The sequence below is a fragment of the Streptomyces tropicalis genome, from assembly GCF_029269835.1.
GTDB lineage: Bacteria > Actinomycetota > Actinomycetes > Streptomycetales > Streptomycetaceae > Streptomyces > Streptomyces tropicalis.
Genome location: NZ_JARJBB010000001.1, coordinates 627,884 through 685,554, shown reverse-complemented (window position 1 = coordinate 685,554; position 57,671 = coordinate 627,884). Strand labels below are relative to the sequence as shown.

Here is a 57,671-nt window from a genome sequence, read left to right as displayed (position 1 = left end):
CGACGGGCCCCGGGCGGCGGCCCCGGCCGGCCCGGAAGGGTGGACCGCCGGTCGGGTGACCGGGGAGGCTCCGGCGTCGCCTTCGCGGCGTGAGTGCCCCGGTCGGCCGGACAGGCCGACCTGGGGCACTCGGTCCCGGGGCCTAGAAGAACACCCCGCACCGCAGCAGCACGTTGGCGTACGGCCGGGCCTCACCGGTGCGGACGACCAGGCGCGCGCCGGCGGACAGTTCCTTGAGCCGCTCGTGCGGGACGAGGCTCAGCCCGGGGAGGCGCCCCTCGAGCAGCGCGGCCGCCTCCGGATTGGCCCCGCAGACCTCCTCGGCCGCCGTCGCGCCCTCCACGACCAGCTCGTCCAGCAGCCCGTCGAGCACCTCGGCGAAGGACGGCACCCCGGCCCGGAAGGCCAGGTCCACCACTCGCGGGCCGTCCGGCACCGGCATGCCCGCGTCGCACACCAGCACCCCGTGCCCGTGGCCCAGTTCGGCCAGCGCGCCCGCCAGTCCGCGGTTCAGGATCCCGGCCCTCTTCATACGGCCGCGACCTCCGCCGCCGTGGGGAAGGACTCCTGGGCGCCCGGCCGGGTCACGGCCGCCGCGCCGACCCGGGCCGCGTACGCCGCCGCCTCGGCGGGCGACGCACCGGCGCCCAGCTTCCAGGCCAGCGCCGCGGTGAAGGCGTCCCCGGCGCCGGTGGTGTCCACCGCGTCCACCGTCACGGACGGCACGCGCACGACCTCCTCGGCGGACGCCACCAGCGCGCCCTCGGCGCCCAGGGTGACGACCACCGAGCGCGGCCCGCGCGCGAGCAGGGCGCGCGCCCAGTCCTCGGGCTCCCCGCCGACGCCGTCCGTGCCGCCGGCGCCGTCCGCGGCCAGGATCACCTTCGCCTCGTGCTCGTTGACGATCAACGGGTCGCAGGCGTCCAGGACCTCCTGCGGCAGCGGCCGCGGCGGGGACGGGTTCAGCACGAAGCGGCTGCCCGGTGCCAGGCTCCGTACCGTCTCCACGACCGTCTCCAACGGGATCTCCAGCTGCGCGGAGACCACCCGGGACGCCTGGAGGAGGCCGCTCGCCGCCCGGACGTCGGCCGGGGTGAGCCGCCCGTTGGCCCCCGGCGACACCACGATGCTGTTGTCGCCGGACGGGTCCACGGTGATCAGCGCGACCCCGGTCGGCGCGCCGCCGACCAGCACGCCCACCGGATCGACGCCGGCCGCACGCTGCGTGTCCAGCAGCAGCCGCCCGTGCGCGTCGTCGCCGACCCGGGCCAGCAGGGCCGTACGGGCCCCGAGCCGGGCCGCGGCCACCGCCTGGTTCGCGCCCTTGCCGCCGGGGTGGACGGCGAGGTCGGAGCCGAGCACCGTCTCCCCGGCCGCGGGCCGGCGCTCCACACCGATCACCAGGTCGGCGTTGGCCGACCCCACGACCAGGAGGTCGTAGTCGTACATGAGTTGACTCCCGTTGAGAGGATGCGGGGCGGGCGGTCGCGGTGACCGCCCGCCCCGGCCGGGTCAGCCGCTGAAGCCGGCCACGTTGGACTTCGTGACCACCTTGACCGGCACCTTCACCGTCGACGCGACCTTCTTGTGCTGCGCGGCCCGCAGGGCGTTGTCCACCGCGATCCTGCCGAGCTGGGTCGGCTGCTGCGCGACCGACGCGTACAGACTGCCGTTCCTGACCGCCGTCAGCCCGTCCGGCGTGCCGTCGAAGCCGACGACCTGGACCGACCTGCCGGCCTTGGAGCCGAGCGCCTTGACCGCGCCGAGCGCCATCTCGTCGTTGGCGGCGATGACGCCCTGGACGTCCGGGTGCGCCTGCAGCAGGTTCGACATGACGTCGAGGCCCTTGGTGCGGTCGAAGTCGGCGGGCTGCTGGGCGACGACCTGGATGCCCGGGAAGGACTTCAGGCCCTGGGCGAAGCCCGCGGCCCGCTCCCGGGCGGCCGAGGTGCCCGCCTGGCCCTGGAGGATCACGATCCGGCCCTTGCCGCCGAGCCTGTCGCCGAGCGTCCTGGCGGCCAGCTCACCGCCCGCCACGTTGTCCGACGCCACCAGGGCGTCGGCGGTGGCCTTGTTGACGCCGCGGTCGACCGCGATCACGGGGATCCGCGCCGTGTCGGCGGCGCGCACGGAGGGGCCGGCCGCGTCCGAGTCCACCGGGTTCACGATGATCGCGCCGAGGCTCGAACTGGTGAAGTTCTGCAGCTGGTTCGCCTGCTGGGAGGCGTCGTTCTGGGCGTCGGTGACGGTCAGGTCGATGCCCAGCCGCTTCGCCTCGGCCTGCGCCCCGGCGCGGATCTGCACGAAGAACGGGTTGTTCAGCGTCGACAGCGACAGGCCCATCTTCGGCTTGGTGGAGGCCGATCCGGTGTGCAGCAGGGAGGTCGCGGCGACCACGGCCACGGTGACCACCGCGGCCAGTCCGTACGTCGCCGCCTGGCGGCCCCTGCCGCCGGGGGAGGTGCCGGCCGCCGCGGGCGTGGCGCCCGCCTTGCGGCGCACGGTGTCCAGCAGCACCGCCAGCGCGATGACGACGCCGATGACGACCTGCTGCCAGAAGGCCGACACCGACAGCAGGTTGAGGCCGTTGCGGAGCACCGCGAGGATCAGCGCGCCGACCAGGGTGCCGGACGCCTTGCCGGTGCCGCCCGCGAGGGAGGCGCCGCCGATGACGACCGCGGCGATCGCGTCCAGCTCGTAGCCCTGCGCGGCCTGCGGCTGCGCGGAGGACAGGCGGGCGGCGAGCACGATGCCCGCGACGGCGGCGAACAGGCCGGACAGCGCGTAGATGACCAGCTTCAGCTTCTTGACCCGCAGGCCGGACAGGCGGGCGGCCTCCTCGTTGCCGCCGATCGCGTACATGGAGCGGCCGATGTAGGTGCGGCCGAGCACGAAGGCCGTGATCAGGCCCATGAGGACCATCACGAGCACCGGTACCGGCAGCCAGCCGCCGAGCGTGTCGCCGAGGTGGGACACCGAGCCGGGCAGCGCGATCGGGGAGCCCTGGGAGACGACCAGCGACAGACCGCGGGCCACGGACAGCATCGCCAGCGTCGCGATGAACGGCGGGAGTTTCCCGTACGCGATCAGGAAGCCGTTGACCAGGCCGCAGGCGATGCCGGTGGCGACCGCGAGGACGACCGCCAGGACCACCGGCACACCGGCCGAGGTGGCGCTCCAGGCGAGCACGGTGGACGACAGCGCCGCCACCGAGCCGACCGACAGGTCGATGCCGGCCGAGACGATCACGAAGGTGACACCGAAGGCGAGGATGGCGGTGACCGCCGCCTGGACGCCGATGTTGAGCAGGTTGTCCGCCGTCAGGAAGTCGCCGGACAGCGCCGACAGGGCGACGACGAGGACGATCAGCGCGGTGAGGGCGCCGTTGTCGAGGAGCACGCGGCGCAGGCCGCCCGGGGCGCCGTCCGCGCCCGTCGTGCTCTTGAGCGTGTCAGTGGCCACGGGAGGCCTCCGTTCCGGTCTGGGACGTGGGGGACGTGGGGGAAGGGGAGGGGTCCGAGGGGGCCCCGGGGGCGCCGACCGCGAGGGCCATCACGGCGTCCTGGGTCGCCTCCCCGGCGGGCAGTTCGCCGGCGATCCGGCCCTGCGCCATGACCAGCACCCGGTCGCTCATGCCGAGCACCTCGGGCAGGTCGCTGGAGATCATCAGGACCGCGGCCCCGGCGGCCGTCAGCTCGTTGACCAGCCGGTAGATCTCGACCTTCGCGCCGACGTCGATGCCGCGCGTCGGCTCGTCGAGGATGAGCACCCGGGTGTCGGCGAGCAGCCACTTGCCGATGACGACCTTCTGCTGGTTGCCGCCGGACAGCGTCCGCACGTGCTGGCCGAGCCCGGCCATCCGCACGCCGAGCTGCCGCGCGATGCGCTCGGCGGCCGTGTGCTGCCCCTTCAGGTCGACGAGTCCCGCGCGGGTCGCCGACCGCAGGGTCACCAGCCCGAGGTTCTCCTCCACGGAGGCGTCCAGCACCAGACCCTGGCCCTTGCGGTCCTCGGGCACCAGCCCGATGCCCGCCGCCATCGCCGCGCCGACGTCGTGGCGCCGCACCCCGGTGCCGTCGACCGTGACCGTGCCCCGGTCGTAGGGATCGGCGCCGAACACGGCCCGCACCACCTCGGTGCGGCCGGCGCCGACGAGCCCGGCGACGCCGACGACCTCGCCCGCCCGCACCTCGAAGCTCACGTCGTGGAAGACGCCGTCCCGGGTCAGCCCCTCGACGGTCAGCAGCGCGGGTCCGGTCTCGGCGCGCTCACGGGGGTACTGCTGCTCGATCGACCGGCCCACCATCAGGCGGACCAGCTCCTCCTCCGGCGTGGAGGCGGGCACCTGGCCGACGCTCCGGCCGTCGCGGACGACCGTGACCCGGTCGCCCAGCGCGGCGATCTCCTCCAGGTGGTGGGTGATGAAGACGACGCCGACGCCGTCCTCGCGCAGCGTGCGCACGATGGAGAACAGCTTCTCGACCTCCTCCGAGGTGAGCACGGCCGTCGGCTCGTCCATGATCAGCACGCGCGCGTCCAGGCTGAGCGCCTTGGCGATCTCGACCATCTGCAGCCGGGCGATGCCGAGTTCGCGCACCCGGGCGCGCGGGGACACGCGGACACCGACCCGCTCCAGCAGGACGGCGGCCTCCGCCTCCATCCGCTTGCGGTCGATGACGCCGAAGCGGCGCGGCTGGCGGCCCAGGAAGATGTTCTCGGCGACCGTCAGGTCGGGCACCAGGTTGAACTCCTGGTAGATGGTGGCGATCCCGAGGCGCTCGGCGTCCTGGGCACCCTGGATGCGCACCTCCTGGCCGCCCGCGAGGATGCGCCCGGAGTCGGGGGTGAAGGCACCGGAGAGCATCTTGATGAGGGTGCTCTTGCCCGCGCCGTTCTCGCCGAGCAGCACATGCACCTCGCCGCGGCGCAGGTCGAAGTCGACGCTGTCGAGTGCGACCACTCCGGGGAAGGTCTTCCTGATGCCTTCGATGCGCAGCAACTCGTCCGGGTTGCTCACGACGTGCTCCTTTGCATGGGGGACAGCCGCACAGCGGGGGCCTGCGCGGCGGCCGGCGCGCCGCACGAGCGGCGTACGACGAGCCGGGCGGGGAGGGTGACGGACGCGGGGGGCCGTCCCTCGATCCGGTCGACCAGCGCGCGCACGGCGGCGCGCCCGAGGTCTCCGGTGGGCTGGGCGATCGCGGTGATCGGCGGGTCGGTGTGCACGAACCAGCGGATGTCGTCGAACGCGGCCAGCGCGATGTCGTCGGGCACCCGCAGGCCGCGCGCGCGGATCGCGTCCAGCGCGCCGAGCGCCATCAGGTTGTCCGCGGCGAAGACGACCTCGGGCGGCTCGGGCAGGTCGAGGAAGCCCTCGGTGGCCCGGCGGCCGCTCTCGGCCTGGAAGTCGCCCTGGCCCCGGTAGGCGTCCGGCAGCGGTATGCCGTAGGCCGACAGGGCCTCACGGAAGGCGTCGACGCGCTCCCGGCCGGTGGTGGTGGCCGCCGGGCCCGCGATGATCGCGAGCCTGCGGTGCCCCAGCCGGTGCAGGTGCGCCACGAGGTCGCGCACCGCGGCCCGCCCGTCGGAGCGCACCACGGGCACGTCCACGCCCTCGATCCACCGGTCCACGAAGACCATCGGCGTCCCCGTGCGCGCGGCGTCCAGCATCAGCGGGGAGCCGCCGTCGGTGGGGGAGACCAGCAGGCCGTCGATCCGGCGGTCCAGCAGGGTGCGTACGTGGTGGTCCTGGAGCTCGGGCCGCTCGTCGGCGTTGCCGATGATGACGCTGTAGCCGAGGGCGCGGGCCTCCTCCTCGACGGAGCGGGCCAGTTCCGTGAAGTACGGGTTGAGCACGTCGCTGATGACCAGGCCGAGGGTGCGGGTCTGGTCGGTCCGCAGGGAGCGGGCGACGGCGTTCGGGCGGTAGCCCAGCGCGGTGACGGCGGCCAGCACGCGGGCGCGGGCGTCGGCGCTGACCGACGGGTGGTCGTTCAGGACGCGCGACACCGTGGCGACCGAGACGCCCGCCGCGGCGGCGACGTCCTTGATGCTCGCCATCGCCGTTCCACCTCCTCGTGGAATCGTTTACATCGACGTGTACGGAGGATTGGAATCGATTACACGAGGGTTAATCAACCCCCCGTCCCGAGGCTGAGACCGGATCGTGATGAAGCCCGCTCGGATGAGCGGACGGCCGTGTTCCGCCCCCGGAGCCCGCGACGCCCGGCTCCGGCCCCCCGGGCCGCGGCTCACGCCGGGCCCGGCCGTCCCGGGGCGGCCCGCGGTGTCGGACCCCGGCGGTAGCGTCGGGGCATGTCCAACCAGTCGGTGGTCGAAGGGGTCCTGGAGCGCATCACGTACGCCAACGAGGAGAGCGGGTACACCGTCGCCCGGGTCGACACCGGCCGCGGCGCCGGCGACCTCCTCACGGTCGTGGGTGCGCTGCTCGGCGCCCAGGTCGGCGAGTCCCTCCGCATGGAGGGCCGCTGGGGCTCGCACCCCCAGTACGGCAAGCAGTTCGTCTGCGAGAACTACACGACGGTCCTGCCCGCCACCGTCCAGGGCATCCGCCGCTACCTCGGCTCCGGCCTGGTCAAGGGCATCGGCCCGGTCTTCGCCGACCGCATCACGCAGCACTTCGGCCTCGACACCCTGACGATCATCGAGGAGGAGCCCAAGCGCCTGATCGAGGTCCCCGGCCTCGGTCCCAAGCGCACCCGACGGATCGCCGACGCCTGGGAGGAGCAGAAGGCGATCAAGGAGGTCATGCTCTTCCTCCAGACCGTCGAGGTGTCCACGTCGATCGCGGTCCGCATCTACAAGAAGTACGGCGACGCCTCGATCTCCGTCGTGAAGGACCGGCCGTACCGCCTGGCCGCCGACGTCTGGGGCATCGGCTTCCTGACCGCCGACCGGATCGCGCAGTCCGTCGGCATCCCCCACGACAGCCCGGAGCGCGTCAAGGCCGGCCTCCAGTACGCACTGTCGCAGTCCGCCGACCAGGGCCACTGCTACCTGCCCGAGGAGCGGCTGATCGCGGACGCGGTCAAGCTCCTCCAGGTCGACACGGGCCTCGTCATCGAGTGCCTCGCCGAGCTGGCGCAGGTCCCCGAGGACGGCGGCGACCCCGGAGTCGTCCGCGAGCGGGTGCCCGACCCCGACGGCGGCGACCCGGTGACCGCGGTCTACCTGGTGCCCTTCCACCGTGCCGAACTCTCCCTGTCCGCCCAGCTGGTGCGCCTGCTGCGCACCGGGGAGGACCGGATGCCGTCCTTCCGGGAGGTGGACTGGGGGCGCGCGCTCGGGTGGCTGCGGGAGCGCACGGGAGCCGAACTCGCGCCCGAGCAGGAGGCCGCCGTCCGGCTGGCGCTGACCGAGAAGGTGGCGGTGCTGACCGGCGGTCCCGGCTGCGGCAAGTCCTTCACCGTCCGCTCGATCGTGGAGCTGGCGCGCGCCCGCCGGGCCCGCGTGGTGCTGGCCGCGCCGACCGGCCGGGCCGCCAAGCGGCTCGCGGAGCTGACCGGCGCCGAGGCGTCGACCGTCCACCGCCTGCTGGAGCTCAGGCCCGGCGGGGACGCGGCGTACGACCGGGACCGGCCGCTGGAGGCCGACCTGGTCGTGGTGGACGAGGCGTCCATGCTGGACCTGCTGCTGGCCAACAAGCTGGTCAAGGCCGTGCCGCCGGGAGCCCACCTGCTCCTCGTGGGGGACGTGGACCAACTGCCCAGCGTCGGCGCGGGGGAGGTCCTGCGGGACCTGCTGGCCGAGGGCGGCCCGATTCCCGCGGTCCGCCTCACCCGGGTGTTCCGCCAGGCCCAGCAGTCCGGTGTGGTGACCAACGCGCACCGGATCAACGCCGGGCAGCACCCCGTCACCGACGGCATGAAGGACTTCTTCCTCTTCGTCGAGGACGACACGGAGGAGGCCGGCCGGCTCACGGTGGACGTGGCGGCCCGGCGCATCCCGGCCCGCTTCGGCCTGGACCCGCGCCGGGACGTGCAGGTCCTCGCGCCGATGCACCGCGGCCCGGCCGGCGCCGGCGCGCTGAACGGCCTGCTCCAGCAGGCCGTCACCCCCGCCCGGCCCGATCTGGCGGAGAAGCGCTTCGGTGGCCGGGTCTTCCGCGTCGGCGACAAGGTCACCCAGGTCCGCAACAACTACGAGAAGGGCGAGAACGGCGTCTTCAACGGCACCGTGGGCGTCGTCACCTCGCTCGACCCGGTCGAGCAGCGCCTGACGGTGCTGACGGACGAGGACGAGGAAGTGCCCTACGACTTCGACGAATTGGACGAGCTGGCCCACGCGTACGCGGTGACCATCCACCGCTCCCAGGGCAGCGAGTATCCCGCCGTGGTGATCCCGGTCACCACCGGTGCCTGGATGATGCTGCAGCGGAATCTGCTCTACACGGCGGTGACCCGCGCCAAGAAGCTGGTCGTCCTGGTCGGTTCGCGCAAGGCGATCGGCCAGGCCGTGCGCACGGTGTCGGCGGGACGGCGCTGCACGGCACTGGACTTCCGGCTCTCCGGGCCCGGGAATCCGGGCTCCGGGGGGTCCTGAATCCGGGTGCCGCGGGGCCCGGCCCGGCCGCCCCGGGCCCCGTGCGGAAAAAATGATCGATCAAATGAGTCGCAAAGGTCACACAGCACTTCCCGTGGCCCGGCCGAGGGGGCAGGATGAGCAGGTTGGCGGCACTGAGTGCCGCCGATAGGCCCAATGGTCGACCCCGAGTGCACTCTCCTGAGCCAAATGGGGGATGGTAGAGACAGTCAGGGCACCTCGAAGATGAGGCACTACGTCGGTGAGGGAAGACGTGAGCGACAACTCTGTAGTACTGCGGTACGACGGCAGCGAGTACACCTACCCGGTGATCGACAGCACCGTCGGCGACAAGGGCTTCGACATCGGGAAGCTGCGCGCCCAGACCGGTCTGGTCACTCTGGACAGCGGGTACGGCAACACGGCCGCCTACAAGTCCGCCGTCACCTACCTCGACGGCGAGCAGGGCATCCTCCGGTACCGCGGCTACCCGATCGAGCAGCTGGCCGAGCGCTCCACCTTCCTGGAGGTGGCCTACCTGCTGATCAACGGTGAGCTGCCGACCGTCGACGAGCTCACCACGTTCAAGAACGAGATCACGCAGCACACCCTGCTGCACGAGGACGTCAAGAACTTCTACAAGGGCTTCCCCCGCGACGCCCACCCGATGGCCATGCTGTCGTCCGTGGTCTCGGCGCTGTCCACCTTCTACCAGGACAGCCACAACCCGTTCGACGAGAAGCAGCGGAACCTCTCCACGATCCGCCTGCTCGCCAAGCTCCCGACGATCGCGGCCTACGCGTACAAGAAGTCGATCGGCCACCCCTTCGTCTACCCGCGCAACGACCTCGGCTACGTCGAGAACTTCCTGCGCATGACCTTCTCGGTCCCCGCCCAGGAGTTCGAGCTGGACCCGGTCGTGGTCTCGGCGCTCGACAAGCTGCTGATCCTGCACGCCGACCACGAGCAGAACTGCTCGACCTCCACGGTCCGCCTGGTCGGCTCCTCGCAGGCCAACATGTTCGCGTCGATCTCGGCCGGCATCAACGCGCTGTGGGGCCCGCTGCACGGCGGCGCCAACCAGTCCGTCCTGGAGATGCTGGAAGGCATCCGCGACTCGGGCAACGACGTCGACACCTTCATCCGCAAGGTGAAGGACAAGGAGGACGGCGTCCGCCTGATGGGCTTCGGCCACCGGGTCTACAAGAACTTCGACCCGCGCGCCAAGATCATCAAGGCCGCCGCGCACGACGTCCTCTCGGCCCTCGGCAAGTCGGACGAGCTGCTCGACATCGCCCTGAAGCTGGAGGAGCACGCGCTCTCCGACGACTACTTCGTCGAGCGCAAGCTGTACCCGAACGTCGACTTCTACACCGGTCTGATCTACCGGGCCATGGGCTTCCCGACGGAGATGTTCACCGTCCTGTTCGCCCTCGGCCGCCTGCCGGGCTGGATCGCCCAGTGGCACGAGATGATCAAGGAGCCGGGCTCCCGCATCGGCCGCCCGCGCCAGATCTACACGGGCGTCGTCGAGCGCGACTTCGTGCCGGTCGAGGCGCGCTAGTCGTACCCCGGGGCTCCGTACGCGACGACGCGTGCGGAGCCCTGTGTCGTACCCGGCGGCAGAGGTGGCCGTGAGGCGGCGCCGATGGCGGAAGCGGCTGCGGGGCGGCGCCCGGGGCCGAGGCAGCCGCGCTCCGGCGCCGGCGGCGGAAGGCGGGAGACAAGCGGAAGGCGCCCTGCGTCAGTCCCCCCACGGGCCGACGATCAGGGCGCCTTCCCATGTCCCGGTGCGGATTCCCCCCACGGGATCCGGCCGGGCGTCTGTGAGGACCAGCGCCTGAATCGCTGAGCGAGCGGGACGGGCGGACCCGTCCTGCTCTCGTGCATCGGTGGTTCGTACGGTCGTGCCGTTGTGCGGTCGTGCTGCGAAGTGCCGGGACGCGCACGCGCGGGAGGGCCGCTCAAAGCTTCCCGCTGCACGTGCCCCGGCAACGCATCTCCGAGGAAGTCCCCCAAGACATCCCCAGACGTCAGTCCGCGCCCCCCAAGACGCTTCCTGACATCGCCAACTTAGACCTTCGAACCCCTTCGGTGGTTACGTTCACATCACTGTGATCTGCGTCTCTTGCGCATGATCCTTTGATGCGCAAGGGCCCCGATACACCGATCGAGGCCCTTGCGTAACGAAGATGCGCGAGCCTTGTGAAGAGCTTATGTGAGGTGCGCGTCCGACTCCAGAGGGTCCGCTGCTTCGCTTTCGCGAAAATCCGGGATGCGGTGCCGGATCCCGGGTGCGGCTGCCCGCCGCAAGCGCCGCGGCGTGAGTGTCCGCTCGCTCCCGCGGGCGGACGGCTCAGACCGTGCCGACGAGTTCGAAGCCCGCCTCGTCGACGGCCGCACGCACGGCCTCCTCCTCCAGCGCGGCGGCGGAGACCACCGTGACCTCGCCCGTCGAGGCGACGGCCTTCACCGACGTGACGCCGGGCAGCTCGGAGATCTCGGCGGAGACGGAGCCCTCGCAGTGGCCGCAGCTCATGCCGCTCACCTTGTAGACGGCGGTGACGGTCTCCGGGGTGTCCGTGGGTGCGGTCATGTCGCTGCTCCTCGTCCAGGCGGTGCGGTCCGGCGCGGCCCCGGCGGGGTCCGTGCCGTCCATCATACCCCTAGGGGGTATTTTGCCCGGGAGTGGACGCCGGAGCGGCGGCCGCGCCGACCGTCACCGGGCCCAGGTAGCGCACCAGGACGTTCTTCAACTCCGCGACGTACGCGGCCCGCTCGTCGCCCTCGTGGTTGAGGGCGATCTCCAGCCCGGCCTTGTACACACCCAGGCACATGTCCGCCGTGCGGGCGATGTCCGTGTCCGGTGCGCCGGGCATGAAGGCGGTCAGCAGGGCGGCGACCCGGGCGAGCAGGGTGGCGTGCAGGGCGTCGTGCTCCTCGGTGATGCGGCCGGGCATGTCCGGGCCGTGCATCAGGGCGAAGAACACCGGATGGCGGCAGTTGAAGTCGATGAAGCGGTCGACGGCGCCCCCGACGGCCTCCGCCAGCGGCGTGCCGGGCGCGACCGGGGTCAGTGCGTCCCCGTGCGTGCGCATCTCGCTCACCAGCCGGTCGCCCAGCTCGATGGCGATGGCCTCCTTGTTCGGGAAGAACTGGTAGAGCGTGCCCGGAGACACCCCGGCCTCGCGGGCGATGGCGTTGGTGCTGGCCGCGGTGTAGCCGGTGCTGCAGAAGACCGAGGCGGCCGCCTCGAGCAGTTGGGCGATCCGGCGTTCGCCGCGGGCCTGCCGGCGGCGCGGCCGGCCGCCGGCCGCCGCTTCCTTCTCCGGCTTCTCGGTCTCGTCGGGCACGACGTATCCCCAGCTCTCCGCGCGCGATTGACAAACGCGAGTGGTCACTCGCATTCTTGTGAAACGCGAGTGATCTCTCGTGTTTGCCAGTTTAGATGGCAATGGCGGACCCATGCTGCCCTCTCGACGGTGCGGGAGCACGGGCCGGGGGAAGGGGACACCTCAGGATGACCGGGGTCAAGGGGCCGGACGGCGGCGCGGGCGAGAGGTCCGGCCGCACCGGGGGCGCGGCAGCGGGCCGGGGCGCGCGGGACCGGGGCGCACACGGCGGAGCCGCAGCGGGGGACGGGTCCCGCGCCGCGGGCGCCGGTGACGGTCCGGCTCCCGGTGGCGCACCGCCCGGCACGGGGGGCGGGGCGGCGCGCATCGGCGGCTGGACCCGCCTCGTCACGGCACGGCCCCGGTTGTCGCTGCTGGCCGCCCTCGTGCTGACGGTGCTCGCCGTCCTCGCGGGCAGCGGGGTCGCCGACCGGCTGGGCAGCGGCGGCTGGGAGGACCCGACCGCCGAGTCGACGTACGCGACCAGGGCGCTGGAGCGCGAGTTCCCGGACTCCCAGCCGAATCTGCTGCTCCTGGTCGACGCGGGCCGCGGCGGCAGGGTGGACGATCCGGTGGTCGCCGGCGAGGCCCGGCGGCTCGCATCCCGCCTCGCCGCCGAGCGGGGCGTGACGGGCGTCGGCTCCTACTGGCGCTCGGGCGCCCCCGCGCTGCGCGCCCGGGACGGGCACGAGGCGCTGATCGCCGCCCGCCTCACCGGCGACGACACCGCGATGGGCAGGACCCTCGACCGCATCACCCCCGCCTACCGGGGTGCGCACGGGCCGGTGCGGGTGACCCTCGGCGGCCCGGTCGCCGTGCGGCACGAGATGCAGTCGATCATCCGCGAGGACCTGACCCGCGCCGAGACGATCGCCCTGCCGATCACGCTCGTCCTGCTGGTCATGGTGTTCGGCAGCGCCGTCGCCGCCCTGCTCCCGCTCGGCATCGGCATCGTCGCGATCCTCGGGACCAACGCGGTGCTGCGCGGGCTGACGGAGTTCACCGACGTCTCCGTCTTCGCGATGAACCTCACCACGGCCCTGGGGCTCGGCCTCGCCATCGACTACGCGCTGTTCATCGTGCGCCGCTTCCGCGAGGAGCTGGCCACCGGCGCGCCACCGCAGGCCGCCATCGGCACCACCCTGCGCACCGCGGGCCGGACCGTGCTCTTCTCGTCCCTCACGGTCGCCGTGTCCCTCGCGGCCATGCTGGTCTTCCCTCAGTACTTCCTGCGCTCCTTCGCCTACGCGGGCATCGCCGTGGTGCTGCTGGCGGCGGCCGCCGCCCTCGTGCTGCTCCCCGCGGCCCTCGTCCTGCTGGGCCACCGGGTGAACTCCCTGGATCTGCGGCGCCTGTTCCGGCGCGGCGGGAAGCAGCAGCCGGCCGACGGGGAGGGAGGCACCGCCTGGGCGCGCACGGCGACGCTGGTGATGCGCCGCGCGCCCGTCTTCGCCCTGGCCACCGCCGCCGTGCTGGTCCTGCTCGGACTGCCCTTCCTGGGCGTGAGGTTCGGCACCGCCGACGACCGGCAGCTCCCCTCCACCGCCGAGTCCCACGTGGTCCAGCAGCACATCCGGGAGGACTTCCCCGGCAGTCCCGGCGGCGGCCTGGAGATCTTCGCCCGCGGCCGGGCCACGAAGGCGCAGTACGCGGCCTACCGGGAGCACGTCGCCGCGCTGCCCGGGGTGCTGCGGATCGACGGGCCGCTCGTCAGGGGTGACGCCGCGTACTTCACGGTGCTGCCCCTGGGCGAGGCCGTCGACGACACGACGCAGCGCCTGGTCGGCGAACTGCGCTCCACCGAGGCGCCGTTCACCACCCGGGTCACCGGCACGGCGGCCGTCCTCGTGGACTCCAAGCACGCCATCGGGGAGCGGCTGCCCCGGGCCGCCGCGTTCATCACGACGGTCACGCTGCTGCTGGTGTTCCTCCTCACCGGGAGCGTGCTGATCCCGCTCCAGGCGGTCCTGCTCAACGCGCTGAGCCTGACGGCCATGTTCGGCGCGGTGGTGTGGGTCTTCCAGGACGGCCACCTGTCCGGCCTGCTGGGCTTCACCAGCCCGGGGTCCATCGAGACGACCCTGCCCGTCCTGATGTTCTGCGTGGCCTTCGGCCTCTCCATGGACTACGGCGTCTTCCTGCTCTCCCGCATCAAGGAGGAGTACGACCGGACGGGCGACCACACCGCCGCGGTGCGGCACGGGCTCCAGCGCACCGGCGGCCTGATCACCGCGGCCGCCGTCATCCTCGCCGTGGTGATGGTCGCGATCGGCATGTCCCGGGTGACCAACACCAAGATGCTCGGCCTCGGCATCGCCCTGGCCGTGCTGATGGACGCGATGATCGTGCGCAGTCTCCTGGTGCCCGCGGTCATGCGCCTCACCGGCCGGGCGACCTGGTGGGCCCCGGCCCCGCTGCGCCGCTTCCACGCGCGGTTCGGCCTGAGTGAGGGCGAGGCGGCGCCCCCCGCGGGCACACCGTCCACGCCCCTCGCGCCACGGCCCGCAGCGGCCGAACCGGCCGATCCGACCGACCCTGTTGGTCCGGCCGACCCGGCGGAGCGGACCGACGGGGACCGGGACAGAGCCGGCACACGGGGCTAGTGCTGTGGCCGGAAAGGTTTGCCGGGATGCTCGCGGCGTCCGGTGCTGGGGGCACCTCCCACGCCGTTCAGGCTGTGGGGGAGCATCGCACGGCGGAGCGTCGCCCGCGTACTGGATGTACTCGGGTGAGGCGACACCGCGGCGAGGTGCCGTGCCGGGCGTCGCGAGCCGGTGAACTTTCCGGTCACAGCACTAGAGCCCCGGGGCTGGGGTCCTGGGCCCGCGGGGGCAGCTCCCGGTGCCCCGCAGGCACTACCGTTCCGGACCGAAGCGGTGATCGCCGGGCCGCCGGAGGGTCACCCCGGCGGCCTGGGACCGCGGACCCCGAGGGAAGGCGAGGCAGGCGCATGCGGGCAGTGGTGTTCGAGCGGTACGGGGAGCCGGCCGAGGTGCGCGAGGTGCCCGACCCGCGCCCCGCCGACCACGGGGTGGTGGTGCGGGTCGAGGCGACCGGCGTGTGCCGCAGCGACTGGCACGGCTGGCAGGGTCACGACCCCGACATCACCCTGCCGCACGTACCGGGCCACGAACTCGCGGGCACCGTCGAGGCGGTGGGCCCGCGGGTGGCCCGGTGGCGGCCCGGCGACCGCGTGACCGTGCCCTTCGTGTGCGCCTGCGGCACCTGCCCCGCCTGCGCGGCCGGCGACCGGCAGGTGTGCGAGCGGCAGTCCCAGCCGGGGTTCACCCACTGGGGCTCCTTCGCCCAGTACGTCGCCCTCGACCACGCCGACGTCAACCTGATCGCCGTGCCCGACGCACTGTCGGCCGCGACGGCCGCCTCCCTCGGCTGCCGGTTCGCCACCGCGTTCCGTGCGGTGGTCCAGCAGGGGAGGGTCGCCCCGGGGGAGTGGGTCGCCGTGCACGGCTGCGGCGGAGTGGGCCTGTCGGCGGTGATGATCGCCGCGGCGGCCGGCGCCCGGGTCGTGGCGGTGGACGTGGCGCCCGGCGCGCTGGACCTGGCCCGCACGTTCGGAGCCGCCGTCCGCGTGGACGCGGGCGGCGGCGCGGACACGGCCGAGCGGATCCGCGAGGCCACCGACGGCGGCGCCCACCTCTCCCTGGACGCGCTCGGCTCGCCCGCCACCTGCGCCGCCTCGGTGAACGGCCTGCGCCGCCGCGGCCGTCACGTCCAGGTCGGCCTGCTGCCCTCCCCGACGGGGACGACCCCCGTCCCCATGGCCCGGGCCGTCGCGCTGGAGCTCGAACTGCTCGGCAGCCACGGCATGGCCGCGCACACCTACCCGGAGATGCTCCGCCTGGTGGAGGCCGGTGTGCTGCGCCCCGACCTCCTGGTGACGGCGACGGTGCCACTCGCCGCCGCTCCCGGTGTGCTGGCGGCGATGGGGACGTCACCGGGCGCCGGGGTCACCGTCGTCGAGCCGTGGACCTGACATGACGGTGCCCCACACGAGGGTGGGGCGGGCCGTCAGTCACGGGGCCGGTGCGTGACCCGTCGGGAGGTCAGTCGACGCGGCGGTTGCGGTTCCGGGGTCTGGAGGCGACCCAGGCCCGCACGGTGTCGGCGTACCAGTAGGGCTTGCCGCTCTCCACGTGGTCGGGCGGCGGGAGCAGACCGTGCTTGCGATAGGACCGCACGGTGTCCGGCTGCACCCGGATGTGCGCCGCGATCTCCTTGTACGACCAGAGCCTTCGGTCGGTCATGCGTGGCACCTCCCCGCGCGCACCGCGTCGCCGGCCGGGGAGGCCGTCGGGGGAGCCGGGTGCTGCGCTGGCGATCACAAAGCCTGTGCTCGGTGAACGACGACGGGCCCGCAGCGGCTCGTGCCTGTCGTGCGAGTGTGACCGACAACCCGCGTACATGCGACATGTGTGACACGGCCCGTGCTTTTGTGACAGAACTGCGGTAAACGACGGCAGGGGCGTACGGGGCCGCGGGCCACCCTTGCCGAGCCGGGCCGGAACGAAAGGGGAGCCGATGGCGTACCGCCCGAGAGCCGGGGTGCGGGCCGCGCGCCGGCTGCCGGAGGGGCGCGGCGGGCGCCGGGCGCCCTGCCGTGTGCGGCACGCATCCGGCCGCACGCCGCTCGTGCCCGGCCGTCCATCGATCATGGTCGGCCGCATGGATGTGGAGGCGGCTTTCGGGGGCAGGAGAAGGGGCGTGCCCGGCGCCGGAGCGGTGGCCCCCCACGGCGCCGGTCGCGGCTGTACGGTGCTGGCGCAGGACGGAACGGAGGGCGGGGAGTTCCAGGACCCGTGCGGTGGCAGCGGGTTGGGCCGCGCCGCCGGCACGGTGCCCGGGCCCCGTGCCGCCCGGGCCCCGATCGCCTCCGGTGCGGGAGGCCGCTTCGCCCTGGCAGGAGCGAAGTGCGAGCGCAGACTCCCCGCCCGCCACGGCCCCGCGCCGGAGGTTTCCGCGTCCTCGGGAGGTCCTCATGTCTCCGGTTCCCGTCGCCACCGCCCCACCGGCACCTGCCGCTCCACCCGTCTCGGCCGCCTCGGCCGCACCGCCCGCTCCCCACCGGGCGGCCCGCCTCCGGGCCCGCGCGGCGGACACTCCCACATGTGTCTACGCGGACACCGAAACCGCAGACACAGTGTCGGGCGCGCCTGCGGGGCGGGACTGGTGGGATGGACCCGTGGCCCCGACCGCGGCCCGATCGTCGCCGGTCACGTCACAAGAGCTCTGCCAACGGCACGTCTCGACCCGACGCCGCCATCTGTGAAGGAGTAACTGGGCATGACGAAGATCGTCAACCACTGGATCGGCGGGAAGGCCGTCGAAGGCGCCTCGGGTACGTTCGGGCCGGTCACCGACCCGGCGACCGGCGAGGTGACGACGAAGGTCGCCTTCGCCTCGGTCGACGAGGTGGACGCCGCCGTCGCCGCCGCCAAGGACGCGTACGCCACCTGGGGCCAGTCCTCGCTGGCCCAGCGGACGTCGATCCTGTTCGCCTTCCGCGCGCTCCTCGACGCGCACCGCGACGAGATCGCCGCGCTGATCACCGCCGAGCACGGCAAGGTGCACTCCGACGCGCTCGGCGAGGTCGCGCGCGGCCTGGAGATCGTCGACCTCGCCTGCGGGATCAACGTCCAGCTCAAGGGCGAGCTGTCCACGCAGGTCGCCAGCCGCGTCGACGTGTCCTCGATCCGCCAGCCGCTGGGCGTGGTCGCGGGCATCACGCCGTTCAACTTCCCGGCGATGGTGCCGATGTGGATGTTCCCCATCGCCATCGCCTGCGGCAACACCTTCGTGCTGAAGCCCAGCGAGAAGGACCCGTCGGCCGCCCTGCGGCTCGCCGAGCTGCTGGCGGAGGCGGGCCTGCCCGACGGCGTGTTCAACGTGGTCCAGGGCGACAAGGTGGCCGTGGACCGCCTGCTGGAGCACCCGGACGTCAAGGCCGTCTCCTTCGTCGGCTCCACGCCCATCGCCCGTTACATCCACACCACCGCCTCCGCCAACGGCAAGCGGGTGCAGGCCCTGGGCGGCGCGAAGAACCACATGCTGGTCCTGCCGGACGCCGACCTGGACGCCGCCGCCGACGCCGCCGTGTCGGCCGCCTACGGCTCCGCGGGCGAGCGCTGCATGGCCATCTCGGCCGTGGTCGCCGTCGGCGCGATCGGCGACACGCTGGTGGAGAAGATCCGCGAGCGCGCCGAGAAGATCAAGATCGGCCCCGGCACCGACCCGGCCTCCGAGATGGGCCCCCTGATCACCAAGGCGCACCGCGACAAGGTGGCGTCCTACGTCGAGGGCGCCGCGGCGGAGGGTTCCGAGGTCGTCCTGGACGGCACCGGCCACACGGTGAAGGGCTACGAGGACGGCCACTGGATCGGCATCTCGCTGCTCGACAAGGTCCCGACCACCGCGAAGGCGTACCAGGACGAGATCTTCGGCCCGGTGCTCTGCGTGCTGCGCGTGGACACCTACGAGGAGGGCGTGGCCCTCATCAACAGCTCGCCGTTCGGCAACGGCACCGCGATCTTCACCCGCGACGGCGGCGCCGCCCGCCGCTTCCAGCTGGAGATCGAGGCCGGCATGGTCGGCGTCAACGTGCCGATCCCGGTGCCGGTGGGCTACCACTCCTTCGGCGGCTGGAAGGACTCCCTCTTCGGCGACCACCACATCTACGGCAACGACGGCACGCACTTCTACACCCGCGGCAAGGTCGTGACGACCCGTTGGCCGGACCCGGCGGAGGCGCCCACGGGTGTCGACCTCGGGTTCCCGCGCAACCACTGAGGGTCACCGGCACCCCGCCTCGGGTCGTCCGTTATGCGGACGGCCCGAGGTTTTTTTGTCGCCCGGGCTGCGAATGCCGTGCGGAGGGGATCAAACGGACGGCGCAGGTGTTTCGCATAAATGATCTTGGAAAGCAAGGTCAGATCCCAAAAGGTCTTGATGAATGACCTACTTGGCTTTCATCGCCTGGGAAAGTGCAGCAACTTCGCGAACATGGCCAGTGCGGATTCCGAAGGTAAACGGGCATTGACGCGGCGGTTTTCGTCGAGGTTCCATCAGCGCCGGGAGCGGACGACAGCACGTACGACCTGAGCCGCCGGAGGCGATAGCGCTCCCGACCCCCTTCATCTCGCACGAGTCGATCGGATACCGCCGCATGACCGACACGCTCCGCCCTGTCGAGAACGCCGTCATAGAGGCGACGGACAGCCCCCAGAAGCTCAAGCGATCCATCGGGGTGGTCGGCGGCACCCTCCTCACGCTCTCGTGCGTGACACCGGCCTCCACGCTCTTCGTGGTCGTCCCCGACCTCTTCGGCACGCTCGGCACCGCCACCGCCCTCACGATCGCCATCGGCTCCCTCCTCTGCATCGCCGTGGCGTTCTGCTACTCCGAACTGGGCACCCTCATCCCCAGCGCGGGCGGCGAGTACGCCATGGTGTCGACGCTGGCCGGACGGCTGGCGGGCTGGCTGGTCTTCGTCCTGTCGCTGCTCGTCGTCATGATCGTCCCGCCCGTGATCGCCATGGGCACGGCGGACTACCTGGCGCCGCTGGTGCACCTGAACGCGTCCTGGACGGGCGCCGGGGTCATGCTGCTCGCCACCCTGGCCGGCCTGCTGGACCTGCGCGCCAACGCCTGGATCACCGGCATCTTCCTCGTCCTCGAGGTGATCGCCGCCGGAGTCGTCGCCCTGCTCGGCTTCGCGCACAGCCACCGCGGCGTCGGCAGCCTCGTCTCCCTGCAGGTGGCCGGCTCCGGCGGCCACACGGACACCGTGACGGCCATGCTGGTCGTCTCCGGCCTCGCCATCGCCCTCTTCGTCACCCAGGGCTTCTCGACCGCCGTGTACCTCTCCGAGGAAATGGAGCACCCCCGGCGCAACGTCGCCCGCACGGTCCTCGCCACCCTCGCCATCTCCTCGGTGGTCATCCTGGTCCCGGTCGTCGCCATCACCATGGGCGCCTCGGACATCGGGCAGCTCACCGGCGGCGACCTCAGCAGCATGGTGACCGCCTGGTCCAACAGCGCCGTCGGTACCTTCGTCAGCCTCTGCGTCGCCCTCGCGATCATCAACGCGGGCATCGTGATGGTCATCCAGAACTCCCGGGTGCTGTTCGCCTCCGCCCGCGACAAGGCGTGGCCCGAGCCGGTCAACCACCTCTTCTCCCGCCTCGGCCGCTTCGGCTCCCCCTGGGTCTCCACGCTCGCGGTCGGCATCCCCGGCGCGCTCCTGTGCTTCGTCAACCTGGACACCCTCTACGGCGTCACCGGCGTGTCCGTGACCGCCATGTACCTGCTCGTCGCGGTCGCCGCCCTGCTCGCCCGCCGCGGCTCCCACCGGCACACGCCCGCCTGGCGGATGCCGCTGTGGCCCGCCATGCCGATCCTGCTGATCGCGGTCCTCGCCTACATCCTCAGCCAGCAGGAGACGAGCTACCTGCTGTGGACGGGCGGCATCACGGCGGTCGCCACCCTGTACTGGGTCCTCTACCTCCGCCCGCGCCGCGACACCCGCTGGCTGGTGTCGATCCCGGAGGACGCGCGGACCTGATCCCGGCGTACCGCGGGCGCGGTACCCCGCGGCCACCCCGTACTCCCGGGGGAGGGCGCGGGGTTCGGCCCGTGGGCTGCACCGGTTGTCGGTGGCGGCCCGTACCGTGGACGCATGGATCTCCGACTGCCCGGACTGCGGCGCCTGCTGCGCGGCCCCCGGCGCCTGTGCGCCGCCGGGGCCGCCGTCGCGGTGCTCGCCGCGGCCGGCACCTGGACGGCGGCCGCCTCCGGCGCGCCCGCCCCGGTGCACCGCGCCGACCGGGTCATGACCATGGACGACGGAGTGCGCCTGGACACCTCCTGGTTCACCGCGGGCCCCGCCGGCCGCCGCCCCGCCGTCCTGCTCGCGCACGGCTTCGGCGGCAGCAAGGACGACGTCCGCCACCAGGCCGAGGACCTCGCCCGCGACGGGTACGCGGTGCTCACCTGGTCCGCGCGCGGCTTCGGCCGCTCCACCGGGCGGATCGGGCTCAACGACCCCCGGGCCGAGGTCGCCGACGTCTCCCGGCTGATCGACTGGCTGGCCCGCCGCCCCGAGGTCCGGCTGGACGCACCCGGCGACCCCCGGGTCGGTGTGGCCGGCGCGTCCTACGGCGGTGCGCTCGCCCTGCTGGCCGCCGGACACGACCGCCGGGTGGACGCCGTCGCCCCCGCGATCACGTACTGGAACCTGGCGGACGCCCTGTTCCCGGACGGCGTGTTCAAGAGGCTCTGGGCCGGAGTCTTCGTCAACTCCGGCGGCGGCTGCGCCAGGTTCCAGCCCGAGCTGTGCCGGATGTACCAGCGCGTGGCCCAGTCCGGCACGCCGGACACCGCGGCCCGCCGGCTGCTCGAGGAACGCTCGCCGTCCGCCGTCGCCGACCGCATCAAGGTGCCGACCCTGCTGGTCCAGGGGCAGAGCGACTCCCTGTTCCCGCTCGGCCAGGCCGACGCGGCCGCGCGCGCCATCCGCGCCCACGGCGCCCCCGTCGACGTCGACTGGATCGCCGGCGGACACGACGGCGGAGACCTGGAGACCGCCCGCGTCCAGGCCCGGGTGCGGGCCTGGTTCGACCGGTACCTCCGGGGCGACCGCGGCGCCGACACCGGACCCGCCTTCCGCGTCACCCGCAGCGGCGGCGTCGACTCCACCGACGGCGCCGCCCTGGTGCGCGGCGCGAGCGGCACCTCGTACCCCGGCCTGGAGAGCACCCCGCGGCGCATCGCGCTCACCGGCCGCGCGCAGCGCCTGGAGAACCCGGCGGGCGCCTCCCCGCCCGCCGTCTCCGCCCTGCCCGGACTCGGCGGCGCCGGCGGCCTCGCCCAGCTCTCCTCGCTCGGCGTCGGCGTCTCCCTGGACTTCCCCGGCCAGTACGCCCGCTTCGACTCGCCGCCGCTCACCCACGACCTGCGCATCACCGGATCGCCCACGGCGACCGTCCACGTGACCTCGACGAGCCGCGACGCGGTGCTCTTCGGCAAGGTGTACGACGTCGGGCCCGGCGCCGCCCGCCCGGTGCTGCCCGCCCAACTGGTGGCCCCCGTCCGGGTCGAGGACGCCCGGGCCGGCAAGGACGTCACGATCACCCTCCCGGCGGTCGACCACGAGGTGCAGAAGGGCCACCGGCTCCGCCTGGTCCTCGCCTCCACCGACCTCGGCTACGCCTCCCCGGCCGCCCCGGCGACGTACACCGTCTCCCTGCGCAGCGCCCTGCGGGTGCCCACGGCACCCGGCGTGACCACCGCGGCCGCGTCCCTGCCGGCCTGGGTGTGGTGGCTGCCCGCCGCGGGCGCAGCGACCGCCCTCGCCCTGCTGCTGACGGCGCGTCGCCGTAGCGCCGCGCCCGCCCCCGACCCGGCGCTGTCCTGCGTCCCGCTGGAGATCACCGACCTGAGCAAGCGGTACGCCGGCTCCCCGGACCGGTACGCGGTGCGTGAGCTGTCCCTCCGGGTCGAGCAGGGCCAGGTCCTCGGCCTGCTCGGCCCGAACGGCGCGGGCAAGACCACCACCCTGCGCATGCTGATGGGACTGATCGGACCCGACAGCGGCGAGATCCGCGTCTTCGGCCACGCCGTCCGCCCGGGCGCGCCGGTGCTGTCCCGGGTCGGGGCCTTCGTCGAGGGCGCGGGCTTCCTGCCCCACCTGTCCGGCCGGGAGAACCTGGAGCTGTACTGGCGGGCCACCGGCCGCCCGCCCGGGGACGCGCACCTGGAGGAGGCGCTGGAGATCGCGGGCCTGGGCGACGCCCTGGCCCGCGCGATCCGCACCTACTCGCAGGGCATGCGCCAGCGCCTCGCCCTCGCCCAGGCCATGCTGGGCCTGCCCGACCTGCTCATCCTCGACGAGCCGACCAACGGCCTCGACCCGCCGCAGATCCGCGAGATGCGCGAGGTGATGATCCGTTACGCGACGGCCGGCCGCACGGTGATCGTCTCCAGTCACCTCCTGGCGGAGGTCGAGCAGTCCTGCACGCACCTGGTGGTCATGGACCGCGGCCGGCTCGTCCAGGCGGGCCCGGTCGGTGAGATCGTCGGCTCGGGCGACACCCTCCTCGTCGGCACGGGGGTCCCGGTCGAGGAGCCGGTCGTGGACAAGGTCGCCGCCCTGCCGGGCGTCGCCTCCGCGGTGCGCACCGGGGACGGCCTCCTGATCCGGCTCGAACCGGGCAGCAGCGCACCGCAGTTGGTGGCGGAGCTGGTGCGGCTGGAAGTGCCCGTCGCCTCCGTCGGACCGCACCGCCGCCTGGAGGACGCCTTCCTCACCCTGATCGGAGGTTCCGCATGAGCACGCCGACCGCGTCCGCCGGGCACACCGGCTCCCCTCCGGCCGCCGCCGGCTACCGGGCGGGCCGCACCCTGCCGCTGCGGGTCGAGCTGGCCCGCCAGGTCAAGCGGCGCCGCACCCTCGTCATGGCCGGGATCCTCACCGCGCTGCCCTTCGTGCTGGCGGTCGCCTTCGCCATCGGCGGCGGCCCGGGCGGCCGCAACGACCGGGTGACCCTGATGGACACCGCCACCGCCTCCGGAGCCAACTTCGCCGCGGTCGGCCTGTTCGTGTCGGCGGGCTTCCTGCTGGTGATCCCGGTGGCGCTGTTCTGCGGGGACACCGTCGCCTCCGAGGCGAGCTGGTCCTCGCTGCGCTACCTGCTGGCCGCGCCGGTGCCGCGGGCCCGGCTGCTGTGGTCCAAGCTGGCCGTGGGCCTCGCGCTGAGCCTCGCGGCGATGGTGCTGCTGCCGGTCGTGGCGCTCGCCGTGGGCACCGCCGCCTACGGCTGGGGCCCGCTCCAGATCCCCACCGGAGGCGTGCTCGCCCCGGGGACCGCGGTCCAGCGCCTGGCCGTGGTCGTGGCGTACATCTTCGTGTCCCAACTGGTCACCGCGGGACTGGCGTTCTGGCTGTCGACCCGCACCGACGCCCCGCTGGGCGCGGTCGGCGGAGCGGTCGGCCTGACCATCGTGGGCAATGTCCTCGACGCGGTCACCGCCCTCGGCCACTGGCGCGACTTCCTGCCCGCGCACTGGCAGTTCGCCTGGGCCGACGCCGTGCAGCCGCACCCGTCGTGGTCCGGGATGATCCAGGGCGCCGCGGTCTCCGTGAGCTATGCGCTGGTGCTCTTCGCCCTCGCCTTCCGCGGGTTCGCCCGCAAGGACATCGTGTCCTGAGCCCGCGGGCGGCGGCCCTCCGGGCACGAGAGAGGGCCGCCGAACCCGTCGGCGGCCCTCTCCTCCCGTGGCGTCGGTCAGTTGCCGGTGTTGGCCGAGAGGACCGACACGTCCTGCAGCAGGTGTGCCAGGGCGCCGTCCCGCTTGGCCTGCGAGGAGTTCTCGGTGCACTGCTGGTTCAGGTCGTCCGACAGCAGCGGAATGTCCTGGGCGGTCACACCGAGCGCGGCGGCGCCGACGGGCAGGCGGTTGACCGCGACGCAGGGCTTGTTGAAGGAGCCCTGGACGAGCGCCATCTGCGGGCTCATGCTCCCGTACGTGGTGGAGTTGCCGTAGCTCTGCAGCGCGGCGTCGCCGTTGGAGACGGTCGGACCGCTGTCGTTGCCGATCGCCAGCGCCTGCGGAGCCGCGGCCGCGGAGACACCCATCACGGAAGCGGCGAGGGCCGCGGACGCAACTACCTTCTTGATCACGGACCAGTCCTTTCTGAGGAGACCCCGTCCACCGGAGCGCTCTGGTCAACTGCGGCCTTGCGCCGGGGTTTCTCCCCGTCACCCGGTCGGCTGACGCCGCGGCCGGAGGGCCGTCCGCCGGACTCCCGTTGTTTTTCGGGGAATTCCGCATGCCGTGCAGGCCAACCGGGTGAACGTCCGCAACCAAACCCGGGGCATCCGGTTGTTGAGGCGTAGGGCTCGCGTCGCTACGAGGAAAGGAACGCGAAGTGCTCAAGAGGGCAATGGTCGCCGCCGCGGCTGCCGCTTCTGTCGTCGGGATGACGGTGGTGGCTGCTCCGACGGCGCTTGCCATCGGCAACGACAACGGACCGACCGTCGCCAACGGCAGCGGTGCGGCGTCGTCGTTCGGCAACTCGGCGACGAACGGGACGATGAGCCCGCAGCTCTCGCTGGCCGAGGGTTCGCTCAACAAGCCCTGCGTCGGTGTCCAGCACGTCGACGCCGGCGCCGCCGCCGTAGGCGTCGTCGCGCAGGACGTCCCGGTCCTGTCGGACCAGATGGGCCAGCAGTGCGCCGACAACTCGACGCAGGCCAAGCGGGACGCTGCCCTGTCCCACCTCGCGGACGACCTGTCGGTCCTGTCGGCCAACGGCGAAGGTGCCTGATCCGACCGAGGCCGCCCCGGGCAGCCCGCCGCTGCGCCGTGAGTTGCCCGGGGTGTTTTCCGCAGTAATCCATCACGTTCCAGCGACGTGAAACGTGTGACGGGGCAGGGCGATCGAGTGAAAAGTGAATCGTCTTACGTTCCGTCAATTCGTCCTACGTGTATTTCTCGTTCAGTGCTGCGACTGTTCATGTCGTGCTCTTTTGGTTCCGGCCAATCCCTGAGCATGGCACCCAAGAAGGGAACTTTCATGAAGAAGAGCGTTGCTGTCGTCACGGGCACCATCATGGCGCTGGGCATGGCCGCCCCCGCCTTCGCCGACTCGGGCGCCCAGGGCACGGCCACCAACTCGCCGGGTGTCCTCTCGGGCAACGTCATCCAGGTTCCGGTCCACGTCCCGGTCAACCTGTGCGGCAACACCGTCAACGTGATCGCGCTGCTGAACCCGGCGTACGGCAACGCCTGCGTCAACAGCTGACGCACCTCGCACGCCGGCCACCCGCCGCGCCCCAGCCGGCCTTGGACTCTCGTCATCCCGTCCAAGGCCGGCTTTTCCACATCCACAAGCAGGAAGACGACGAGAGTGCGACAGACTCTGAGTAGGGGAGTGTTCGCGGCGACCGCCGCAATGAGCGTCCTGAGCCTGTACGGCAGCCCCGCACGCGCCGACAGCAACGCAGGTTCGTCGGCCACGGGCTCGGCGGGTGTCCTGTCGGGCAACAGCGTGCAGATCCCCGTCCACATCCCTGTGAACGTCTGCGGGAACTCGGTGAACCTGATCGGGGCGCTCAACTCCACCTTCGGCAACCATTGCAGCAACGATTCAGCAGAGGGCACCGGCCCCGGAAACGCGGGCGGCACCGCTCCCTCCCTGCCCCCCACCGGCAGCACACCCTCCAGGCCTCCGGTGGTCACGCCCTCCGTGCCGCCGGTCGGGGTGCCCCCGAGGCCGCCGGTCGGAGTGCCGTCGAGGCCGCCGGTGGGGGTGCCGTCGAGGCCGCCGGTGGGCAATCCGCCGGTGCCTCCTGTGGTCACGCCGTCGGTGCCGCCGGTGGGGGTGGGGGGTCGGCCGCCGGTCAGGCCGCCTGTTGTGACGCCGTCTGTGCCGCCGGTCGTCACGCCGTCTGTGCCGCCGGTGGTCACGCCCTCCGTGCCACCGGTCGGTGTGCCGTCGAAGCCGCCGGTCGGAGTGCCGTCGAGGCCGCCGGTGGGGGTGCCGTCGAGGCCCCCGGTCGGTGCTCCTTCTGTGCCTCCTGTGGTCATTCCGTCGGTGCCGCCGGTGGGGGTGGGGGGTCGGCCGCCGGTCAGGCCGCCTGTTGTGACGCCGTCTGTGCCGCCGGTCGTCACGCCGTCTGTGCCGCCGGTCGGTGCTCCTTCTGTGCCGCCCGTTGTCACGCCGACCGTGCCTCCTGTAGTCACTCCGTCGGTGCCGCCGGTGGTCACGCCCTCCGTGCCGCCGGTCGGGGTGCCGTCGAGGCCGCCGGTGGGCAATCCGCCGGTGCCTCCTGTGGTCACGCCGTCGGTGCCGCCGGTGGGGGTGGGGGGTCGGCCGCCGGTCGTCACGCCGTCTGTGCCTCCGGTGGTCACGCCCTCCGTGCCACCGGTCGGAGTGCCGTCGGTGCCGCCGGTGGGGGTGGGGGGTCGGCCGCCGGTCAGGCCGCCGGTCGTCACGCCGTCTGTGCCACCGGTCGGAGTGCCGTCGAAGCCGCCGGTCGGGGTGCCATCGGTGCCGCCGGTCGTCATTCCGTCGGTGCCGCCGGTGGGGGTGGGGGGTCGGCCGCCGGTCAGGCCGCCTGTTGTGACGCCGTCTGTGCCGCCGGTCGTCACGCCGTCTGTGCCTCCCGTGGTCACGCCCTCCGTGCCACCGGTCGGAGTGCCGTCGAAGCCGCCGGTGGGGGTGCCGTCGAGGCCGCCGGTCGGTGCTCCTTCTGTGCCGCCCGTTGTCACGCCGACCGTGCCTCCTGTAGTCACTCCGTCGGTGCCGCCGGTGGGTCGGCCGTCCAAGCCGCCGGTTGGGGTTCCGTCGAGGCCTCCGGTGGGCAATCCGCCTGCTGGTACGCCGTCCAAGCCGCCGGTGGGTCGGCCGTCCAAGCCGCCGGTTGGGGTTCCGTCGAGGCCTCCGGTGGGCAATCCGCCTGTTGGTACGCCGTCCAAGCCGCCGGTGGGTCGGCCGTCCAAGCCGCCGGTTGGGGTTCCGTGGAGGCCTCCGGTGGGCAATCCGCCTGTCGGCACTCCGTCCGTTCCGCCTACCGGCAAACCGTCCAGGCCGTCCCGTCCGCCGGTCGCCGGGGGAGCAGTGCCGCCCCATGACACACCGTCCGAGCCGCCCACGGGTTCCACGGAGGACCCACAGGGTGGCGAGTCGCCGTCCGGGGACGGTGACGACTGCGGTGCGTCCACCGGCTACGGGGAGGACGACATGTCGATGCCGTCCGGCTGCATGTCGGCCGAGCCGGTTCCGGCGGGCGGGCACAGCGAGTCGCACCACGCCCCGCCCCAGCTGTCGCGGACCGGCAGCCAGGCCCTGATCGCCACCTCGGCGGCCGGGGCCGTCCTGATCGCCCTGGGCACGGTGCTGTACCGGCGCGGCCGGGCATCGTTCCTCCGCTAGCGGCTCTCGTGCGAGGTGGTGCGGCGGCGGTTGCCGTCGCACCACCTCGCCCGGACCGAAGGGCCCCTCGGCCCCGCGGCGAACCGCGTTCTGGACACCGTGCCGTGGACCGTGCGCCCGGGAGGGGCCGCCGGCCCGGTCTCCGGGCCGGCGCGGGGCGGACAGCCGCGCTGCGAACCCGTCGGCACACGGGTGGCGGTCCGCCGCCGTACGTCCGGCTCCCGCAGGGCCGGAGTCGCCACCGGAAGGGGTAAGCGCAGAAAGAGGGTTCGATGCCACCGGGCGTACTCCGGAAGAGGGGTGCACCGGGCAGGTGTCCGATTTCGCGGTGCGCCGCCCGGGTCACCTGTCGCGGCGGCAATGCGGGTGCCCGGACGCCCGGGCGGAAACGGTGTCGGGTGCTCTGCGCGACCCTCGTCGCTCCTCCGGGGCGCCGACGAGGGCGAATCAGTGCAGGTGGGGGCACGTGCGGGGGATGGTTCCGGGCAGCGGGAGCGGGCCGCCACGGAGACCGGCTGCTCCGAGCAGCCGTCCGGAAACGACGGTGCGTGTCGAAACCGTGAAGTCCGGTCCGGTCTCCTGATCACCCCTTTGGCGGCACAACCCCCGGCTGCGCCACGCGTTGACACTGCGCCGGGCATCCCGCCCGGGTAGTTCCGGGCATCCCGCCCGGTGTTTTCTGCGTCAACCCCAAGGAGCACCTCTCCATGTCGCGTATCGCGAAGGGCCTGGTCCTGTCCTCGGTCGCTGCCGTCGCCGTTGCCGGTGGTGCCGGCATCGCCGCCGCCGACAGCGGTGCGAACGGCACCGCCGCCAACTCCCCCGGCGTCCTGTCGGGCAACGTCGTTCAGGTCCCGGTCCACGTCCCGGTCAACGTCTGCGGCAACACCGTCGACGTCATCGGCCTGCTGAACCCGGCCTTCGGCAACACCTGCGCCAACGGCTGACGTCCGCGCGCACCCTTTGGGCCGGCCGCCCTCTCCCGGACTTCACCGGGGGAGGGCGGCCGGTGCCGTTCCCCCGGAAGGGCGCCGGTGGGGCCACCCGTCCCGGCCCGGGCCCTTCCGGGCACGGCCGCCCGCCCCGACCTGGGCCTTGCCGGACGTGGGCCGGGGTGAGGTACGTGCACGGTGAACACGAGCGGTGTGCACGCGGTTGCGGAGGGCAGGGGACCCCCGCACGGTGGGCTCTGATCCGACGTTCACCGAAAGGAACTCCCTCATGCGTGGTCTGCCCGCACGGCGTGTCGCTTCCACTGCGCTCTGCGCCGCTCTCCTGGTCGGGGTCACTGGCACCGTCGCCGTGGCCGGCGACGCGTTCCGCGACCGCGAACAGGGGGCTGCACCCGGCGCGTCCGTGCCCGGCGCGAACGAACTGCTCTCCGAAGTGCAGAGCCGTCCCGAGCTGCACGGCGAACTCGCCCCGGTGTCCGACCTGCTGACCGCCGCGCTCACCGCCGACCACGGCCGGCTCTCCCCGGCCAGGGCCGAGAAGCTCGGCGCCGCGGCGAAGGCCGCGCCGGCCCGGGCCGCCCGGGCGCACGCCGACCGCGCCGCCGACCCGGCGAGCGACACGCCGGCCGCCCTCCAGAAGGCCATCGACGCCCTCGTGGCCGCGGCCACCTCGGGCGACGCGGGCCAGGTCACCACGGCGATCAACGCCCTGCTGACCGGCGTGGTCGACTTCGTCAACTCCTCGCTGTCCGGGGCCGGTCTGCCCACGTCCGGCGCGTCCCTGCCGCCGCTTCCCTCGCTCCCGCCGCTCCGGTCCCTTCCGCCCCTGCCCTCGCTCCCGCCTGCTCCGTCCCTCCCGCCTCTGCCCTCGACGCCCGTGCCGACGCCCACCGTGGCGTCGTAGCGCCCTCTCCGGCGGCGGGGCCGCCCGTGCCGCCCGGTGCGGCGCCCCCGCCCCGGGTCGCCCGCGCGACCCGCCTCCATCAGCCGCCGTGTCCGTCCCTTTCCGGGGCCGGCACGGCGGCTCGTGCCGTTCCGGCCCCGGGCGCCGGTCGTCGCGCGTGCCGCCCGGCAGGCCCCTGGCCGCCTCCGCGCCGGAGACGTCATCCGAGGAGACCCCATCCGAAGGCATTCCACCTGAAGGCATTCCACCTGAAGGCATCCCACCTGAAGGCATCCCACCTGAAGGCATCCCACCTGAAGGCGCCCCGACCTGCGCGGCTCCCTCCGGAGATCCCCTGGGCGCGCGGATCTCATATGACGACTCGGCAATCCCCCGTCGCGGGGTTTCCGGCCCGCCGGGGGCTCGTTAGGCACGGCGACACACTTCCCGACGGTGACCGAGTCGCCGAAGAAAGGAACACGATGAAGTCCCTGAAGGCCGCCGCCGTCGTTGCCGGGTCCCTCGTCATGGCCGGTGCCGCCGCGCCCGCGTTCGCCCAGAACCAGGCCGACCTGACCCCCACCAGCCTCAACGGCGCGGTGAACGCGCTCGCCAAGGGCCCCATCGACGTGATGCCGCTCCAGCACCAGTCCGACGCGCTCGACACCGAGAACAAGGGCTCCGTGCTCAACACGGTCAACGGCGCCACCACCAACCTGAACTCGCAGGACAAGCTCCTCGGCGGACTGCCCCTGCACGGCTGATCCGACCAGGCCGAAGCCCGGCAACACGGCGCACACCTGGGGCAGTCGGGGGATTCCCGCGCTGCCGACGGCGCCGGGGCCGTCGGGCGGTACGGACGTCTGGGCCCGAACACCTCGAACCCCCCGAACGGTCGGCGCAGTCCCGAACCCGCACCGAGAGGGACCGCACCTGCCAAGAAGCCGACCACCGAGGAACCCTTGCCGCCGTCTCCCACCGTCCCTCACCCTCGGCACCGCGCGGAGACGACCGCGCGGACCGGTCCGGCGACGGCCTGCCGCACGGTGCGGCGGTGACCGCGCGGGCCGTTCGGCAGGTCGGCCCACCTGCCGTCGCCGGCCCCGTGGTCCCCTGCGTTCCCCGCGCACGGAAGAGCTCCGGCGCTCCGGGCGACCGCACCCGCCCCGCCGACGCGACGGCGTCCCCCGGGGCACGGCCGCTCCGGGGTGAGCCCCCTTTTCCGGGGGGTGGGTGTATTTCCCGTGCGCACGCCCCGCATCCCCACTAGCTTCGCCGCATGAGGCGAGGTGCGGGAGTCGGGGACCTGTCGCTGCCGGTGCGTGAGGCGCTCGGGGCGGGGTGCCGCGTCGTCGCGGCGGAACGGCTGCGCGGCGGGAGCCGGAAGGGCGTGTACCGGGTTCACGTCGAGGGGGCGCCCGTCCCGAGTGCGATCGTCTACGTCTGGGCCGCGGAGGAGAACTACTGGCCGGAGGCGGGCCGGTCCGACGGCACCGGCACGTTCGCACCGGCGTCGGGCACGACCCCTTTTCTGACCGCCCAGCACACCCTGGCCGGCCTGGGAGTTCGGGTACCAGAGGTCCTCCTGGCGGACGACAGCGGTCGACGCGGGCCGGGCGGCGTCGCCGTGGTCGAGGACATCGGCGGCGGCACCCTGGAAGCACTTCTCCGGACCGACCCGGCACGGGCGACGGTCACACTGCACAAGCTCGCCGAGATGCTCGACGCGATGCACCACCACCGAGCCCGGCGCCCCGGCAGAACAGACCTCCCGGGCCCGGCCGCCGACTCCACGGCCCCGCCCCCGCCCACCTCTCCTTCGTGCGCACAACTCGTCCTCGACCGGGCGCTCGAGGATCTCGGGGAGGCGGCCGGCCGGGAGGACAGGATCGCGTCCACCGCCGGAGCCCTGCGCGCCCGCCTGCACGAACTGGCCGCGCGGGTGGGCCCCCGCACGGAGTTCGGACTGGTCCACGGAGAACTCGGGCCCGACCACGTCCTGGTCGACGCCGACGGGCACCCCGTCCTGATCGACATCGAGGGCCTGATGCACTTCGACGCCGAGTGGGAACACGTATTCCTCCGGCTCCGCTTCGGCCGCCACTACGCCGCTCTGGCGGCCCGGCGGGACCTCGACCCCCGCCGCCTCGACCTCTACCGGCTCGCCCAGCACCTCTCCCTGGTGGCCGGGCCGCTCCGCCTCCTCGACGGCGACTTCCCCGACCGCACCGCGATGCGGGGGATCATCGAGCACAACATAGGGGAAGCACTCGCACTCGTTCCGTGACCGTCCCCGGCGGCGCAGCCCCCGAAGAACGAGGACGCGGGCGCGCCGTCGTCAGTCGAGGGTGCGCAGACTCCGGGTCCGGAGGACGCGCCGTCCCGCCCGGAGGGCCAGGACCAGAGCCGCGAGCGCCCACGGACCAGTCCATGAACCGCAGCATCACCACTCCCTGATCGACTGAAGGACCTTCCTCCCAGGGAGTAGGGCGGTCAATGAGCCGACACCCCCTTCTCGATCCTCGAGAGGCATGCGTATGACAATCGGCACACGCGCCGGGCGGAGTGGCTCCATGGCGGGATCCCGCCCGTCCACGCGGCCGGTTGGGCCGGAAAACAGCGTCCAGGTGCCTACGGCGGCCGCCTCGGCCCGGTGTGCCGAGTGTGTCGGGGGTGGATTCCCGGTCTCCGGAGGTGGCTCGAAGGGGTGGGGGATCTTCCCGAGTCGCCGGTGGAGGGCTGGCTCTCCCGGCCGGGGCGGCTCCGGAGTGATTCCGTGAGCGTCGGGGAGGATGCCGCGACTTCGTCCCGTCTCCTGATCATGCTCTGACCAGCAAAGAGCCCTCCCGGAAAGGGAGGGCGAGGGATGGCGCCCCCGGCAGGACTCGAACCTGCGGCCAAGCGCTTAGAAGGCGCCTGCTCTATCCACTGAGCTACGGGGGCCGGTGTGTGGCCTGTGTCGTGGTGCCCGGGTGTGGGCCGATCCGTGACGTCGCCGGGCACAAGGATAGAGCCACCTGATCCATGTCCCTATTGCTTCGCCTCCGTGGCTCGATGTGGAGGTTCGGTGAAGCGGTCCTGATAATCGCAGGCAGGTGCGAATCGCGCACCGCTTTTGGCACCTCGCGCACCGGGTGTTGTGCACTCGTTATGCCCGGCCGGCGCCCGCGTCCCGCTCGCCCCTTCCGTCCCTTGTGTTCAATCGGCGCGCAGACATGCCTATATGCTTCAGAATTCCTCCAAAATTGGGCATTCTTCGCATGTGGTGACCTTGGACGTTCGGCCCCAGCTGCTCGACGCGCTCTCCGCCCTGCGCGACCGTGTCGCCTCCGCACGCTTCCCGTTGCCCCTTCCCGGGGCTCCACGCGCGCGTGCCGACCGCGACGAACTCCTCGCGCAGCTCGACGATTACCTGGTGCCCCGACTGAGACAGCCCGGTGCGCCGCTGCTGGCCGTCATCGGGGGATCCACCGGCGCGGGGAAGTCCACCCTCGTCAACTCCCTTGTGGGGCGGCGCGTCAGCGAGGCGGGCGTGCTGCGGCCGACGACCCGCACACCGGTGCTGGTGTGCCACCCGGAGGACCAGCACTGGTTCAGCGGCATGCGCGTCCTGCCCGACCTCGCGCGCGTGTGGGTGCCGCAGCAGGAGCCCGTGGACGATCTGCTCGGCCCGCAGGAGAGCCCCGCGCGGGTGCTGCGCATCGAGAGCGTGGAGACCGTGCCGCGTGGCCTGGCCCTCCTGGACGCCCCCGACATCGACTCCCTGCTGGCCGGCAACCGCATGCTCGCCGCCGAGCTGATCTGCGCCGCCGACATCTGGGTGATGGTGACCACCGCCGCCCGCTACGCCGACGCCGTCCCCTGGCATCTGCTGCGCACCGCCAAGGAGTACGACGCGACGCTGGTGACCGTGCTGGACCGGGTGCCCCACCAGGTCGTGGCCGAGGTCTCCCGGCAGTACGGGGCGCTGCTGACCAAGGCCGGGCTCGGCGACGTACCGCGGTTCACGGTGCCCGAGCTGCCCGAGTCGGCCTGGGGCGGAGGGCTGCTGCCCGCCTCCGCGGTGGCATCGCTGCGCATGTGGCTCGTCCACCAGGCGCAGGACCAGTCGGCCCGGCAGCTCGTGACGGCCCGCACGGCCGGCGGACTGCTGAACTCGCTCAAGTCCCGGATGCCCGACCTGGCAGGCGCCGCCGCCGCGCAGTACGCGGCCGCCCTGCGCCTCACCGCCGCCGTCGACGGCGCGTACGACGGCGAGCACGCGCGCCTGCGGGGCCGGTTGCAGGCCGGTGCCGTCCTCGCCGGGGACGCGCTGAAGCGGTGGCGGTCCTTCCCCCTGGACTGCACGGCGGGCGAACTGCTGGACGCGCTGGTGGAGAGCCTCGGTGCCCTGCTGCTGTGCTCCGTATCCGCCGCCGACGAGCGGATCGACGATGCCTGGCGCGGCGATCCGGCCGCGGCCGCGCAGTGCCTGACCGACCTCGCCCCCTCCCGGGAGGACACCGAGCACCGCATCGGGATGGCCGTACGGCGCTGGCGGCGCGAGCTGGAGGAGTACGCCGAGGAGGAGGTGCGCGGCCTGGACCGCAGCGTCACACCCGACCCCGAGGCCGTCGCCGCGCTGATCGCCACGAGCCTGCTCGGCGGCCGGCGGGCCCGTGCCGCGGGGGAGGGGCTCGCCGAGCGGCTCGGCGCACACGGAGCCCTGCGCCTGCGCGACCGGGCCGAGCGGCTGCTCACCGACCAGCTGGACCGGGTGATGCACACCGAGCGCGAGCGCCGCCTGGCCCCGCTCGACGCGCTGGAGGTGCACCCCGAGCCCCAGGCCGAACTCATTGCCGCGCTGTCCGTACTGCTGAAGGAGAGGTGACCGGTGACCGCCGTCACTGACCAGGACCACAGTGAGCACGCCGACCGCACCGAGGCCACGCTGCACGGCGAGGGCGCCATCCCTGCGGGCAGGAGGGAGCCGAGGGAGGAGAGGGACGACAGAGACGATCAGGCCGAGAGAGATCAGAGGGGCGAGAGGGAGCCGGGGCACGGGCGGGACGCGGAGGGCGCGGGGGAGGCATGGGGCGCGAGAGGCGCCCCGGGTGGTGCGGGGCAGCAGCGGGGGGCGAAGGTTCCGGACGGCGGCGACGGAGGGCCCGCGGGCGACACGATCCCCGCGAGCCGCTCGGAGTCCCCGGCCGGCCGGACCGGCGCCCCGGTGAGTCGTACGGCAGAGGGCCCGGAGGGGCGCTCGAGCACCCCGGTGGGCCGCCCGGAGATCCCGGCCGGTCGCACGGAGGCCCCGGCGGGCTCGGAGGCCGCCGGGACCTCCGGCAGGTCCTGGTACGCAGGGGCCGGTATGTACACCGGTCGCCTCGACGAGACCCCGTACCCGGACCGTGCGGGGCGACGGCGGGGAGCGGCCCGTGTGTCGCCCGCGGCCGAGCCGGACGGCACGGGCGATGCCTCCACGGCTCGCACCGGCCCCGCGGCGCCCGCGCCCCGGGGCGAACACCCGGCCGTGGGCCCGGAGGGCGCGGGGGCGAGCCGGGAGGCCGCGGCCGGTGCGCGGATCCCGGCGGCAGCCGGAGGGAGCGTCCAGGACCCGGCGCGCCCCGCAGATCCCAGGAACACGGATTCCAGGAACACGGACCCCACAGGCACCGCCGGCCTCGTGAGCAGCGCGGGCACCGCCTGCCCCGAGGGCTTCGTGCGGGACGCCGGGACGGCGGCGAGTGACAGTGACGGCAGCCGCCCCGCTCCGGCCCGGGGGGACAGCGACGATCGCGTCGGCGCGGGGCCCGCGCGTGCGGACCGTGCGCCGTGCCCGCGGGTCCGGTCCGCGGAGGGCGAGCCCGAGCACGCACCGGGCCGGCAGGGAACCGGGGAGCCCGCCTCCGCTCCCGCCCTCGCCGCCGACCGCCCGTCCGCCCGAGCCTCCGGGCAGGCGCCGGACCGCGCACCGGACCACGGCCTCTCGTACACGGACCGGCCGCAGGCGAAAGCGCACGCGGCTCACAGCGACGATCTGCGCGACGCCGACCCGCACGGCGGCGGACCCCAGGCCGACCGCCTCCACGAGGACGAGTTCCGCGCACACGGCTCCCCGGGCGACGTCCGCGCGGACGGGTCCCCCGCGGACGAGCGCGGTGCCGGTGCCGCCCCCGGCGGCACCGGGCCCGCGCGAGGAGAGGCCGCCCCTGGCACCGACCGGTCCGTCGCGCCCGCCGAATCCGCCGATGTCTGGGACGACGGACTCATCGCGCGCCGCGCGACCGAGACCACCGCCGTCGAGCAGACCCACCACGCGCCCGTGACCGACGCCCGGGCAGCCGGCCCGCACCCGCTCACCCCGCTCGCGTACGACGGCCCGCTGCGGTCGCGGCTGGACGCGCTGCGCGAGCTGGTCGGGCTCTCCCGCACCCGGCTCGACGGCTGCACGCTCGCCGAGGCCGGCCGGGTCCTGGACGAGGCGGCGGCCCGGCGCAGGCTCTCCGGACAGCACACCACCGTCGCCATCGCGGGCGCCACCGGCAGCGGCAAGTCGCAGCTGTTCAACGCCCTCGCGGGGGTGGCGATCTCGGAGACCGGCGTCCGGCGGCCGACCACCGCCGCGCCCATCGCGTGCAGTTGGAGCGACGGCGCGGCGAGCCTCATCGACCGGCTCGGCATTCCCGGACGGCTGCGCAGGCGCCCGGTGCAGGGTCCCGACCCGGACCCGCAGCTGCGCGGGCTGGTCCTGATCGACCTGCCCGACCACGACTCGGCGGCCGTGCAGCACCGCGAGCACGTGGACCGCATCCTCGGGCTCGTCGACGCCGTGATCTGGGTCGTCGACCCGGAGAAGTACGCCGACGCCGTGCTCCACGAGCGCTATCTGCGGCCCATGGCGGGTCACGCCGAGGTCACCTTCGTCGTCCTCAACCAGGTCGACCGGCTGCCCGACGAGGCCGCCGACCAGGTCCTCGACGACCTGCGGCGGCTCCTGGACGAGGACGGGATCGCGCTCGGGGAGTACGAGGAACCGGGAGCCACCGTGCTGTCCGTGTCCGCCCTCACCGGCGAGGGCATCGGGGAACTGCGGGAGGCGCTGGGCCAGTTCGTGGCGGAGCGCGGAGCGGCGGCGCGCCGGATCTCCGCGGACGTGGACGCGGCGGCGGAGCGGCTGCGGTCGGTCTACGCCGCGCGGCGTCGCACCGGGCTGAGCGAGGAGGCGCGCGAGGAGTTCGCCGCCCGGCTCGCGGACGCCGTGGGCGCCACCGCGGCCGGTGAGGCCGCCGAACGCGCCTGGCTGCGCAACGCCAACCGCGCCTGCGGCACGCCCTGGCTGCGGCTCTGGCGCTGGTATAACGACCTGCGGGAGCCGACCACCGGGCGGTTGTCGGTACGGGCGCAGCCGGACGAGGAGACCACGGCACGCCAGCGCGTCGAGCAGGCGGTGCGCACGGTGGCCGACCGGGCCTCGGACGGGCTGCCCGCGCCGTGGGCACAGGCGGTGCGGGAGTCCGCGGTCCGCGGATCCGAGGGGCTGCCGGAGGCGCTGGACGAGCTGGCCACCCGGACCGGACTGCCGCCGGGGAGGCCGCCGCGGCCGGGCTGGTGGCCGGCGGCGGTACTCGCGCAGGCATCGATGACGCTCCTTCAGGTCTTCGGGGGGATCTGGCTGGTCTGCCAGATCGCCGGCGTCATGGCACCCGACCTGTGGGTGCCGGTGCTGCTCATGGTCGCCGGGATCATCGGCGGCCCGATCGTGGAGTGGAGCTGCCGGATCGCGGCGCGCGGACCGGCACGGCGGTACGGACAGGAGGCGGAACGGCGGTTGCGGGAGGCGGCCGCGGGATGCGGACGGGCCCGCGTGCTGGAACCGGTGGCGGCCGAACTGCTGCGCTACCGCGAGGTGCGGGAGCAGTACGCACGGGTCGTCGGGGCGGGGACGAGCTGAGTCGGCCCCCGTCGTGCACCTCCCTCACCCCCACGGGTGAGGGAGTTGTCCACAGGCGGGTGGCGGTCCACAGGCCCCGGCGGGCCCGGACCGGCGGATGCAGTCTGGTGTCCGCGGCGATCGCGACGGAAGCGGTCACCGCGGCGGACGCAGCCGTACGGGACGGGCCCGTACGTGTGCCTGACCGGCGCCGGGCGCCGGGCGAGGGAGGGGTTCACGATGAACGAGACGATGATCAGCACGGTGGGCAACGTGGCGACGCAGCCGGTGTTCCGGGAGCTGGGGTCGGGTGCCTCGGCGAGGTTCCGACTGGCGGTGACCTCCCGCTACTGGGACCGCGAGAAGGGCGTCTGGGCGGACGGGCACACCAACTTCTTCACGGTGTGGGCCAACCGCCAGCTCGCCGTCAACGCGGCGGCCTCGCTGAACGTGGGGGATCCCGTCATGGTGCAGGGCCGGCTCAAGGTGCGCACGGAGACCCGCGACGGCCAGAGCCGGACCTCGGCCGACATCGACGCGCTCGCGATCGGCCACGACCTCGCGCGCGGCACGTCCGCCTTCCGCCGCGCCGCCCGCCCCGAGGTGACCACGGCGACCGGGGCGACCGGGACAGCTTCGCCTCCCCAGCCCGAACCGGCCTGGGAGACCCCGCCCCAGGAGCCCCAAGCACTTCAACAGCACACAAGCACAGCACTCATGACGTAGCGTCAGGCGCTGACGGCTCCGCACCGGGGCCGCGTGCGAAGTGCGGCTTATCGGCGCCTGAGCCTGGGATCGCCCGGGTTGATGTGCCGATAGGTCCAGCTCGCCGGGGTGGTCGGCGATAACGATTCCGATTCGGATCGTTCATCTGACCATATGACGGCGAAGCGTGGTGCGGGTGATCCCTAGGATGCCGGACAAGGCCGTGTGAGCCTGAAGATTCTGCTGGTGGGACCGTGCCCCCCACGTCAACGGGTCCTGCTCGAAGGGGAATTCTGTGTGTGCTTCGTTCTCTGCGCCGACCCTGCGCAGGACGGCTGCGGCCCGCCTCGCCGCCGTGACCCTGGCGACCGGACTGGTCGCGGCCGGCGTGCTGACGGCCGCCGGCCCGGCCGCCGCGGACGACACACCGCAGAACCAGGGCGGGGCCACGGCCACCATGGGTGGACTGAAGACCTTCGCCAACGCCGTCGTGCATGACGACGGAGCGGACTACCAGGTCTCCGCGGGCCTGTTCGAGATGTCCGTCGACGGCGGCGGCACGCTCCAGACGTACTGCACAGACCTGCACAACCCCACCCAGCGGGACGCCAAGTACCACGAGACGCCGTGGAGCGGTACCTCGCTCGGCACCAACCGGTCCGCCGGGAAGATCCGCTGGATCGTCCAGCACTCCTACCCGCAGGTCAACGACCTCGCGGCGCTCGCCACCAAGGCGGGAGTCGCCAACCTCAGCGAACAGGACGCCGCCGCCGGCACCCAGGTCGCCATATGGCGCTACTCGGACGGCGCCCGGGTCGACGCCGTCGACCCCCAGGCGGAGAAGCTCGCGGACTATCTCCAGCGCAGCGCCCGCGACCTGCCCGAGCCCGCGGCCTCGCTCATCCTGGACCCGCCCGCCGTCTCCGGTCACCCCGGCGAGCGGGTCGGCCCGGTCACCGTGCACACCGGTGCAGGCAGCGTCTCGGTGACCCCGCCGGTCGACGCTGCCGACAGCGGGGTGCGGATCGTCGGGGCCGACGGCCGGCCGGTCACCTCCGCCGCCGACGGCAGCCGGATCTACTTCCAGGTGCCCAAGGAACCGAAGGGCGGCTCCTCCTCCGCCTCCGGCGCGGCGGGCGGCACCGCCGAACTGACCGTGCAGGGCTCGACGACGGTGCCGGTCGGCCGCGCCTTCACCTCCGACAGCCGCAGCCAGACCCAGATCCTGGCCGGCTCCAGCGAGTCGACCGTCTCGGCCACCGCGAGCGCCACCTGGGCCGGTACCGGCGCGATACCCGCGCTGTCCGCCGCCAAGGACTGCGTCAGGGGCGGTCTCGCGATCACGGCGACCAACAAGGGCGACGCGCCGTTCGCCTTCCGGCTGATGGGCGTCGGCCACAGCATCGCCCCCGGCGCCTCGCAGCGGGTCCTCATACCCCTGCGGGAGGACCAGGCCTACGACTTCACGATCACCGGGCCGCAGGGCTTCGGCCGGCGCTTCGCGGGCGTCCTGGACTGCCGCACCCAGGGCGGGGCGGGCGGCACGACGACCCAGACGCTCAGCGAGCCGGCCCCCGCGACCGTGGGCGGCACGGCCGCCGGCACCAACCTCGCCGAGACCGGCGGCACCAGCACCACCCCGCTCATCGCCGCGACCGGCCTCAGCCTGCTCGTCCTGGGCGCGACCGCCCTCAGCATCGTCCGCAAGAAGAGGACACCCACCGAGAACTGACCGCACCCCCCGCTCCGGATCCCCGCTCCGGGGCCGGTCCGGGGCCGGTCCGCGGGCCAGGCGGCCCCTACCCTGCGGAGAAACCCCAGGTCAGAGCCCTCGGATCATGCGGGTTTCCGCCCGCGGCCGGCCGTACGGCAAGATGGGGTGTATCTGCCCACTGCCAGATTTCAAGCTGCCGGACGGTTTCTCTTGGCTGAGTTCATTTACACCATGCGCAAGGCGCGCAAAGCGCACGGCGACAAGGTGATTCTCGACGACGTCACCCTGAGCTTCCTCCCGGGGGCGAAGATCGGTGTCGTCGGCCCGAACGGTGCCGGTAAGTCGACCGTCCTGAAGATCATGGCCGGTCTGGAACATCCGTCCAACGGTGACGCCTTCCTCTCGCCCGGTTACAGCGTCGGCATCCTGCTCCAGGAGCCCCCGCTGAACGAGGAGAAGACGGTCCTGGAGAACGTCCAGGAGGGCGTCGCCGAGACCAAGGGCAAGCTCGACCGGTTCAACGAGATCGCCGAGCTCATGGCCACCGACTACTCGGACGCGCTGCTCGACGAGATGGGCAAGCTCCAGGAGCAGCTCGACCACGCCAACGCCTGGGACCTCGACGCCCAGCTGGAGCAGGCCATGGACGCCCTGGGCTGCCCGCCCGGCGACTGGCCCGTCACCACCCTCTCCGGTGGTGAGCGGCGCCGCGTCGCGCTCTGCAAGCTGCTGCTGGAGCAGCCCGACCTGCTCCTCCTCGACGAGCCCACCAACCACCTCGACGCCGAGTCGGTGAACTGGCTGGAGCAGCACCTGGCCAAGTACCCGGGCACCGTCGTGGCGATCACCCACGACCGGTACTTCCTGGACAACGTGGCCGAGTGGATCCTGGAGCTCGACCGCGGCCGCGCCTACCCCTACGAGGGCAACTACTCCACGTACCTGGAGACCAAGCAGACCCGCCTCAAGGTCGAGGGGGCGAAGGACGCCAAGCGTGCCAAGCGCCTCAAGGAGGAGCTGGAGTGGGTGCGCTCCAACGCCAAGGGGCGGCAGGCCAAGTCCAAGGCGCGTCTGGCCCGTTACGAGGAGATGGCCGCCGAGGCCGAGAAGATGCGGAAGCTGGACTTCGAGGAGATCCAGATCCCGCCGGGCCCCCGTCTGGGCAACGTCGTCGTCGAGGTCGACAACCTCAACAAGGCCTTCGGTGAGAAGGTCCTGATCGACGACCTGAGCTTCACGCTGCCGCGCAACGGCATCGTCGGCGTGATCGGCCCGAACGGCGCCGGCAAGACCACCCTGTTCAAGATGATCCAGGGCCTGGAGACGCCGGACTCCGGTTCGATCAAGGTCGGCGAGACCGTGAAGATCTCGTACGTGGACCAGAGCCGCGAGAACATCGACCCGAAGCGGACGCTGTGGGCCGTCGTCTCCGACGAGCTGGACTACATCAACGTCGGCCAGGTCGAGATGCCGTCCCGCGCCTACGTCTCCGCGTTCGGCTTCAAGGGCCCGGACCAGCAGAAGCCCGCCGGTGTGCTCTCCGGCGGTGAGCGCAACCGCCTGAACCTCGCGCTCACCCTCAAGCAGGGCGGCAACCTGCTGCTCCTCGACGAGCCGACCAACGACCTCGACGTCGAGACCCTGTCCAGCCTGGAGAACGCGCTGCTGGAGTTCCCCGGCTGCGCCGTGGTCGTCTCCCACGACCGGTGGTTCCTGGACCGGGTGGCCACGCACATCCTGGCCTACGAGGGCGACTCCAAGTGGTTCTGGTTCGAGGGCAACTTCGAGTCGTACGAGAAGAACAAGATCGAGCGGCTCGGTGCGGACGCGGCCCGTCCGCACCGTGCCACCTACAAGAAGCTGACCCGGGGCTGATCTTGCGGCACACCTACCGCTGCCCGCTGCGCTGGGCGGACATGGACGCGTACGGCCACGTGAACAACGTGGTGTTCCTCCGCTATCTGGAGGAGGCCCGTATCGACTTCCTGTTCCGCCCGGACAAGGACTTCCAGCAGGGGTCCGTGGTGGCGCGCCACGAGATCGACTACAAGCGGCAGCTCGTCCACCGGCACGCGCCGGTCGACATCGAGCTGTGGGTCACCGAGATCCGGGCGGCGTCCTTCACCCTCACCTACGAGGTGAAGGACGGCGACCAGGTCTACGTGCGGGCGTCGACGGTGATCGTGCCGTTCGACTTCGAGGCGCAGCGGCCGCGCCGGATCACCGCGGAGGAGCGCGAGTTCCTCCAGGAGTACCGGGACGACGCCGGCGCCGAGGAGGAGGCCGTCGCCGCATGACGGTCCTCCACCTCGCCGACGAGACGGAGGCAGCGGACCTCGCGGGCTTCCTCGGCCGGCTGCTCCACTACGACCGGTCCGCCGCCGTGCGCCTGCAGGCGGCGGGCACCGCGCTCGCGGTGTTCGGCCGGCCGGCGTCCTTCGAGGTGCTGGCCGTGCGTGCGGTGCGGCTGGCGAAGCCCTACGAGCACGGGCTCGACGTCACCCTCGACGTCACCGTCTCCGCGGGCGAGCTGCTGGAGTCGGTGGAGGAGCGGGCGGCCACCGCCGGTGTACCGGCCGCGGTCACCGGACCGCCGTGGGCGGGCGTGCTGCCCCCGCGCGGCGGCTGGCGCCCGGAACCGGGGCTGCCGCGTGCGGAGTCGCTGCGGGCGGCGGTGGCCGAGGCCGTCGCCGAGTTCCGGACGCGGACCGGTGAGCTGGCCACCGAGCACCGCACCCGGGCCGAACTCGACCGGATGGGGCGGGAGATCTGGTCCCGCACGCTCGAACCGACGCAGCTGCCGTTGCGGGCCGTGCACGCGGCGCAGTCGCTGGGCTTCCTGCGGCCGGCGCCGGACGGCGCCGGCGGCGGGGACGGGACCGCGCTCGGACTGTACTCCTCGGGCGCGTGGCTGCGGCTGCGCACGCCGTACGGGTCGATCGCGGTACGACGGGCGGGGCTCGGCGCGCTGGGCGTCAGCGTGCGCTGACCCGGCAGGACCCGGGCCGCATGCGGCCCGGGCGTCCGTGCGGCCCGCGGGCGGGGCGGCAGCGCCTCACTCCGGCGTGTTCACCATCGAGGCCGCCGCGTACGTCAGATAGTTCCAGAGCGTCTGCTCGTGCTCCGGGGGCAGGCCCAATTCCTCGACGGCTTCCCGCATGTGCTTCAGCCAGGCGTCGTGCGCCGCACGGTCCACGGTGAAGGGGGCGTGCCGCATCCGCAGGCGGGGGTGGCCGCGCTGCTCGCCGTAGGTGGTCGGACCGCCCCAGTACTGCATCAGGAACAGCCGCAGACGCTCCTCGGCCGGGCCCAGGTCCTCCTCGGGATACATCGGCCGGAGGACCGGATCCTGGGCGACACCCTCGTAGAAGCGGTGGACCAGCCGGCGGAAGGTCTCCTCCCCGCCGACCTGCTCGTAGAAGGTCTGCTCCTGAAGCGTGCCGCGCCGAATCTCATTCACCCGTCCATGGTCTCAGACGACCGGAGCGGGTACCGGTGGTCGGCGGGGACGGGCAGGCGGACCGGGCCGCGGAGGGGCCGTGCACCGGCCCCTCCCACGGCTCAGGCGCCGGGCCCGCGCCGGACGGTGATCGTCGTCCAGGCGCCCACGTGGACCCGGTCCCCGTCCTGGAGGGGGACCGGCACGAACGGCTGGATCGATTCCTCGCCGCCGTTGACCGTGGTGCCGTTCGTCGAGTTCTGGTCGACGACCGCCCAGGTGCCGTCCGGCTGCTGGACCAGCACCGCGTGCTGGTGCGAGACGCCCGGGTCCTCCGGCGGCACCGACAGGTCGATGTCCGGGGTGTCGCCGGTGGAGTGCCGGCGGCGGCCGATGGTGACCTGGTTGCCGGTGAGCGTGCGCTGCTGCTCGGGCGAGTAGGCCGGCAGGTTCAGGCCCGCAGCCTCCGGTCCGGAGCGGTGCATCATCGCCATGAAGTAGTCGCGGTCCGGACCGATCGTCGCGGTCCAGGTCGACGGCTGCGGCGGCTGCTGGGGGAAGCCGGGCGCGGACGGTGCCTGCGGGGACCCGGGCTGCGGGAAGCCGTAGCCGCCGGGGCCACCGCCCCGGCCGGGGCCGGACGGGCCCGTGGACGGCGGCGAGATCACCCAGTCGTCGTCCCCGCCGAAGGACGGTCCGCCCTGCTGCGGCCGGTTCGTCTCCTGCGGGAACGCGGGCGGGGCCGGCGGCCCGGACGACTGGAACGCCTGCGGGGCGCCCCCCGTCGCCCCCGGACCGGCGGGCGGCGTCGGCCCGGGCGGCGGAGGCATGCGCGACGGGTCCGGGCCGAAGTGGGACGGCCCGGACGGGCCCGGGTCGCCGAAGGCCGGTCCGGGGCGGCCCGACGGCTCGCCGCCGAAGGGCGGACCCGGCGGGATCGGCTCGGCGGGACGGTTCACCTGCGACGGGCGCGAGCCCTGGTAGTCGAAGGCGTCACCGCCGAAGGACGGGCCGGGAGGCTGCGGGAAGCGTGTGCCCGGCGCCGGGGCCGGCGGGGCCGGCGCGGCCGGGGTGTAGGACGTCGCCGTGTTGGTCAGGAAGTTCCACCGGCACTCCTCGCAGAACGGCGCGCCGCCCTCGCGGGGCGTGCGGCACTGCGGGCAGAGCTCGGGCTCCGGGACCGGCGGGCGTCCCCCGGGTGCGCCGTGCATGCCTCCGGGGCCCGGGGCGGGCGGGAAGCCGTAGCCCCCGGCCGGGGGCGGCGGGGGAGGCGGCGGCACGGCACCGGCCATGCGGTGACCGCAGACCTCGCACCAGTCGTCGGAACCCGACTGGTGTCCGTTCGGGCAGGTCGGCATGTCGGCGCTTCCCCCTCTCCTTGTCCGGCCGCGGTGGCCGGATTTCTCCCACCCCGAGGGGCCGGGTTCGTTGCGTGTCGGTGTCGGGCCAGGTCACTTCTTCACGCGGACGGTCTTGGTGGACCGTGTTTCGAGAGTCATCTCGTCCGCCTCGGCGACCTTCGCCTTCAGTCGCACAGTACCCGTCGCGGCGTCGACCACGTCCACCACCTTCGCAAGCAATTTCGCAGTATCCGCGTTCCCGGAGGCACTGGCGAGCTGGACCGCGCGGCCCAGCTTGGCCGTCGCCCCGTCGAAATCACCTGCTTTGCGGAGGTCGAGGCCCTGCTGGATCGCGTGGGCCAGCTCGGCCTGGCCGGTGTAGTGCGCGACCTGCGGGCTGATCGAGGTCGAGGCCGTCATGTCGTCGGTCCACACCGCCCGCACCAGGCCCGGGGTGCCGAGGCTCCGCGCCGTCCCGTCCGGCTGCGGGACGACCAGGGAGACCCGGGCGGCCAGCATCTCCTGGCCGACACCCGCGGCGGGAACCTCCACGCAGAGGTGGTAGTCGCGGGACTCGTCGCCCCAGGAGCCGGTGGGGTAGTCGCCCGCGCGGGGTCCGGCCTCGGTGCGGCGGCCGGTGAGGTCCTCGACGGTGGGGGCGACCTGCTTGACGAACCGGATGGCGGTGCCGACCGGCGTCCACACCCGCAGGGCGACGTCCGCCACCTCCTTGCCCATCGCCGTCTCCATCATCTGCGTGAAGTCGGCGGCCAGCGCGGCCGGGTCGGCGACGATGTCCGCGGTGCCGAGGAGCGCGGAGGCGACCCCTGTGACTTCTTTCACTTCCCAGTCGGTGCCCACGCCGCGGGCGTCGCAGGTGAAGCGGCCGGCGCAGGCGTCCAGCGTGGCCCGGAGGTCCGCGGCCGACTCGTGCTCGTTGCGGCCGTCGGTGAGCAGGATGCCGTGCCGGATGTCCGCGTCGGCGGAGGCCAGCAGCCGGTCGGCCAGCCGCAGCCAGGTGCCGATCGCGGTGCCGCCGCCCGCGCCGAGCTTGCGCAGCGCCTGCTTGGCCTGGGCGCGAGTGGTGGCGTCGGCGACCGCGAGGCGGCCGCCGCCCGGGTAGACCTCGGTGGCGACGTGGGTGCCGCCGATCACCGCGAAGTGCACGCCGTCGCGCAGGGTGTCGACGGCGGCGGCCGTGGCGTCGCGCGCGTTGCGCATCTTGGTCGGCGGATAGTCCATCGAGCCGGAGCAGTCGACCATGATCGCCACGGCCGCGGACGGTCCCCGGCCCGGCGCGTACGTGCGGGGCGCGGTGACCGCGCTGCCCACCGTGCCGCCGCCGGTCGCGGTCACCGTGACGATCGCGTTGACCTCACGGCCGCCCTCGGGCAGGTACGCGTTCTGGTACACGTCCACCGAGAACTGCGGCACGTTCGATTTCGACAGATTGGCCATGCCTGATCGGATCCCCCTCGAGAACCCCCGCGAGCGGGGGACAGCCGGCGACTGAGCGGACCGGTCCCCTCCGGTCCCGCGGAACTTCCCCGTGCCGAGGGCGCGCCGGACCGTCCCGTCGTCGCGCCCGGCGTGTCCCTCAGGCCGATCCTGCCCCCTGCGAGGGGGCCGGGAACGGCAGGACGGCCACTGTTACGTTGTCGTGGCCCCCGCCGTCGAGGGCGTGCCCGACCAGGACCCGGGCGCTGTGCAGCGGGTGGACGGCCACGTCCGCCGGCACGACCTCGGCCATCTCCTCGGCCGTCTCGGCGTAGTTCCACAGTCCGTCCGTGCAGACCACCACCACGCCGGGCCGGTCGGGCTTGAACGATGCGGTGTGCGGCTCCAGTTCGTAGGCGTCCGCGCCGAGCCAGCCGGTGATCGCGTGGGCGCGCTCGTCGGCGTACGCCTCCGCCTCGCTCATCAGGCCCGCGGCGACCATCTGCGCGGCCCAGGAGTCGTCCTCGGTGAGCCGGGCGGGGGGTGAACTGCGGTCCTCCGGGACCCAGTACGCCCGGCTGTCGCCGACCCAGCCGACGACCAGCAGGCCGGAGGTGACGACGGCGCCGACGAGGGTGCAGGCCGGGGCGTTCTGGTGCGGTGCGTGCTCGCGGGCCGTCGCCGGCTCCTCGGCGAGCGCGTCGACCGCGTGCGAGGCGGCGACGATCGCCTCGTGCAGGGCCTGCTGCGGGTGGGTGCCGCGGGGGAGCGACGCCAGCAGGGACGCGCCGGCCGTCTGCGCGGCGGCCAGTGAGGCGTCGTCGGGCCGGGTCGCCGAGGAGACGCCGTCGCAGACGATCGCCATGCAGGCGGGGGAGCCGTCCGGCAGCGCGGTGCGGGCGACCGTGAAGGCGTCCTCGTTGCGGTGGTGGCGCAGCCCCCGGTCGCTGACCGCCGCGATCGGGCCCGACTCCTGCTCCATGTGGTCGCGTTCGCGGGGCTGGGCGTGCCCGCAGTTCTCGCAGTAGCCGTCGCCGTCGACGCGGCCCGCCCGGCAGGCGACGCACACCGCGGCGCCCTCACCGGCGGTGACCGGGTCGTCGGGGTCGTCGGGGGCGGTCGCGCGGGGGTCCGGTGCCTGCAGCGGGTACTCCTCGGGCTCCGCAGGCCGGTCGAAGCGCACGCCCTGGCCGGTGGGCTCCGGGGAGCCGCCGGAGGGCGGCGGGACCGCGGACAGCGGGGAGCCGCCGGAGTCGGTGCCCGGCAGGTCGGTGGGCGAATGGGCCGGCTCCGGACCGCCGGCGCCGCCCGCCGGGGGCGCGTCGGGCCACGCGGCCCGGTCCTCCGGAGAGGCGGGGCGCGGGACCCCGGGCTCGCCCGTGGTGAGCGCCTGCGGGTCTCCCGCCGGCGCGGCGGCCGCGGACAGGTCGTATCCGCAGGCGCCGCAGAAACGGTCACCCGACTCGAGCGGCTCGGTGCAGCTCGGGCAGGTGGACAACTGGTGCATCTGGGACATCAACTACACCCACGTCCGGGGGCGGTAACGGTTGGCTCGTTCCACCAGGTCGATCCTCTCCTCGCCGCCGGGCGCCAGCCGGGCCAGCGTGCGGTACGAACGCTCCAGGCCGAAGCGGAGCCCCCGCTCGTCCAGTTCGCTGCCGAGCAGCACCCGCCGGGCGGCCGGGACGGCGGCCTGACCACCGGAGAGTATCCAGTCCAGGGCACACCCGAGCACTTCCGCGGACAACTGCTCCCGCCGCGCGGGGTCCAGACCGTACGCCTCCAGCGCCTCGACCTGCCGGGCGGCCGCCGTCAGGTCCTCCGCGAACGGCGTGTCGCCGGCGCCCGCCGTGCGGTGCCGCAGCCGGGCCCGCACCGCGGCCACCCGCGCGGCCGTGTAGTGGATGGACGACTCCGGCACCGACTCCAGCGTCCGTACGGCACCCTGCCGGTCGCCCGCGGCCAGCTGCACGCGGGCCAGGCCGAACGCGGCGCTGACATGGCTCGGGTCGGTCGACCACACCAGGCGGTAGTACTCGGCCGCGTTGTCGAGCTGGCCCAGCACCTCCGCGCACAGGCCGAGCGCCAGCTTCGGCGCGACCTCGCCGGGGAAGGCGTCGTACAGCGCGTCGAAGGCGAGCGCCGCCTCCCCGTGGTCGCCGGTGACCAGGGAGGCCACGCCCCGGTACCAGACCACCCGCCAGTCGTCCGGGTCCTGCTCCTCCAGCGCGCCCAGCTCCTCCAGCGCGGTCCCCGAGTCGCCGGTCTCCAGCCGTGCGCGGACCGTGCGCAGCCGCGTCTCGGGCGACGGCGACGGTGCGGCCGCCAGGGCGTGGATCAGCTCGCCGGGCGCCGAGGCCAGCAGGCCCGCGAGGAAGCCCGCGTTGGGGTCCGAGGGCGCGACCCGCGGCACCGGCAGGGCGAGCGCCACGGCCGGGGCGGGCACGGGCTTCACCAGGTCCACGGGCTGCGCGGCACCGCCGGGCGCCTCGGACCACCGGGGGAGCCCGGCGGTCCCGGCCGCGGCGCTCGTGCCCGGTGCGGCTCCCGGAGAGGCGGCCGGCGTCCCGGGGGAGGCCGGCGCCGGACCCAGCGGCAGCCGGGCGAAGCGGCGCCGCCCGCCCGCGGGCAGCACGCGGCCGCCGAGCCGCGACACGTCCCCGTCGAGCTTCGGGAACAACTCCGCGTCGGTGACCTTCAGTTCCGGTCCGAACAGGGTCGACAGCGCGGGCCGCGGACGGCCGCTCTGCAGCGAGACCACCTCCCGCAGCACCCCCGTCAGCTGCTCGGCCATCTCCTGAGCGGAGGCGAAGCGGCGGGCCGGGTCCGGGTCCGTCGCCCGCACCAGCAGGCGGTAGAAGGACTCGTACCGCCGGAAGACGTCGATGTGGTCCGGGTCGGGCAGCGAGTCGGCGTAGACGCTCGTGTAGCCCTGGAAGTCGAACGTGAGGACGGCCAGGGTGCGGCCGACGGTGTACAGGTCGCTCGCCACCGACGGGCCGGTGTCGGCGACCTCCGGCGCCTGGTAGCCGATCGTGCCGTAGATCGCCGACTCGTCGTCGTCCATCCGGCGCACCGCGCCCATGTCGATCAGCTTGAGCTGGTCCTCGGTCTGGATGGCGTTGTCGACCTTGAAGTCGCAGTACAGCAGGTTGCGGCTGTGCAGGTGCCCGAGCGCCTCCAGCGCCTCGATGCCGTACGCGCACGCCTGCTCCACCGGCAGAGGGTCCCGGCTGCCCTCCGCGGTGCGGCGGGAGTTGGCGATCTCCTTCAGCGACTTGCCGCCGACGTACTCCATCACGATGTAGCCGTCGAGGGAGCCGGTGCGCTGGTCCAGGTGCTCCACGAAGTTGTAGATCCGCACGATGTTGGCGTGCTCGATCTCGGCGAGGAAGCGCCGCTCGGAGATCGCCGCCGCCATCGCGTCCTGGTCGCCGGTGTCGAGCAGGCCCTTGAGCACCACCCACCGGTCGGACACCGCCCGGTCCACGGCGAGGTAGACCCAGCCCAGGCCGCCGTGCGCCAGGCAGCCCGCGACCTCGTACTGGCCGTGCACGATGTCACCGGCCCGCAGCTTCGGCACGAACGAGTACGGGTGGCCGCACTTGGTGCAGAAACCCTCCGTGCGCCCCGGCCGGTCCCCGCGGGCGCGCCCCACCGGCGCCCCGCAGTCGGGCCGCGAGCAGAACCGCTTCCGCTCCGGCACCTCCGGGTTCTCCAGGACCACCGAGCGCGGATCGGGCCGTGGCACCTGCGGGACCTGCACCAGGCCGGCCCCCAGCCGGCTGCGGCCCGTGCTGCCGCTGCCGGAGTCCGAGCCGCGCACCGACACCGACCGGCCGCCGGTGCCGCCCGACAGCGAGCGGGAGATGCGGCCCGAGACCGAGCGGCGCGACCGCGACGACTGCGACGACGTGCGCCCGCTGCGCCCGCTGGGCGGCGTTCCGCCGCTGCCGGCGGAGCCCCGCCCGTCCCGGCCGCCGCCCGTGGCGCCGGTCGGCGGCGACCCCACCGGGCCCGCCCCGGGCCCGTCGCCGCCCGGCTGCGCCCCGGAGCCCGAGGCCGCCACGACCGGCGCCAGACCGCAGGTGTCGCAGTACAGCTCACCGCCGCCCATGTCCTCGTAGGCCCCGCCGCACCCCGGCCGCTGGCACGACTGTCCCGCCTGGCTCATGACTCCCCCCTCCGGTCCTCGGGACCGCCCTGCTCCGGCACCCGCGGCGCGTCGAGCACGTCGGCCGCCGTCCGCTGGTAGCGCAGCACCGCCTGCTCGGCGACGCGCAGGTCGCACGGCGCGCTCCACAGCATGCGCCGTGCCGCGTCGTACCGCTCGATCAGCAGCGGATCCTCCGCCAGCCCGTGCCGGGCGACCTTCGCCCGGTAGGCGTCGAGGCGGCCGCGCAGCTCGGCGCGGACCGCCAGCGGCGCGGTGACCGCCGTCAACGACTCGCGGGCCCGCAGCAGTTCGTCCTCCGCCTTCTCCTCCAGGGACTCCAGCAGCGGGGACAGGCGGTGCCACTGGGCCTGCCGGCGGAACTCCGCGGCCGTCGCGAGCTGCTCCTGCAGCACGGTCGGCGGGCCGCTGACGACCGGCACCTCCGTCGCCGCGATCTTCGCCAGCACCTCACCGCGCGCGGTGCGTGCCTCGGCGAGCGTGCGGTCCGCCCGGGACAGCACGTCCCGCAGCCGGATCAGCCGCTGCTCGGCGTCCTGCCGGACGGAGAGCACCGCGTCGATCTCGCGCCGCACCTCCTCCAGGGCCCGCGCCTCGCGGTCGTAGACCGCCGTGTCCGGCCGACCCCCGCCGGGCGCCGAACTGCCCTGCGCCGCCACCCAGTAGGCCAGCGGATCGGACACCACCTCCTCGCGCAGCCCGGTCAGGGTGCGCGTGATGCGTTCCAGGTCGTCGCCCGCCGGGTGCTCCCCGGGGCGGACGCCGACGGAGTGCGCGAGCCGGCGGGTGCGCCGGAGTTCCGCGGCGAGTAAATCGATCCGCGCGGGCAGCGCGGACCACACGGCGTCCGCCGCGACCACGGGGTCCAGGCCCGCCGCGTACAGCTCGTTCATCCGGTCCACGAGCGCGGTCAGGGTGAACCGCTCGCTGAGCCTGCCCGCGCCGCCCTGCGGTCCCGGCGCGCCCGCCGTCGCCGCACCGGCGACCGTGACCGCCTCGCCGCGCAGCAGCTCGGTCAGCTCCACCAGGTCCTCGCGGCTGGACCAGCGGCGCCGGGAGCGGATCTCGCGCGCACGGCGCAGCGCGCCCGCGTAGGCCTCGAAGTACGTCCACAGTACCGTGATCGACGCCTCGGCGGACGCCCAGCGCTCCTTGGTGAGGCCGGTCAGCTCGGCACCCTCCAGGAGCCTGCGGCCCGCGTGGTCCTGCAGCGCGAGGAGGGACGTCTCGATCGCCTCGTGCTCGGCGCCGAGCCGCGCCAGCGCACGGTCCACCTCGTCCCGGTCCATCACCGGCCCGGCGGGGTCCGTGGCGCCCATCGATCACCTCTCGCTGCTCGTGCGGTCCGTGCGTCGTACGTCGGTGCGGGGAGGTTCACCGGTAGCTCGCCGCCGGTGGGGTCGCCGACTCCGAGTCCTTACCCAGCGTCGGGGACAGCCACTTGTCGTACGACGCCTTCCAGCCCCCGTCCTTGCGGTAGTCCTCCAGGACGCGGTTGACCCGGCGTACCAGATCGTCCGCACCGAGCTTCATCGCCACGCCGTAGTACTCACGGGTGAAGGTGTCGCCCTTCAGGGCGACCGTCGGGTCCTGCGCGGCCTGGCTCGCGGCGAGCGCACCGTCCGTCACCACCGCGTCGCACTCGCCGAGTTGGAGCCGTACCAGGCAGTCCAGCTGGTTGGGGACGGTGGTGGAGATGTCCGTGGAGGCGGGCAGCCTGCCCGACTTCTTGTCGGCGGACAGGTGGTCGTAGGCCGTCGACCCCTCGGCCGAGCAGATCCGCCGGCCCGCGAGCGAGCCGTCGTACCCGGTGACCGCCGACGTCCTCGGGGCCAGGACCTGTTGGCCGGTGAGGAAGTAGGGCGCGGAGAAGGCGACCTGCTCCAGCCGGTCGCAGGTGATCGTCATGGTGCGCACCACCATGTCGACGCGGCCGCTGCGGATCGCCGGCACCCGCTCGTTGGTGGGGATCGCCCGGAACTGCACCTTGTCCGCGTCGCCCAGGAGGTCCCGGGCGATGCGGTGCGCGAGGTCGATGTCGAAGCCCTCCAGCGCGCCGGAGGCGTTGTTCGGGTTGAGGTAGCCCCAGCGGTAGCTGTTCTGGTCCACGCCCACCGACAGGTAGCCGCGCTCCTTGATGGCCCGCACGGTGGCACCCTCGGCCGCGGACGGGGGCAGGCTGCGGTTCTGCGCGTCGGCGTCGGTGCACGAGCCGGCGCGCGCCTGGGTGGCGCGGGCGGTCTGCCCGCCGTCCCCCGCGGGGGCGCCGCCGGCGCCGTGCGGGCGGGCCAGCGGCAGCAGCAGGATCCAGGCCAGCGCGAGAGCGCACACGGCCGCCATCGCCCCGACCCCGCCCCAGCCCCGCAGGCCGGCCCGCAGACGTCGTGCCCGCATCGTCACGCCCCCTCTCACCGGTACTCCGACAGCCTGCGCCCGATGCCCAGCACGGCGCCCGCCGCGGCGAGGACCGCGAGCACCGCGGACCCCACGGGCAGGCCCGTCAGGGCGCTCCGGCCGTCACCGGCGGACTGCTGGAACTCGGCGGTCTCGTGGGCGAGCGCCGAGGCCAGCGAGGTGTCGACGCTGTCGAAGCACGAGGCGGTCGACCGGCCCTCGGCGGTGATGCCGATGACCTGCTCGCGGGCCTTCTGGTAGTCGCCGGAGTCGTTGGCCCTGCGGGCCAGTTCGTGCCGGGACCTCCACACCTTCATCGACCGGCCGGCGACCTGCACCGGGCGGGCGCCCGACGGGTCGTCGGCGAGGGCGCCGGCCTGCGTGAGGGCCCGGCCGAGGGTGCCGATCTCCTGGTCGTACGCCCAGTCGTAGGCGTCCATGACCGTGCCGTCCTTCAGCGTCTTCGTCTCGGCGCCCCGGCTGACCAGGGTCAGGTTCTCGTCGCTGCGGGCCTTGAGGGAGGCGATGCGGGCGTCGTGCAGCACGTTCAGCGAGCGGACGCCGTGCGCGTACGAGCCGTGCAGGCCGGCGCGGGCGACGCTGTGGCCGACGACCAGCCACAGCAGCACCACCGCGGTGGCGGCGGAGGCGCCGACCAGGCCGTGGTTCAGCACCCGGTTCGTCCGCCGGTAGGTGCGCCGCTGGGCCCAGGCCAGGGCGGCCAGCGCGAGCAGGCCCAGCGCGATCGCGGCCCACGGGTACGGGGTGGCGTCCCCGTAGTCCGCGTCGAGGCGCTGGTTCTCCTTCTGGTAGAGGTCCTCGGCCGCCGGGAGCATCTGGTTCTGCATGGTGTCGTTGGCGGCGCGCAGGTAGGCGCCGCCGACGGGGAAGCCCTGCCGGTTGTTGGCGCGCGCGGACTCCACCAGGCCCTTGTAGCGCGGCAGCAGTTCGTTCAGCCGGGCGATGGTGGCCGCGGCGGGGGAGCCCGGGTCGGAGTTGGCCGCGGCGGTGACCAGCTTGGCCGCGGCGGTGCGCACGTCGTCCTCGTAGCGCGCGCGGGTCGCGGAAGTCTCCTGGAGACCCGCCAGATAGCCGCTGGCTGCCATGGTGTTGGCGTCGGCGAGCGAGCGGTAGATGTCGGCGGCGTCCGAACTGAGCGGCTGGCTGCTGTGCAGCACGTCGTCGGCCGCGCCGGCCCGCTCGGTCGCCTGCCAGGCGGTCACCGCGCCGAACGCGACGACGAGGAGGGCGAGCACGGCGCCGATGACGCGCAGCCGGCCCGGTTCGGTGGTGGCGGCCGCGCGCAACCGGTCGACGCCCTCGGCGAACGCGGTGCGGCGCGGGGGCCCTCCGGGCGCCGGGGCCGCCGGGGCGGTGGGCGCCGGGGGCGGTCCGGGCTGGGGCGGCACGGACGGCATCGTGGGCACGCCGGGGCCCGGTGGTGCCGTGCTGCCCCTGTGCGGGTGTGTCACTGCTGACCTCCCCCGTGGTCATCCGTCGCCCAAGTATCGCTGCCGGGGCCGACATCCGCACCGGGCTTCCCCGGATCTTGATCGGATCGCAGCGCGTCCCCCGCGGACGGTGCTCGGCGCGACGTCACGCACCACCCCCTGCCCATGTACACGCGGGGGGAATCAGTTCGGTTCCAGGGCAGGGCGGTTGACCGGGCCGGAGCGCGCCGGAGCGGGCGCAGGGCGCGGGAGGAGGAGACTCCGCCGCCCGCGCGCCCTTCGGCGGGCGCGCGGGAGCCTGCGCCGGGCGGCGGCCCGAGGGGCCGCCACGGCAGCCGCGCGGGGCGTGTCCGTCCGACGCGTCCTCATCCGACCACCGTTCGCCCGACCACCGTTCGCCCGACCACCGTTCGCCCGACCACCGTTCGCCCGACCACTGTTCGCCCGACGACTGTTCGCCGGGCGGATGTCGGCCGGGGCGCGCACCGGCGCGCACCCGCGGGCCGACGTACCCGCGGGCCGACGCGCTCGCGGACCGGGCGCGTCCACCGGGTGGCGCGCTCTCCCGCCCGCGCACCTACGCGCTCACGCACCTACGTGCCCGCGCACCTACGTGCCCGCGCACTCACGCGCCCGCGCGGCGGCGCGCCCACCCGCTCGCCGGCGCCCGGGCAGGCCGCCCCGCCCGCCGCCCCTGCGCGGCCCGGCCCCGTCCTCCGCCCCTGCGCGGGCCGGCCCCGTCCTCCGCCCCTGCGCGGCCCGGCATGCCCGCCGCCCTGCGCGGGCCTGCCCCGTCCTCCGCCCCTGCGCGGGCCGGCCCCGTCCTCCGCCCCTGCGCGGCCCGGCATGCCCGCCGCCCTGCGCGGGCCTGCCCCGTCCTCCGCCCCTGCGCGGGCCCGCCCCGCCCGCCGCCCTCGCCGAACCGGCGCGTTCACCGGGCGAAGTGCCCCCGTACCCGGTCCCCGGCCGAGGCCGGCGCCCCCAGGCGGTCCAGCCCCAGCAGCGCCGCGCCCAGTACCGGATCGGCCGTGACCACGCGCGGGACCGCCTTCGGTGCGCGCTCCGCCAGCAGGACGCGGATCCGGTCGTCCACCTGCGGGTGCCGCGCGGCCAGGACGCTGCCGCCGAGCAGGACCGGCGCCTCCTCGTCCAGCATCTCCAGCCGGGCCAGGGCCACCGACGCCATCGTCACGACCTCCTCCGCGAGCCGGTCCACGATCGCGCGCGCGACGGCGTCGCCGGACGCCGCCGTCGCGAACAGCACGGGGGCCGACTCGTGCCGCCGCCCCGGCGCCAGGCGCCCGAGGTGCAGCGCCTCGACGAGGGCGTACACGGAGTCCAGGCCGAAGTGGGCGGGCAGCGTGCGCGCCAGGTCGGTCGGGGCGCCCCGACCGTCCTCGGCGCGGGCCGCGTGCCACAGCGCCTCGTCCGCCAGTGCCCAGCCGCCGCCCCAGTCCCCGGACAGGCGGCCGAGGGCCGGGAAGCGGGCGGTGCGGCCGTCGGGGCGCATGCCGACGCAGTTGATGCCGGCGCCGCAGACCACGGCCACGCCCCGGGGTTCGGCGACTCCGGCGCGCAGCACCGCGAAGGTGTCGTTGCGGACCTCGGCCGACGCCCCCCACCCGCGGGCCCGGACCGCGTCCGCCAACTGCTCCTCCTCGACGGGCAGATCGGCGTTGGCGAGGCAGGCCGACACATGGTCGACCGAGGTGACGCCGGCCGCCGCGCACGCCCGGCCGACCGTCTCCGCCAGCGCGTCCACCGCGGCCCGCACCCCGACGGCGGGCGGCCGGAAGCCGCCTCCGCGGGCCGTGCCCAGCACCCGGCCGTCGGCCGCCACGACGGCGGCGTCGGTCTTGCTGTTGCCGGCGTCGAGGGCGAGGACGGCCGCGGTCACGCCCACGCCAGGTGCTCCCGGTTGTGGGCGATCAGCCGGTCGGTGAGGGCCTCCGCGGTCGCGTACCGGCCGACCAGGGGGTGGGCGAGCAGAGCCCGGAACACCCGCTCCCGGCCACCGTGCAGCGCCGCCCCCAGGGCCAGGTCCTCGTACGCGGTGACGTTCGCCATCAGGCCCGCGTACAGCGGGTCCACGGCGGGCACGGGCAGCGGGGCCGCGCCTTCCGGGCCCACCGCGGCCTGCACCTCGACCACCGCGTCGTCCGGAAGGAAGGGCAGAGTGCCGGAGTTGAGGGTGTTCACCACCTGGTACGGACTCCCGGTACCGCCCAGCAGGGCCGCCACCAGGTCCACCGCCGCCTCCGAGTAGAAGGCGCCGCCGCGCCGGGCGAGCAGCGCCGGCTTCTCGTCCAGGGCCGGGTCGGCGTACATCGTGAGCAGTTCGCGCTCCATCGCGGCGACCTCCGCCGCCCGGGACGGTCCGCCGCGCAGGTCGCGCACGACCTCGTCGTGCGCGTAGTAGTAGCGCAGGTAGTACGACGGCACCACGCCCAGGCGGTCCAGCAGGGACCGGGGCAGCCGCAGGTCCCGGGCGACGGCGTCGCCGTGCCCGGCGAGCAGCGCGGGCAGCACGTCCGTGCCCCCGGGGCCGCCGAGCCGCACTCCCGTCTCCCAGGTGAGGTGGTTCAGCCCCACGTGGTCCAGGTGGACGTCCCCGGGCTCGGCGTCCAGCAGCGCCGCGAACTTGCGCTGCAGGCCGATCGCCACGTTGCACAGGCCGACCGCCCGGTGCCCCGCTCGAAGCAGGGCCCGGGTGACGATGCCGACCGGGTTGGTGAAGTCGACGATCCAGGCGTCCGGGCTGGCGCGGCGCACCCGCTCGGCGATGTCCAGGACCACGGGGACCGTGCGCAGCGCCTTGGCGAGGCCGCCCGCGCCGGTCGTCTCCTGGCCGACGCAGCCGCACTCCAGCGGCCAGGTCTCGTCCTGCTCGCGGGCAGCCTGGCCCCCGACGCGGAGCTGGAGCAGCACGGCGTCGGCCCCGTCGGCACCGGCGTCCAGGTCGGAGGTGGTGACGATCCGGCAGGGGTGCCCCTGCCGGGCGAGGATCCGGCGGGCCAGTCCGCCGACCGGTTCCAGGCGGTCGGCGGCCGGGTCGACGAGGACCAGCTCCTCGACGGGGAGGGCGTCCCGCAGGCGTGCCAGGCCGTCCACGAGTTCGGGGGTGTAGGTCGACCCTCCGCCGACCACGGTGAGTTTCATGTGCGGTTCCACCCTTCACTGCGGTGAGCGGGACCCCGTCGGTGCGGCCGCGGGGGCGGGTCGGCGGGAGGTGTCGAAGACCTCGTCCCGGACCGCCACGAGCGCGCTCTCCAACGCGCCGAGCAGCACCGGGTGTTCGGTCACCTCGCCCATCAGGAGGCGGGGCCGCGGTGCGGCCAGCTCCTCCAGCTCGGACTGCACGAGGGCGCGCAGCACCTCGCCGCC

General features: G+C 73.9%; 43 protein-coding genes, 1 tRNA gene and 2 pseudogenes (2 of these 46 running past the window's edge). 25 read left to right on the top strand and 21 right to left on the bottom strand.

The window, feature by feature from the left end:
- On the top strand, positions 1–59 hold the 3' portion of the coding sequence (locus P3H78_RS02990) for an SMP-30/gluconolactonase/LRE family protein (protein WP_276107130.1). 913 nt of this gene lie to the left of the window's left edge; 59 of the gene's 972 nt are visible here — the last part of the coding sequence; the start codon falls outside the window, past its left edge; the stop codon is at positions 57–59.
- An 83-nt stretch (positions 60–142) separates the two neighbouring features.
- Here the strand turns inward: P3H78_RS02990 and rbsD are convergent, their stop codons facing one another.
- The 5 genes from rbsD to P3H78_RS02965 all read right to left on the bottom strand — a co-directional run bounded on the left by rbsD (position 143) and on the right by P3H78_RS02965 (position 6,060).
- Positions 143–532, bottom strand: coding sequence for a D-ribose pyranase (gene rbsD / locus P3H78_RS02985; RefSeq protein ID WP_276107129.1), 390 nt, complete (start codon positions 530–532; stop codon positions 143–145).
- Positions 529–1,449, bottom strand: coding sequence for a ribokinase (locus P3H78_RS02980; RefSeq protein ID WP_276107128.1), 921 nt, complete (start codon positions 1,447–1,449; stop codon positions 529–531). The genes rbsD and P3H78_RS02980 overlap by 4 nt, the downstream gene beginning before the upstream one ends.
- A 63-nt stretch (positions 1,450–1,512) precedes the next feature.
- Positions 1,513–3,462: an ABC transporter permease/substrate-binding protein gene (locus P3H78_RS02975; RefSeq protein WP_276107127.1), complete on the bottom strand. Its 1,950-nt coding sequence runs from the start codon at positions 3,460–3,462 to the stop codon at positions 1,513–1,515.
- On the bottom strand, positions 3,452–5,017 hold the full coding sequence (locus P3H78_RS02970; protein WP_276107126.1) for a sugar ABC transporter ATP-binding protein: 1,566 nt from the start codon (positions 5,015–5,017) through the stop codon (positions 3,452–3,454). The genes P3H78_RS02975 and P3H78_RS02970 overlap by 11 nt, the downstream gene beginning before the upstream one ends.
- Positions 5,014–6,060 (bottom strand): LacI family DNA-binding transcriptional regulator, encoded by a 1,047-nt coding sequence (locus P3H78_RS02965; protein ID WP_276107125.1) that lies wholly within the window; start codon positions 6,058–6,060, stop codon positions 5,014–5,016. The genes P3H78_RS02970 and P3H78_RS02965 overlap by 4 nt, the downstream gene beginning before the upstream one ends.
- Positions 6,061–6,315: 255 nt before the next feature.
- On the opposite strand from P3H78_RS02965, the gene recD2 reads away from it, so the two are divergent.
- The gene (gene recD2 / locus P3H78_RS02960) at positions 6,316–8,562 is read left to right on the top strand and encodes an SF1B family DNA helicase RecD2 (protein ID WP_276107124.1); all 2,247 of its coding nucleotides are present in this window, start codon (positions 6,316–6,318) and stop codon (positions 8,560–8,562) included.
- A 253-nt stretch (positions 8,563–8,815) separates the two neighbouring features.
- Positions 8,816–10,105: a citrate synthase gene (locus tag P3H78_RS02955; protein WP_276107123.1), complete on the top strand. Its 1,290-nt coding sequence runs from the start codon at positions 8,816–8,818 to the stop codon at positions 10,103–10,105.
- 792 nt (positions 10,106–10,897) lie between these two features.
- Here the strand turns inward: P3H78_RS02955 and P3H78_RS02950 are convergent.
- Both P3H78_RS02950 and P3H78_RS02945 read right to left on the bottom strand, forming a co-directional pair.
- Complete coding sequence (locus tag P3H78_RS02950; protein ID WP_276107122.1) at positions 10,898–11,137, bottom strand: heavy-metal-associated domain-containing protein; 240 nt, start codon at positions 11,135–11,137, stop codon at positions 10,898–10,900.
- Positions 11,138–11,207: 70 nt separating this feature from the next.
- Positions 11,208–11,894, bottom strand: a complete 687-nt coding sequence (locus tag P3H78_RS02945) for a TetR/AcrR family transcriptional regulator (RefSeq protein WP_276107121.1) — start codon at positions 11,892–11,894, stop codon at positions 11,208–11,210.
- 167 nt (positions 11,895–12,061) lie between these two features.
- Between P3H78_RS02945 and P3H78_RS02940 the strand changes: the two genes are divergently transcribed.
- The gene (locus tag P3H78_RS02940; RefSeq protein ID WP_276107120.1) at positions 12,062–14,536 is read left to right on the top strand and encodes an MMPL family transporter; all 2,475 of its coding nucleotides are present in this window, start codon (positions 12,062–12,064) and stop codon (positions 14,534–14,536) included.
- A 347-nt stretch (positions 14,537–14,883) separates the two neighbouring features.
- A complete protein-coding gene (locus tag P3H78_RS02935) occupies positions 14,884–15,927 on the top strand; it encodes a zinc-dependent alcohol dehydrogenase family protein (protein WP_276107119.1) in 1,044 nt (347 codons plus the stop codon).
- Between the two features lie 70 nt (positions 15,928–15,997).
- Here the strand turns inward: P3H78_RS02935 and P3H78_RS02930 are convergent, their stop codons facing one another.
- Positions 15,998–16,198, bottom strand: a complete 201-nt coding sequence (locus tag P3H78_RS02930; protein ID WP_276107118.1) for a helix-turn-helix transcriptional regulator — start codon at positions 16,196–16,198, stop codon at positions 15,998–16,000.
- An 824-nt stretch (positions 16,199–17,022) separates the two neighbouring features.
- On the opposite strand from P3H78_RS02930, the pseudogene P3H78_RS02920 reads away from it, so the two are divergent.
- The 5 genes and pseudogenes from P3H78_RS02920 to P3H78_RS02900 form a co-directional block, all read left to right on the top strand.
- Positions 17,023–17,220, top strand: a pseudogene (locus P3H78_RS02920) (3D-(3,5/4)-trihydroxycyclohexane-1,2-dione acylhydrolase (decyclizing)); the annotation flags it as partial.
- A gap of 14 nt (positions 17,221–17,234) precedes the next feature.
- Positions 17,235–18,737: a CoA-acylating methylmalonate-semialdehyde dehydrogenase gene (mmsA, locus tag P3H78_RS02915; protein WP_276107117.1), complete on the top strand. Its 1,503-nt coding sequence runs from the start codon at positions 17,235–17,237 to the stop codon at positions 18,735–18,737.
- 376 nt (positions 18,738–19,113) lie between these two features.
- Positions 19,114–20,511: an APC family permease gene (locus P3H78_RS02910; protein WP_276107115.1), complete on the top strand. Its 1,398-nt coding sequence runs from the start codon at positions 19,114–19,116 to the stop codon at positions 20,509–20,511.
- A gap of 114 nt (positions 20,512–20,625) precedes the next feature.
- Positions 20,626–23,277, top strand: coding sequence for an alpha/beta fold hydrolase (locus P3H78_RS02905; protein ID WP_276107114.1), 2,652 nt, complete (start codon positions 20,626–20,628; stop codon positions 23,275–23,277).
- A complete protein-coding gene (locus P3H78_RS02900; protein WP_276107113.1) occupies positions 23,274–24,155 on the top strand; it encodes an ABC transporter permease in 882 nt (293 codons plus the stop codon). Before P3H78_RS02905 ends, P3H78_RS02900 begins: the two co-directional genes overlap by 4 nt.
- 77 nt (positions 24,156–24,232) lie before the next feature.
- Here P3H78_RS02900 and P3H78_RS02895 read toward each other — a convergent pair whose 3' ends face one another.
- A complete protein-coding gene (locus P3H78_RS02895; protein WP_276107112.1) occupies positions 24,233–24,628 on the bottom strand; it encodes a rodlin in 396 nt (131 codons plus the stop codon).
- 248 nt (positions 24,629–24,876) lie between these two features.
- Here P3H78_RS02895 and P3H78_RS02890 point away from each other — a divergent pair, with 248 nt between their 5' ends.
- The 8 genes and pseudogenes from P3H78_RS02890 to P3H78_RS02860 all read left to right on the top strand — a co-directional run bounded on the left by P3H78_RS02890 (position 24,877) and on the right by P3H78_RS02860 (position 32,008).
- Positions 24,877–25,275: a rodlin gene (locus tag P3H78_RS02890; protein WP_276107111.1), complete on the top strand. Its 399-nt coding sequence runs from the start codon at positions 24,877–24,879 to the stop codon at positions 25,273–25,275.
- Between the two features lie 249 nt (positions 25,276–25,524).
- Positions 25,525–25,752, top strand: a complete 228-nt coding sequence (locus P3H78_RS02885) for a chaplin (RefSeq protein WP_276107110.1) — start codon at positions 25,525–25,527, stop codon at positions 25,750–25,752.
- A gap of 150 nt (positions 25,753–25,902) precedes the next feature.
- Positions 25,903–26,034 (top strand): annotated as a pseudogene (locus P3H78_RS33360) (chaplin); the annotation flags it as partial.
- 1,659 nt (positions 26,035–27,693) lie between these two features.
- Positions 27,694–27,885 (top strand): LPXTG cell wall anchor domain-containing protein, encoded by a 192-nt coding sequence (locus P3H78_RS02880; protein ID WP_276107109.1) that lies wholly within the window; start codon positions 27,694–27,696, stop codon positions 27,883–27,885.
- A 707-nt stretch (positions 27,886–28,592) separates the two neighbouring features.
- A complete protein-coding gene (locus P3H78_RS02875) occupies positions 28,593–28,832 on the top strand; it encodes a chaplin (RefSeq protein WP_276107108.1) in 240 nt (79 codons plus the stop codon).
- A 274-nt stretch (positions 28,833–29,106) separates the two neighbouring features.
- Positions 29,107–29,742 carry a hypothetical protein gene (locus P3H78_RS02870; protein ID WP_276107107.1) on the top strand — a complete coding sequence of 212 codons (636 nt, stop codon included), beginning with the start codon at positions 29,107–29,109 and terminating at the stop codon, positions 29,740–29,742.
- A gap of 461 nt (positions 29,743–30,203) precedes the next feature.
- The gene (locus P3H78_RS02865; RefSeq protein WP_276107106.1) at positions 30,204–30,485 is read left to right on the top strand and encodes a hypothetical protein; all 282 of its coding nucleotides are present in this window, start codon (positions 30,204–30,206) and stop codon (positions 30,483–30,485) included.
- A 515-nt stretch (positions 30,486–31,000) separates the two neighbouring features.
- Positions 31,001–32,008: a phosphotransferase family protein gene (locus P3H78_RS02860; protein WP_276107105.1), complete on the top strand. Its 1,008-nt coding sequence runs from the start codon at positions 31,001–31,003 to the stop codon at positions 32,006–32,008.
- Positions 32,009–32,588: 580 nt separating this feature from the next.
- On the opposite strand, the gene P3H78_RS02855 is transcribed toward P3H78_RS02860, so the two are convergent.
- A tRNA-Arg gene (locus tag P3H78_RS02855) sits at positions 32,589–32,664 on the bottom strand.
- Positions 32,665–32,983: 319 nt separating this feature from the next.
- Here P3H78_RS02855 and P3H78_RS02850 point away from each other — a divergent pair.
- The 7 genes from P3H78_RS02850 to P3H78_RS02820 all read left to right on the top strand — a co-directional run bounded on the left by P3H78_RS02850 (position 32,984) and on the right by P3H78_RS02820 (position 43,041).
- Complete coding sequence (locus tag P3H78_RS02850; protein ID WP_276107104.1) at positions 32,984–34,591, top strand: dynamin family protein; 1,608 nt, start codon at positions 32,984–32,986, stop codon at positions 34,589–34,591.
- 795 nt (positions 34,592–35,386) lie between these two features.
- Complete coding sequence (locus tag P3H78_RS02845; protein WP_276107103.1) at positions 35,387–37,654, top strand: GTPase; 2,268 nt, start codon at positions 35,387–35,389, stop codon at positions 37,652–37,654.
- 219 nt (positions 37,655–37,873) lie between these two features.
- On the top strand, positions 37,874–38,359 hold the full coding sequence (locus P3H78_RS02840; RefSeq protein WP_276107102.1) for a single-stranded DNA-binding protein: 486 nt from the start codon (positions 37,874–37,876) through the stop codon (positions 38,357–38,359).
- 274 nt (positions 38,360–38,633) lie between these two features.
- Positions 38,634–40,070, top strand: a complete 1,437-nt coding sequence (locus P3H78_RS02835) for a Cys-Gln thioester bond-forming surface protein (protein WP_276107101.1) — start codon at positions 38,634–38,636, stop codon at positions 40,068–40,070.
- Positions 40,071–40,262: 192 nt separating this feature from the next.
- Positions 40,263–41,927, top strand: coding sequence for an energy-dependent translational throttle protein EttA (gene ettA / locus P3H78_RS02830; protein WP_276107100.1), 1,665 nt, complete (start codon positions 40,263–40,265; stop codon positions 41,925–41,927).
- A 2-nt stretch (positions 41,928–41,929) separates the two neighbouring features.
- A complete protein-coding gene (locus P3H78_RS02825) occupies positions 41,930–42,349 on the top strand; it encodes an acyl-CoA thioesterase (protein WP_276107099.1) in 420 nt (139 codons plus the stop codon).
- On the top strand, positions 42,346–43,041 hold the full coding sequence (locus tag P3H78_RS02820; RefSeq protein WP_276107098.1) for a DUF8185 domain-containing protein: 696 nt from the start codon (positions 42,346–42,348) through the stop codon (positions 43,039–43,041). Before P3H78_RS02825 ends, P3H78_RS02820 begins: the two co-directional genes overlap by 4 nt.
- Positions 43,042–43,107: 66 nt before the next feature.
- Here the strand turns inward: P3H78_RS02820 and P3H78_RS02815 are convergent, their stop codons facing one another.
- From P3H78_RS02815 to P3H78_RS02765, 11 genes are all read right to left on the bottom strand, one after another.
- On the bottom strand, positions 43,108–43,512 hold the full coding sequence (locus P3H78_RS02815) for a globin (protein WP_276107097.1): 405 nt from the start codon (positions 43,510–43,512) through the stop codon (positions 43,108–43,110).
- A gap of 101 nt (positions 43,513–43,613) precedes the next feature.
- Positions 43,614–44,849 (bottom strand): FHA domain-containing protein, encoded by a 1,236-nt coding sequence (locus tag P3H78_RS02810; protein WP_276107096.1) that lies wholly within the window; start codon positions 44,847–44,849, stop codon positions 43,614–43,616.
- A gap of 93 nt (positions 44,850–44,942) precedes the next feature.
- The gene (locus P3H78_RS02805) at positions 44,943–46,289 is read right to left on the bottom strand and encodes a vWA domain-containing protein (RefSeq protein ID WP_276107095.1); all 1,347 of its coding nucleotides are present in this window, start codon (positions 46,287–46,289) and stop codon (positions 44,943–44,945) included.
- A gap of 139 nt (positions 46,290–46,428) precedes the next feature.
- A complete protein-coding gene (locus P3H78_RS02800; RefSeq protein ID WP_276107094.1) occupies positions 46,429–47,784 on the bottom strand; it encodes a PP2C family protein-serine/threonine phosphatase in 1,356 nt (451 codons plus the stop codon).
- Positions 47,785–47,787: 3 nt separating this feature from the next.
- A complete protein-coding gene (locus P3H78_RS02795; RefSeq protein WP_276107093.1) occupies positions 47,788–50,442 on the bottom strand; it encodes a tetratricopeptide repeat protein in 2,655 nt (884 codons plus the stop codon).
- The gene (locus tag P3H78_RS02790; RefSeq protein WP_276107092.1) at positions 50,439–51,761 is read right to left on the bottom strand and encodes a hypothetical protein; all 1,323 of its coding nucleotides are present in this window, start codon (positions 51,759–51,761) and stop codon (positions 50,439–50,441) included. Before P3H78_RS02790 ends, P3H78_RS02795 begins: the two co-directional genes overlap by 4 nt.
- A 55-nt stretch (positions 51,762–51,816) precedes the next feature.
- Positions 51,817–52,836 carry a glutamate ABC transporter substrate-binding protein gene (locus tag P3H78_RS02785; RefSeq protein ID WP_276107091.1) on the bottom strand — a complete coding sequence of 340 codons (1,020 nt, stop codon included), beginning with the start codon at positions 52,834–52,836 and terminating at the stop codon, positions 51,817–51,819.
- A gap of 14 nt (positions 52,837–52,850) precedes the next feature.
- Positions 52,851–54,254, bottom strand: coding sequence for a GlnX family signal transduction membrane protein (locus P3H78_RS02780; RefSeq protein ID WP_276107335.1), 1,404 nt, complete (start codon positions 54,252–54,254; stop codon positions 52,851–52,853).
- A gap of 964 nt (positions 54,255–55,218) precedes the next feature.
- Positions 55,219–56,190: an N-acetylglucosamine kinase gene (locus P3H78_RS02775; protein ID WP_276107090.1), complete on the bottom strand. Its 972-nt coding sequence runs from the start codon at positions 56,188–56,190 to the stop codon at positions 55,219–55,221.
- Positions 56,181–57,446: a 6-phospho-beta-glucosidase gene (locus tag P3H78_RS02770; RefSeq protein ID WP_276107089.1), complete on the bottom strand. Its 1,266-nt coding sequence runs from the start codon at positions 57,444–57,446 to the stop codon at positions 56,181–56,183. The genes P3H78_RS02775 and P3H78_RS02770 overlap by 10 nt, the downstream gene beginning before the upstream one ends.
- A 15-nt stretch (positions 57,447–57,461) precedes the next feature.
- On the bottom strand, positions 57,462–57,671 hold the 3' portion of the coding sequence (locus P3H78_RS02765; protein ID WP_276107088.1) for an ROK family transcriptional regulator. Its footprint extends 1,089 nt past the window's final position; the window shows 210 of its 1,299 coding nt (coding positions 1,090–1,299); the start codon falls outside the window, past its right edge — the gene reads right to left on this strand; the stop codon is at positions 57,462–57,464.

Bases quoted from the DNA above. Each gene is read 5' to 3' on its own strand.
- rbsD (WP_276107129.1), bottom strand. From the start codon at position 532: ATGAAGAGGGCCGGGATCCTGAACCGCGGACTGGCGGGCGCGCTGGCC.
- P3H78_RS02980 (WP_276107128.1), bottom strand. From the start codon at position 1,449: ATGTACGACTACGACCTCCTGGTCGTGGGGTCGGCCAACGCCGACCTG.
- P3H78_RS02965 (WP_276107125.1), bottom strand. From the start codon at position 6,060: ATGGCGAGCATCAAGGACGTCGCCGCCGCGGCGGGCGTCTCGGTCGCC.
- recD2 (WP_276107124.1), top strand. From the start codon at position 6,316: ATGTCCAACCAGTCGGTGGTCGAAGGGGTCCTGGAGCGCATCACGTAC.
- P3H78_RS02950 (WP_276107122.1), bottom strand. From the start codon at position 11,137: ATGACCGCACCCACGGACACCCCGGAGACCGTCACCGCCGTCTACAAG.
- P3H78_RS02940 (WP_276107120.1), top strand. From the start codon at position 12,062: ATGACCGGGGTCAAGGGGCCGGACGGCGGCGCGGGCGAGAGGTCCGGC.
- P3H78_RS02935 (WP_276107119.1), top strand. From the start codon at position 14,884: ATGCGGGCAGTGGTGTTCGAGCGGTACGGGGAGCCGGCCGAGGTGCGC.
- P3H78_RS02930 (WP_276107118.1), bottom strand. From the start codon at position 16,198: ATGACCGACCGAAGGCTCTGGTCGTACAAGGAGATCGCGGCGCACATC.
- mmsA (WP_276107117.1), top strand. From the start codon at position 17,235: ATGACGAAGATCGTCAACCACTGGATCGGCGGGAAGGCCGTCGAAGGC.
- P3H78_RS02910 (WP_276107115.1), top strand. From the start codon at position 19,114: ATGACCGACACGCTCCGCCCTGTCGAGAACGCCGTCATAGAGGCGACG.
- P3H78_RS02905 (WP_276107114.1), top strand. From the start codon at position 20,626: ATGGATCTCCGACTGCCCGGACTGCGGCGCCTGCTGCGCGGCCCCCGG.
- P3H78_RS02900 (WP_276107113.1), top strand. From the start codon at position 23,274: ATGAGCACGCCGACCGCGTCCGCCGGGCACACCGGCTCCCCTCCGGCC.
- P3H78_RS02885 (WP_276107110.1), top strand. From the start codon at position 25,525: ATGAAGAAGAGCGTTGCTGTCGTCACGGGCACCATCATGGCGCTGGGC.
- P3H78_RS02880 (WP_276107109.1), top strand. From the start codon at position 27,694: ATGTCGATGCCGTCCGGCTGCATGTCGGCCGAGCCGGTTCCGGCGGGC.
- P3H78_RS02875 (WP_276107108.1), top strand. From the start codon at position 28,593: ATGTCGCGTATCGCGAAGGGCCTGGTCCTGTCCTCGGTCGCTGCCGTC.
- P3H78_RS02870 (WP_276107107.1), top strand. From the start codon at position 29,107: ATGCGTGGTCTGCCCGCACGGCGTGTCGCTTCCACTGCGCTCTGCGCC.
- P3H78_RS02865 (WP_276107106.1), top strand. From the start codon at position 30,204: ATGAAGTCCCTGAAGGCCGCCGCCGTCGTTGCCGGGTCCCTCGTCATG.
- P3H78_RS02860 (WP_276107105.1), top strand. From the start codon at position 31,001: ATGAGGCGAGGTGCGGGAGTCGGGGACCTGTCGCTGCCGGTGCGTGAG.
- P3H78_RS02840 (WP_276107102.1), top strand. From the start codon at position 37,874: ATGAACGAGACGATGATCAGCACGGTGGGCAACGTGGCGACGCAGCCG.
- P3H78_RS02820 (WP_276107098.1), top strand. From the start codon at position 42,346: ATGACGGTCCTCCACCTCGCCGACGAGACGGAGGCAGCGGACCTCGCG.
- P3H78_RS02810 (WP_276107096.1), bottom strand. From the start codon at position 44,849: ATGCCGACCTGCCCGAACGGACACCAGTCGGGTTCCGACGACTGGTGC.
- P3H78_RS02805 (WP_276107095.1), bottom strand. From the start codon at position 46,289: ATGGCCAATCTGTCGAAATCGAACGTGCCGCAGTTCTCGGTGGACGTG.
- P3H78_RS02800 (WP_276107094.1), bottom strand. From the start codon at position 47,784: ATGTCCCAGATGCACCAGTTGTCCACCTGCCCGAGCTGCACCGAGCCG.
- P3H78_RS02795 (WP_276107093.1), bottom strand. From the start codon at position 50,442: ATGAGCCAGGCGGGACAGTCGTGCCAGCGGCCGGGGTGCGGCGGGGCC.
- P3H78_RS02790 (WP_276107092.1), bottom strand. From the start codon at position 51,761: ATGGGCGCCACGGACCCCGCCGGGCCGGTGATGGACCGGGACGAGGTG.
- P3H78_RS02785 (WP_276107091.1), bottom strand. From the start codon at position 52,836: ATGCGGGCACGACGTCTGCGGGCCGGCCTGCGGGGCTGGGGCGGGGTC.
- P3H78_RS02780 (WP_276107335.1), bottom strand. From the start codon at position 54,254: ATGCCGTCCGTGCCGCCCCAGCCCGGACCGCCCCCGGCGCCCACCGCC.
- P3H78_RS02770 (WP_276107089.1), bottom strand. From the start codon at position 57,446: ATGAAACTCACCGTGGTCGGCGGAGGGTCGACCTACACCCCCGAACTC.